This is a genomic window from Pseudomonas sp. GB2N2, from assembly GCF_054897705.1.
This window is the reverse complement of the sequence record NZ_CM142701.1, coordinates 1837570-1894078: the sequence shown is the minus strand read 5'-3', so window position 1 is coordinate 1894078 and position 56509 is coordinate 1837570. Positions and strand designations below refer to the sequence as shown.

The 56509-nt window shown below is 59.4% G+C and carries 50 protein-coding genes and 2 pseudogenes (1 of these 52 cut by a window edge); 18 read left to right on the top strand and 34 right to left on the bottom strand.

Features of this window, described 5'->3' with window-relative positions; genetic code table 11:
• Positions 1–46 precede the first annotated feature (46 nt).
• Positions 47–139, bottom strand: a pseudogene (locus ACYZT4_RS08530) (sulfite exporter TauE/SafE family protein); the annotation flags it as partial.
• Positions 140–207: 68 nt separating this feature from the next.
• Positions 208–984: an alpha/beta fold hydrolase gene (locus ACYZT4_RS08525; RefSeq protein WP_461986911.1), complete on the bottom strand. Its 777-nt coding sequence runs from the start codon at positions 982–984 to the stop codon at positions 208–210.
• Positions 985–1295: 311 nt separating this feature from the next.
• Here ACYZT4_RS08525 and ACYZT4_RS08520 point away from each other — a divergent pair, with 311 nt between their 5' ends.
• Both ACYZT4_RS08520 and gorA read left to right on the top strand, forming a co-directional pair.
• The gene (locus tag ACYZT4_RS08520) at positions 1296–1532 is read left to right on the top strand and encodes a hypothetical protein (RefSeq protein ID WP_461986909.1); all 237 of its coding nucleotides are present in this window, start codon (positions 1296–1298) and stop codon (positions 1530–1532) included.
• 43 nt (positions 1533–1575) lie between these two features.
• Entirely contained in the window at positions 1576–2934 is a 1359-nt protein-coding gene (gene gorA / locus ACYZT4_RS08515) for a glutathione-disulfide reductase (protein ID WP_461986907.1), read from the top strand.
• Positions 2935–2941: 7 nt separating this feature from the next.
• Here the strand turns inward: gorA and ACYZT4_RS08510 are convergent, their stop codons facing one another.
• A complete protein-coding gene (locus tag ACYZT4_RS08510; RefSeq protein WP_461986905.1) occupies positions 2942–3244 on the bottom strand; it encodes a hypothetical protein in 303 nt (100 codons plus the stop codon).
• Positions 3245–3443: 199 nt separating this feature from the next.
• On the opposite strand from ACYZT4_RS08510, the pseudogene ACYZT4_RS08505 reads away from it, so the two are divergent.
• Positions 3444–3560 (top strand): annotated as a pseudogene (locus ACYZT4_RS08505) (integrase core domain-containing protein); the annotation flags it as partial.
• 40 nt (positions 3561–3600) lie between these two features.
• Here the strand turns inward: ACYZT4_RS08505 and ACYZT4_RS08500 are convergent.
• The 5 genes from ACYZT4_RS08500 to ACYZT4_RS08480 all read right to left on the bottom strand — a co-directional run bounded on the left by ACYZT4_RS08500 (position 3601) and on the right by ACYZT4_RS08480 (position 10004).
• Positions 3601–3930 (bottom strand): hypothetical protein, encoded by a 330-nt coding sequence (locus ACYZT4_RS08500; protein WP_461986903.1) that lies wholly within the window; start codon positions 3928–3930, stop codon positions 3601–3603.
• Positions 3931–4448: 518 nt separating this feature from the next.
• On the bottom strand, positions 4449–4952 hold the full coding sequence (locus tag ACYZT4_RS08495) for a GNAT family N-acetyltransferase (RefSeq protein ID WP_461986901.1): 504 nt from the start codon (positions 4950–4952) through the stop codon (positions 4449–4451).
• Between the two features lie 31 nt (positions 4953–4983).
• Positions 4984–5613 (bottom strand): glutathione S-transferase family protein, encoded by a 630-nt coding sequence (locus ACYZT4_RS08490; RefSeq protein WP_461986899.1) that lies wholly within the window; start codon positions 5611–5613, stop codon positions 4984–4986.
• 78 nt (positions 5614–5691) lie between these two features.
• Positions 5692–7641: a DNA topoisomerase III gene (locus ACYZT4_RS08485; RefSeq protein ID WP_461986897.1), complete on the bottom strand. Its 1950-nt coding sequence runs from the start codon at positions 7639–7641 to the stop codon at positions 5692–5694.
• Between the two features lie 131 nt (positions 7642–7772).
• Positions 7773–10004, bottom strand: coding sequence for a C1 family peptidase (locus ACYZT4_RS08480; protein ID WP_461986895.1), 2232 nt, complete (start codon positions 10002–10004; stop codon positions 7773–7775).
• A gap of 306 nt (positions 10005–10310) precedes the next feature.
• On the opposite strand from ACYZT4_RS08480, the gene ACYZT4_RS08475 reads away from it, so the two are divergent.
• On the top strand, positions 10311–10679 hold the full coding sequence (locus ACYZT4_RS08475; RefSeq protein ID WP_461986893.1) for a DUF427 domain-containing protein: 369 nt from the start codon (positions 10311–10313) through the stop codon (positions 10677–10679).
• 36 nt (positions 10680–10715) lie between these two features.
• Here the strand turns inward: ACYZT4_RS08475 and lldD are convergent, their stop codons facing one another.
• The 3 genes from lldD to ACYZT4_RS08460 all read right to left on the bottom strand — a co-directional run bounded on the left by lldD (position 10716) and on the right by ACYZT4_RS08460 (position 15529).
• Positions 10716–11870, bottom strand: coding sequence for an FMN-dependent L-lactate dehydrogenase LldD (gene lldD, locus ACYZT4_RS08470; protein ID WP_461986891.1), 1155 nt, complete (start codon positions 11868–11870; stop codon positions 10716–10718).
• A gap of 271 nt (positions 11871–12141) precedes the next feature.
• Complete coding sequence (locus ACYZT4_RS08465) at positions 12142–13764, bottom strand: MFS transporter (RefSeq protein ID WP_461986889.1); 1623 nt, start codon at positions 13762–13764, stop codon at positions 12142–12144.
• A 118-nt stretch (positions 13765–13882) separates the two neighbouring features.
• Positions 13883–15529 (bottom strand): GMC family oxidoreductase, encoded by a 1647-nt coding sequence (locus ACYZT4_RS08460; protein ID WP_461986887.1) that lies wholly within the window; start codon positions 15527–15529, stop codon positions 13883–13885.
• 139 nt (positions 15530–15668) lie between these two features.
• On the opposite strand from ACYZT4_RS08460, the gene ACYZT4_RS08455 reads away from it, so the two are divergent.
• Positions 15669–16565 carry a LysR family transcriptional regulator gene (locus tag ACYZT4_RS08455; protein ID WP_461986885.1) on the top strand — a complete coding sequence of 299 codons (897 nt, stop codon included), beginning with the start codon at positions 15669–15671 and terminating at the stop codon, positions 16563–16565.
• Positions 16566–16657: 92 nt separating this feature from the next.
• On the opposite strand, the gene ACYZT4_RS08450 is transcribed toward ACYZT4_RS08455, so the two are convergent.
• On the bottom strand, positions 16658–17758 hold the full coding sequence (locus ACYZT4_RS08450) for a DNA alkylation repair protein (RefSeq protein WP_461986884.1): 1101 nt from the start codon (positions 17756–17758) through the stop codon (positions 16658–16660).
• Positions 17759–17818: 60 nt separating this feature from the next.
• Complete coding sequence (locus ACYZT4_RS08445) at positions 17819–19627, bottom strand: monovalent cation:proton antiporter-2 (CPA2) family protein (protein WP_461986882.1); 1809 nt, start codon at positions 19625–19627, stop codon at positions 17819–17821.
• A gap of 288 nt (positions 19628–19915) precedes the next feature.
• On the opposite strand from ACYZT4_RS08445, the gene ACYZT4_RS08440 reads away from it, so the two are divergent.
• Complete coding sequence (locus tag ACYZT4_RS08440; RefSeq protein WP_461986881.1) at positions 19916–20221, top strand: RcnB family protein; 306 nt, start codon at positions 19916–19918, stop codon at positions 20219–20221.
• Between the two features lie 116 nt (positions 20222–20337).
• On the opposite strand, the gene ACYZT4_RS08435 is transcribed toward ACYZT4_RS08440, so the two are convergent.
• Positions 20338–21417 (bottom strand): diguanylate cyclase domain-containing protein, encoded by a 1080-nt coding sequence (locus ACYZT4_RS08435; RefSeq protein WP_461986879.1) that lies wholly within the window; start codon positions 21415–21417, stop codon positions 20338–20340.
• Between the two features lie 164 nt (positions 21418–21581).
• On the opposite strand from ACYZT4_RS08435, the gene ACYZT4_RS08430 reads away from it, so the two are divergent.
• The gene (locus ACYZT4_RS08430) at positions 21582–21920 is read left to right on the top strand and encodes an FKBP-type peptidyl-prolyl cis-trans isomerase (protein WP_461986877.1); all 339 of its coding nucleotides are present in this window, start codon (positions 21582–21584) and stop codon (positions 21918–21920) included.
• Between the two features lie 95 nt (positions 21921–22015).
• Here ACYZT4_RS08430 and ACYZT4_RS08425 read toward each other — a convergent pair whose 3' ends face one another.
• Positions 22016–22246, bottom strand: coding sequence for a hypothetical protein (locus tag ACYZT4_RS08425; protein ID WP_461986876.1), 231 nt, complete (start codon positions 22244–22246; stop codon positions 22016–22018).
• Positions 22247–22639: 393 nt separating this feature from the next.
• On the opposite strand from ACYZT4_RS08425, the gene ACYZT4_RS08420 reads away from it, so the two are divergent.
• Positions 22640–23860 carry a putative DNA modification/repair radical SAM protein gene (locus ACYZT4_RS08420; protein ID WP_461986874.1) on the top strand — a complete coding sequence of 407 codons (1221 nt, stop codon included), beginning with the start codon at positions 22640–22642 and terminating at the stop codon, positions 23858–23860.
• Positions 23857–24699 carry a TIGR03915 family putative DNA repair protein gene (locus ACYZT4_RS08415; protein WP_461986872.1) on the top strand — a complete coding sequence of 281 codons (843 nt, stop codon included), beginning with the start codon at positions 23857–23859 and terminating at the stop codon, positions 24697–24699. Before ACYZT4_RS08420 ends, ACYZT4_RS08415 begins: the two co-directional genes overlap by 4 nt.
• A gap of 54 nt (positions 24700–24753) precedes the next feature.
• On the opposite strand, the gene ACYZT4_RS08410 is transcribed toward ACYZT4_RS08415, so the two are convergent.
• The 5 genes from ACYZT4_RS08410 to ACYZT4_RS08390 form a co-directional block, all read right to left on the bottom strand.
• Positions 24754–25773 (bottom strand): branched-chain amino acid aminotransferase, encoded by a 1020-nt coding sequence (locus ACYZT4_RS08410; RefSeq protein WP_461986870.1) that lies wholly within the window; start codon positions 25771–25773, stop codon positions 24754–24756.
• 211 nt (positions 25774–25984) lie between these two features.
• Complete coding sequence (gene lpdA, locus ACYZT4_RS08405; RefSeq protein WP_461986869.1) at positions 25985–27367, bottom strand: dihydrolipoyl dehydrogenase; 1383 nt, start codon at positions 27365–27367, stop codon at positions 25985–25987.
• 11 nt (positions 27368–27378) lie between these two features.
• Positions 27379–28650: a dihydrolipoamide acetyltransferase family protein gene (locus tag ACYZT4_RS08400; protein WP_461986867.1), complete on the bottom strand. Its 1272-nt coding sequence runs from the start codon at positions 28648–28650 to the stop codon at positions 27379–27381.
• Positions 28651–29709 (bottom strand): alpha-ketoacid dehydrogenase subunit beta, encoded by a 1059-nt coding sequence (locus tag ACYZT4_RS08395; RefSeq protein ID WP_461986865.1) that lies wholly within the window; start codon positions 29707–29709, stop codon positions 28651–28653.
• A gap of 1 nt (position 29710) precedes the next feature.
• Positions 29711–30946, bottom strand: coding sequence for a thiamine pyrophosphate-dependent enzyme (locus ACYZT4_RS08390; RefSeq protein WP_461986863.1), 1236 nt, complete (start codon positions 30944–30946; stop codon positions 29711–29713).
• Between the two features lie 186 nt (positions 30947–31132).
• On the opposite strand from ACYZT4_RS08390, the gene bkdR reads away from it, so the two are divergent.
• Positions 31133–31621: a Bkd operon transcriptional regulator BkdR gene (gene bkdR / locus ACYZT4_RS08385; RefSeq protein ID WP_461986861.1), complete on the top strand. Its 489-nt coding sequence runs from the start codon at positions 31133–31135 to the stop codon at positions 31619–31621.
• A 66-nt stretch (positions 31622–31687) separates the two neighbouring features.
• Here bkdR and ACYZT4_RS08380 read toward each other — a convergent pair whose 3' ends face one another.
• Positions 31688–32551 (bottom strand): MBL fold metallo-hydrolase, encoded by an 864-nt coding sequence (locus ACYZT4_RS08380; protein ID WP_461986859.1) that lies wholly within the window; start codon positions 32549–32551, stop codon positions 31688–31690.
• Positions 32552–32712: 161 nt separating this feature from the next.
• Between ACYZT4_RS08380 and ACYZT4_RS08375 the strand changes: the two genes are divergently transcribed.
• Positions 32713–33513 carry a sulfite exporter TauE/SafE family protein gene (locus ACYZT4_RS08375; protein ID WP_461986857.1) on the top strand — a complete coding sequence of 267 codons (801 nt, stop codon included), beginning with the start codon at positions 32713–32715 and terminating at the stop codon, positions 33511–33513.
• 3 nt (positions 33514–33516) lie between these two features.
• On the opposite strand, the gene ACYZT4_RS08370 is transcribed toward ACYZT4_RS08375, so the two are convergent.
• From ACYZT4_RS08370 to copC, 6 genes are all read right to left on the bottom strand, one after another.
• On the bottom strand, positions 33517–34386 hold the full coding sequence (locus tag ACYZT4_RS08370; RefSeq protein ID WP_461986855.1) for an aldose 1-epimerase: 870 nt from the start codon (positions 34384–34386) through the stop codon (positions 33517–33519).
• Positions 34387–34491: 105 nt separating this feature from the next.
• A complete protein-coding gene (locus ACYZT4_RS08365; protein ID WP_461986854.1) occupies positions 34492–35385 on the bottom strand; it encodes an SMP-30/gluconolactonase/LRE family protein in 894 nt (297 codons plus the stop codon).
• Positions 35386–35428: 43 nt separating this feature from the next.
• On the bottom strand, positions 35429–36247 hold the full coding sequence (locus ACYZT4_RS08360) for an NAD-dependent epimerase/dehydratase family protein (protein WP_461986852.1): 819 nt from the start codon (positions 36245–36247) through the stop codon (positions 35429–35431).
• A 271-nt stretch (positions 36248–36518) separates the two neighbouring features.
• Positions 36519–37820: an OprD family porin gene (locus ACYZT4_RS08355; RefSeq protein ID WP_461986850.1), complete on the bottom strand. Its 1302-nt coding sequence runs from the start codon at positions 37818–37820 to the stop codon at positions 36519–36521.
• 234 nt (positions 37821–38054) lie between these two features.
• Positions 38055–38912 carry a copper homeostasis membrane protein CopD gene (gene copD / locus ACYZT4_RS08350; protein WP_461986848.1) on the bottom strand — a complete coding sequence of 286 codons (858 nt, stop codon included), beginning with the start codon at positions 38910–38912 and terminating at the stop codon, positions 38055–38057.
• A 3-nt stretch (positions 38913–38915) separates the two neighbouring features.
• Positions 38916–39281: a copper homeostasis periplasmic binding protein CopC gene (gene copC, locus ACYZT4_RS08345; RefSeq protein WP_461986847.1), complete on the bottom strand. Its 366-nt coding sequence runs from the start codon at positions 39279–39281 to the stop codon at positions 38916–38918.
• Positions 39282–39424: 143 nt separating this feature from the next.
• On the opposite strand from copC, the gene ACYZT4_RS08340 reads away from it, so the two are divergent.
• Positions 39425–40045, top strand: coding sequence for a TetR/AcrR family transcriptional regulator (locus tag ACYZT4_RS08340; RefSeq protein ID WP_461986845.1), 621 nt, complete (start codon positions 39425–39427; stop codon positions 40043–40045).
• Positions 40046–40161: 116 nt separating this feature from the next.
• Here ACYZT4_RS08340 and preA read toward each other — a convergent pair whose 3' ends face one another.
• The 3 genes from preA to hydA form a co-directional block, all read right to left on the bottom strand.
• A complete protein-coding gene (gene preA / locus ACYZT4_RS08335) occupies positions 40162–41436 on the bottom strand; it encodes an NAD-dependent dihydropyrimidine dehydrogenase subunit PreA (RefSeq protein WP_461986844.1) in 1275 nt (424 codons plus the stop codon).
• The gene (locus ACYZT4_RS08330; RefSeq protein ID WP_461986842.1) at positions 41437–42804 is read right to left on the bottom strand and encodes an NAD(P)-dependent oxidoreductase; all 1368 of its coding nucleotides are present in this window, start codon (positions 42802–42804) and stop codon (positions 41437–41439) included.
• 160 nt (positions 42805–42964) lie between these two features.
• Complete coding sequence (gene hydA / locus ACYZT4_RS08325; RefSeq protein WP_461986840.1) at positions 42965–44404, bottom strand: dihydropyrimidinase; 1440 nt, start codon at positions 44402–44404, stop codon at positions 42965–42967.
• Positions 44405–44954: 550 nt separating this feature from the next.
• Here hydA and ACYZT4_RS08320 point away from each other — a divergent pair.
• From ACYZT4_RS08320 to ACYZT4_RS08305, 4 genes are all read left to right on the top strand, one after another.
• On the top strand, positions 44955–46439 hold the full coding sequence (locus ACYZT4_RS08320) for an NCS1 family nucleobase:cation symporter-1 (protein WP_461986838.1): 1485 nt from the start codon (positions 44955–44957) through the stop codon (positions 46437–46439).
• 142 nt (positions 46440–46581) lie between these two features.
• Positions 46582–47865 (top strand): Zn-dependent hydrolase, encoded by a 1284-nt coding sequence (locus ACYZT4_RS08315; protein ID WP_461986836.1) that lies wholly within the window; start codon positions 46582–46584, stop codon positions 47863–47865.
• Between the two features lie 122 nt (positions 47866–47987).
• Positions 47988–49484 carry a helix-turn-helix transcriptional regulator gene (locus ACYZT4_RS08310; RefSeq protein ID WP_461986834.1) on the top strand — a complete coding sequence of 499 codons (1497 nt, stop codon included), beginning with the start codon at positions 47988–47990 and terminating at the stop codon, positions 49482–49484.
• 172 nt (positions 49485–49656) lie between these two features.
• The gene (locus tag ACYZT4_RS08305; protein ID WP_461986833.1) at positions 49657–49908 is read left to right on the top strand and encodes a DUF1652 domain-containing protein; all 252 of its coding nucleotides are present in this window, start codon (positions 49657–49659) and stop codon (positions 49906–49908) included.
• A 419-nt stretch (positions 49909–50327) separates the two neighbouring features.
• Here ACYZT4_RS08305 and ACYZT4_RS08300 read toward each other — a convergent pair whose 3' ends face one another.
• From ACYZT4_RS08300 to ACYZT4_RS08285, 4 genes are all read right to left on the bottom strand, one after another.
• Positions 50328–51095 carry an SDR family oxidoreductase gene (locus ACYZT4_RS08300; protein ID WP_461986831.1) on the bottom strand — a complete coding sequence of 256 codons (768 nt, stop codon included), beginning with the start codon at positions 51093–51095 and terminating at the stop codon, positions 50328–50330.
• 38 nt (positions 51096–51133) lie between these two features.
• A complete protein-coding gene (locus ACYZT4_RS08295; RefSeq protein ID WP_461986829.1) occupies positions 51134–52201 on the bottom strand; it encodes a phosphotransferase family protein in 1068 nt (355 codons plus the stop codon).
• A 143-nt stretch (positions 52202–52344) separates the two neighbouring features.
• Entirely contained in the window at positions 52345–53310 is a 966-nt protein-coding gene (locus ACYZT4_RS08290; RefSeq protein ID WP_461986827.1) for a 2-hydroxyacid dehydrogenase, read from the bottom strand.
• A gap of 112 nt (positions 53311–53422) precedes the next feature.
• Positions 53423–54007, bottom strand: coding sequence for a TetR/AcrR family transcriptional regulator (locus tag ACYZT4_RS08285; RefSeq protein WP_461986825.1), 585 nt, complete (start codon positions 54005–54007; stop codon positions 53423–53425).
• Between the two features lie 420 nt (positions 54008–54427).
• On the opposite strand from ACYZT4_RS08285, the gene ACYZT4_RS08280 reads away from it, so the two are divergent.
• Both ACYZT4_RS08280 and ACYZT4_RS08275 read left to right on the top strand, forming a co-directional pair.
• A complete protein-coding gene (locus ACYZT4_RS08280) occupies positions 54428–55708 on the top strand; it encodes a serine/threonine transporter (RefSeq protein ID WP_461986823.1) in 1281 nt (426 codons plus the stop codon).
• Positions 55709–55804: 96 nt separating this feature from the next.
• Positions 55805–56509, top strand: the beginning of a protein-coding gene (locus ACYZT4_RS08275) for a SulP family inorganic anion transporter (protein ID WP_461986821.1). It continues 957 nt past the right edge of the window; 705 of the gene's 1662 nt are visible here — the first part of the coding sequence; the start codon lies at positions 55805–55807; the stop codon falls past the right edge of the window.

Sequence of the window (56509 nt, the reverse complement as noted above, 5' to 3'; positions counted from 1 at the left end):
GCACACGCCCGGATCACGCATCATACTGGCGGGTGACGAGGCCCCTTTATGTCAGAAAATCGACCCCCACTGCCACCAGCATCAAGGCGAACAGCAATTTCAGGATACTGGGTGACAGTCTATGGGCCAGCTTTGCGCCAACGGCCGGCCGTCAGGCCGGATGCTGTTGCAACGAATGCCGCGACCATAGAAGGTCGCAGCCAGTCGTCATCTGGCAGTGGCGGCCTGTTCAATCAGGCTGGCAACGACCTTCGGATTGGACACCATCACGACATGGGAAGCGCCTTTGACCGCTACGGTCTTCTTGGCATGCGCCCGTTCAGCCATGAACACCTGGGCTTGTGCCGGGATATTTTTGTCCTTGTCGCCGTAAACGAACCACGAAGGAATGGTTTTCCACGCCGGTTCGCTAGAGGCTTCATTGAGCGCCGCTACGGTGACGGGACGTTGGGTCGCAGCCATCAACTTGGCGTCGGCGTTCGACACATCGGCGGCGAACTGGGCGTGAAACTTGTCCTGCTGGATGTAGAGATCCTTGCCGCCATCGGCCAGTTCCACGGGTGGAGCGAGGGTTGGACCCAGCGTCCCGCCCGGGAAACGACCCGATAACTCTGCAGTGGATTCACCTGCCTCGGGTGCGATCGCTGCGACGTAAACCAGCGCTTTGACATTGGCATTTCCGAAGGCAGCTTCGCTGATGACCGGCCCACCATAAGAGTGTCCGACCAGGACGACAGGGGTCTTGATACTGGCCAACACATCAGCCACAGACTGTGCGTCGCCTTTCAGGGACCGCAGCGGATTGGAGGCCGCAATGACGGGGTAACCATCCTTTTCCAGAATCTTGACCACTCCGTTCCAGCTGCTGGAGTCGGCGAAGGCGCCATGCACCAACACCACGGTCGGTTTGACCGGAGCAGACATTGCTGCGGAGGCACTGACCATTGCTGCCGCGATGACCAGACCGGCGAATAACTTGTTCATTGAATGTTCCTGTGTGTAGAGAGGATTGAATTGATCAACTGCGGGGTCATGGTCTGCGTTTACTCAAACCGTGAGAACGACCAAAAAAAACAATCGACTGTTTCACTTCATGAAATGGCTGCCGTGTTCAGTTTGAAGCGAGGCCGGTTTGTCGTTTGCTCAATGTCTGTTTTCCGGATTGTTTCACGCAGCACAATTAAGCCATGACATCTCTGCCCGTTCTCTAGAACCCGTTTGATGGCGAGACTGATCCCAGAAGCGATTGACCAGTTCGGTCATCGCAGCTTTCTCCATGACCGGGAGATTCTCCAATGTCCGACATCACTCACTCCTGCGCTGATAGCTCTTGGCCGGACAGTTCTTTCGTACCTCATAGCGAGTACGAAAGTGGATTTCTGCTGCCCCAATTAATGGGTGCTTTGGCAACCGAGTCCGGCGGTTTGGAGATGAGGGGCGCGTGCCCGCTGCGATCAAACAAGGCTTTGTTCTTGAAACTTTGGGCCTCGCTGATGCAGGCATTGAATCTCAGGTATGTCTCCCTTAAATGATGTTGGGCAGCCAAGTGCTGTGCAATCCTTACAGAGAATTGAAATGAACTACGACTTCGATCTATTTGTTATCGGTGCAGGTTCCGGTGGTGTCCGTGCAGCACGATTCGCTGCGGGATTTGGAGCGAAAGTGGCGGTTGCGGAAAGCCGTTACCTCGGTGGAACGTGCGTCAACGTCGGTTGCGTGCCGAAGAAACTACTGGTCTACGGCGCCCATTTCGCCGACGACTTCGAACAGGCCGAGGGCTTTGGCTGGACCGCCGGCAAAGCACAGTTCGACTGGACTAAATTGATTGCCAACAAAAATCGCGAGATCGAACGGCTCAACGGCATCTATCGCAAACTGCTGATCAACAGTGGCGTCACCTTGCTCGAGGGGCACGCACGGCTGACTGATGCTCATCACGTAGAAATCAACGGCCAGAGTTTCAGCGCTGAGCGCATTTTGATTGCGACGGGCGGATGGCCGCAGATTCCGGACTTTCCGGGGAGCGAGCATGCGATCACCTCGAATGAGGCATTTTTTCTGGAGCAACTTCCCAAGCGTGTTCTGGTGGTGGGCGGTGGTTACATCGCCGTCGAATTCGCCGGGATCTTCAATGGGCTGGGTGCAGACACGCGCCTGCTGTATCGCGGCGACCTGTTCTTGCGCGGTTTTGATCAATCGGTGCGCACTCATCTGGCGCAAGAGTTGACCAAGCGCGGCCTGCAATTGGACTTCAATTCTGACATTGTGCAAATCGACAAGCAGTTAGATGGAAGCCTCCTGGCGACCCTGAAGGATGGTCGTCAACTGGCAACCGACAGCATCTTTTACGCCACAGGGCGCCGGCCAATGCTCGATAACCTGGGTCTTGAAAACACTCGAGTTGAACTCAACGAGGCCGGCTTTATCGCCGTCAATGAGCATTTCGAAACCAGTGAGCCTTCGATTCTGGCCTTGGGTGATGTGATCGGTGGGGTCCAGCTGACGCCGGTTGCAACCGCAGAGGGTATGGCTGTTGCCCGTCGCCTGTTCAACCCCGAACAGTATCGACCTGTAGACTATCGCCACATTCCCACCGCCGTGTTCAGCCAGCCGAACATTGGAACGGTGGGATTGACCGAGGAGCAGGCAGTGGAGCATGGCCACAAAGTGGTGGTGTTCGAAAGCAGGTTCCGTCCCATGAAGTTGACCCTCACCGAATCTTCGGAACAGACGCTGATGAAGCTTGTGGTCGACGCCGAATCTGACCGGGTACTGGGTGCGCATATGGTCGGGCCCGATGCGGGAGACATCATCCAAGGTTTGGCTATTGCCCTTAAGTCTGGGGCTACAAAGCGCCTGTTCGATGACACCATCGGAGTGCATCCGACGTCGGCGGAAGAGTTCGTGACGTTACGCACACCAGTGAGTGGCTGAAGGAAACTCAGTCGTCCACTGACTGGCACATGCCATTGGAACCCTTGCCGCTGGCGGTCACGGCCACGGTGTCATCCTCGGCGAGGACAATCGACAGGGTGATGCCGGAGCCTTTGGCTTCGAAGCGGCGTTCGCTGATAATTTTGGTCTCGGCTTCCTTGCTATTGATCAGCACCGGCCCGTCCTGATCGGCCTGGACCTGGACTTTGCCGGGGCACTCCACCGCGAATGACGGAAGGCCGTCGACGCTGTTCGCCTGAGCAGCGTTGGTCATGACCAGCAACAGCAGGAATGTCAGGTTGGTTTTCATCGCAAATCTCCATAGGCCAGCAGCGCGTACGCTAACAATAGCTTTGTTTGGCAAATTGGAGATAACTACTGCAGGAGCGAGCTTGCTCGCGAAAAATTCGAGGTCGCATCGGGGCATCAGGTTTCACGCCTTATCGTTCACGACCATCGCGAGCGGGCTCGCTTGTATATTTGGTCATGAAGGCATACGTGGGCTGGCCGACTTGGCGCAAGCGGAGCAACTGGTGCGGGAGGCGATCTTGATCTACAACCAGGAACGGCCGCACCTGGCTTTGAAATACAAAACGCCCGATGCGGTGCATCGGGCGCTGGGGTGAAGCAGGTGTAAACCTATTTCGGACTAGACAGGATAAATAATTAGTAGAACCGGTCAATCACCCGAACTTCATTCTGGTTCTGCATCGAGGCCCAAGCCTGTTTCAGTGTTTGCAGAACATTCCCGATGAAGTCCTTGTCGGCCGCGGCTTTCTTGCCGACATAACCCTGGCCGCGACGGTACATCTTCAGGCGGGCCAGCAAGTTATGGTGGTTCTGGTCGAACTCGGCTTCATGGGCGTGCGGTGCCAGGCAATCCATATGAACCTGGCCCGATTTGCTGATCCACAGGATGTGGCTGTCGTGGCTGTCTTTTTGCGCAGCGAACATACGAGCCAGTTCATCGATGGTTGGTTGATTGTTCAGATTCATAATATGCCCCTTGACCATTTGGTGATCTTTCAAAGTTGGTTCGCTAATACAGGTAGCCCATCGGTTAGTTGATCCCTGGCACCGAAACCAGGACGTCAGCGGTCGGCCGCCGGAAGTGGCGGGGTCCTGCGTCTGTTGCATGTAGTCGTGTTGAATAACTGCTACGCAATAGCGTCACAACGAAGAGAAGCAGCGATAACCTTCAGGCCACTACCGACTTTTCAAGGTCGGCCACAAGCTTCATGAGGATTGATCGCCAGCGTTTCTCGTCCTTGTACTGGACGTTTGGGCCAGGTCAGCTTCTTCAATCTGCCTTGTGGGCAGCGTGTATCCGGGAAAACAGCTCGGCGGTCAGACGAGCTTGCTCAAACATGTTGCCGTACTCCCGATCGGGGAGGTGTCTGCATCATGCAAGGGCAAATCGGAGGCGTCAACGGTTTTGTAGTGAATATTTTTAGGCACTACATATTGTCGGACAAAGCTGATTGGAATTAGCCAGCGGCAGAGAAGCGAGCCATTCAGGACGATGGCTGCACGCTTTGGAAGCGGTAAAAAGTACTTGGATAACCGCCCACCGACTGCTGATGCTGGTAGAACGCGCCATCGGTGAGATCAGCGATTACACGGGCCCAGAACCGCTGCGCAGGCCGGTTGGCGTCGATATGGAAAATCTGCCATTGACCGAGCAGCTGGTTCAATAGGGTGGAAACGACAAAGCGCGCGACACCTTGGCCCCGAAAGCGTCGACTGACAAACAGGTAGCCGAGGTTGTACTCGGCGCCCGGCAGATGGGTGTTGCCATCCACGGTTGCGAAGCCGGCCAGCTCCCCGTCAACAGTGATCAGGTACGGGCGGGTCGCGGGGTTGCGCCAATAGCCCTGTTGCGGCTGGACATCGAAGAAGCCATGCCCGCCGAGTTTCAGCGGCAACCATTCGCTGAAGTCGTACATATAGAACTGCATCAGGTTTTCCAGCGTTTCCAGTTCGTCGCGCTGAGCGGCGTGCAGTGCTATCGCAGGCATGCGGGGTGGCTCCTGTTCAAAGCGGGATCGATCAGTGAGGCGCGAAGTCGTATTTGCCGCCTTTCCTGAGCGCGGCTTGATAGGCCGGGCGCGCCTGGAAGCGCTGAATCCAGGCCGCTACATGAGGGTAGTCGCCGAGTTTGCCCTGTGCGCGGGCGATTTCGCCGATGAAACTCATCTGGATGTCGGCCGCAGTGAATTCGCTGCCCAACAGATAATCGGACTGGCTCAGCGCCGAGTCCAGGTAGCCGAGGTAATTGGCTACTTCCGAGTTGATCCGCGGATGCAACGGCGCGCCGGCCTCGCCAAGACGCCCGACGTACAGGTTCAACATCAGCGGCAGCATGGCCGAGCCTTCGGCGAAATGCAGCCACTGCACGTAGTCATCGTAGGCGCCGGTGGACGGATCGGGTTGCAAGCGACCCTCGCCGTGGCGGCGAATCAGGTAGTCGATGATCGCGCCTGACTCGATCAACTTCTGCGCGCCGTCCTCAATGATTGGCGATTTACCCAGGGCATTGACCGCTTTCAGTTCCGGTGGCGCCAGGTTGGTTTTCGGGTCGCGCTGGTACAACTTCAGCTCGTAGGGGATAGCCAGTTCTTCCAGCAGCCAGAGAATACGCTGGGAGCGGGAGTTGTTCAGGTGGTGGACGATGATCATGGTCGATGCCTGTTCAGAATAAAGAGCCGTTGCCGGGCTTGAAGAACACTAGACCATCGCTGTCCTTTCGAAGTGCCGTCAAGCTGATCTCGTCGGTTTCGCAACACGTTTGGCGCCGGTAGCGGGCTTGCGTTTAGCGGGTTTGCGTTTGTTTTTCCACGGTGTGGCACCGCGTCCGGCAGGGCTGGCCGGGCCGCTAATGGTCAGGCTGAGGCCGGCGCAGCGAGCCACCTGCTTGCTCATCCACGCGGCTTGCTTGGTGACGAATTCTTCCAGGCTCATTTCACCGCTTTGCACCATGTCCAGCGCCTGCTCCCAAATCGCCGTGGTCCCCGGATCGGCGATCGCCCGCGGCACCGCGTCGATCAGGCTGAAAGCCGCCGGCGTCGCGGCCAGGGCCTTGCCGTTCTTGATCAGGTAACCGCGGTCGAGCAGACCCTGGATGATCGAGGCGCGAGTGGCTTCGGTGCCGATCCCGGTGGTGTCCTTCAACTTCTGTTTGAGCAGCGGATCTTCCACCAATTTGGCGACGTTCTTCATCGCCTTGATCAGGTCGCCTTCGGTGAACGGTTTCGGCGGTTGGGTCCAGAGGTCCTTGAGCTTCACGTCGGCCACCGCGCATTCAAGGCCCTCAGCCAGTGTCGGCAGTGTTTGCGGCGCCGGGGCTTCACGACCCTTGGCCGGTGCGAGCGCCTCAGGCAGGGCGCGTTTCCAGCCCGGCTCGACGATCTGCTTGCCGACGGCGCGCAAGGCTTCGCCGCCGCAGTCAAAGTCGGCCTGGGTCCGGTCGTATTCATGATTGGGCAGAAACTGCGCCAGGTAGCGCGCACGAATCAGGGTGTAGACCGCCCGCTGCTTGCCCGCCAGACGATCGAGGTTCTTTGCCGCAGCCGTCGGGATGATGCCGTGGTGAGCGCTGACTTTCCCATCGTTCCACGCCCGTGAACGTCGTTGCGGTTCCAGATAATCCTGCAAGACGTTGAGCGCAGGATCGGCCTGTCTCAACGCCGCGAGAATATCCGGCGCTTCACTGTGCTGGCTGACGGGCAGATAGCCGCAATCGCTGCGCGGATAGGTAATGAGCTTGTGGGTTTCGTACAGCGCCTGGGCGATGTCGAGGGTTTCCTGGGCTCCGAGGCCGAGTTTCTTCGAGCAGACTTCCTGCAAGGTGCCGAGATCGAACGGCAGTGGCGCCACTTCACGCATACGTTCGGTGCGTAGCTTGATCACCTTCGCAGTGGCCGCATTGCCGATCGCCGCAGCCGCATGTTGTGCCAGTGCCTGATTGAGGCAGCGGTCCTGATCGTCACAGACGTCGGAGGCCGCACGCCACTGTGCGGTGAACGCGGTGCCGTCGTGCAGCAGTTGCACGTCGATGGCCCAGTAGGCCACCGGGACAAAGTCGGCGATGCTGCGGTCGCGGTCCACCACCAGCCGCAGGGTCGGCGTTTGCACACGGCCGACCGGCAATACGCCCTGATAACCGGACTGGCGGCCCAGCAACGTGAACAAGCGGCTCATGTTCATCCCGATCAGCCAGTCGGCACGTGAACGGCCCAGTGCCGAGTGATAGAGGCTGAACGTCTCCGCCCCGGGCTTCAGCGCGGCCAGGGCCTTGCGGATCGATGCATCGTCCAGCGCCGACAGCCACAACCGCTGGATCGGTCCGCGATAACGGCAATGTTCCACCAGTTCCCGGGCGATCATTTCGCCTTCCCGGTCGGCGTCGGTGGCGATGATCAGTTCACTGGCCTCGCCAAGCAGTCGCTTGACCGCCTTGTATTGACTGGCTGTGCGCGGCTTGACGGTCATTTTCCATTTGTCCGGAATGATCGGCAGATCGGTCAACACCCAGCGTTTGTAGCGTACGTCATAGGCATCCGGTGGCGCGGTTTCCAGCAGATGGCCGATGCACCAGGTGACCGTGACGTCCGTTCCCAGCCAGCAGCCGTCACCGCGACGCCGGGCGCCGAGCACGGCCGCAATGTCTTTGGCCTGGGAAGGTTTTTCGCAGAGGTACAGCCGCATGTCCACCATCGTCCATCAACTGCCGGGAGGTGCACAGAATGGCTGGTGAAGAGCGACGGGGCAATCTTTATCTGTATGGATGTACAGTTAGAGGGTTTCGATTGATTGCAAAATTCCCTGCAGGAGCGGTGTTAATAGCTTAGGTTCACCACAGGCTGCGCGAGCTTCGCGTCGGGCGCCAGGCGCAGAATCGTCAGCAGCACAGCGGTAATGACATTGACATCATTATCAAACCCGCCATGGGAAGTGTCGGCTTTTACGCCCGCGCCGTAGTTCATCTTCGGATCGTTGAAGATGTGCAATGTCGCAGCGAACGCATCAGGCAGCCCACGCCCCGTCGCGGCAAAACCGGCTGGAATGCTGGTGCCCCAGTAAAATTGGTTCCATTGTTCAGTCATGTTTTTCGCGGCGATGTTCCATTCCGCGAGGTCGGGGTCGCTGAAGTCCTGAAAGTCTTTATCCAAGGCCTTGGCCATGCCGAGCAGCGGCATGCGTTGCAGCTCTTCATACGCGCGGGACACCAGGTACAGCAGCGACTTGTGGTACACGCCGATGACGTTGTCATCCTGCTCGCGACTGTCGGACATCATGTGGATATGAAAATCCCTGCGCTTGAGCCCGCCACCCTCGATGACCTTGCGATACGTCTGGTTGGCAAAGTCGAGCGTGCAGGCCGGCGCCATCAGCGTCGAGGTCTCGATGGACAAACTCCGCGCCCACAGCAATTGAATCAAGTGGCCATTGATCAAGGAGCCCGCGGAGTGACCGATCAAGTGAAGTTCGACATTTTTCTGGCCGAGATCGGTGACCAGTTTCTTCAAGTTATCCGCCATTTCTACCAGTCCGTGCGGCGTGAAGCCCGCCACGGAAGCCGCTTCCGCGTTCTGCTTCATTTGGCTCCACTGATCGCCTCCGAGTTTCTTGGTCGCCAGCTCCACCGTGCGATCCAGGCCTTCCAGCGCTTTGGCCTTGGCGGCCTTCAATACATCGCTGAGGCCACGGGCCTCCGGGAACAGTCCGGGCAGGGCGTCCTCGATAATGTCCGCGAAGGTTTCCAGTGCACCGGTGCGCCAGGTGACAAACAGCGGATAGATGCCGTTGTCGAGAAAGTAGGGCGCCATGGCGCAGATTCGGTTGATGGAGTCCTGTTCGGAATTGAGCCCGCCATGGGCGACGATGGCGATGCGCAGCACGGCGGGTTTGTTGGCCGCAGGCAGCTTGGCGTACCACGCGGCAGGTGCTTCGCAGACGATCCGTTTGACCCCCGCCCGGACGTTCTCCACGTCGGTCAGCCGGGGGCCGATGCTGCCGTTGTTTTCCATGACGATGGTCAAGCCATAGGCCTGATCGCTGGTCAGCAGCGCGGGCCCCTTGCGTTCTGAATGGCCGGTGCCGGGGCTGAAGAGCGAGAAGCCTTCACGCTTGGCGTTGGCGCTCGACAGGGCATTGCGAAACGGTGATTGAACATCGGCCCGGGAGCGCGACGGGCGCGTATTGGGTGAGAGTCCGCCGTGCTCGATCGATACGCCAAGCGCCACGGTCCAGGCGTCGGTGCCATTGGCCAGCCAGTCCTCGAACGTCAGGATCGCGAAGCCGGAAAATCCCCAATCGGTCGACCATGAGTTCTGCACGATGAAGCCTTGATGGGTGTAGCCGATCAAGGCAAACGCGTGACCGCCCTGAGCGCTGGCCGACCATTTGATCACGGGCAATTGCGTCATGCTCTCGAACGCCGCAACCGGCCTTTTTTGCCCTTTGGGCCGCATCAGCGCCCAACCCTTATGCACATTGGCCGACACATACAGCGCGCCGGCTTCATACAGCGCCGCCATCATCGCGGTGACATCGTCCTTTTCGACGCGGTAGTAAATCCCCAGTGGCCGGGTCACGGCATCCGCCGCCCAGTTTTCGGCAGGCGCCTCGAACGCTGGAACCGAACCATCGGGCTTGACCGTGTAAGGCCACAATTCCTGAGCGCAGACGCCATGTTTGTGCCAACCCTTCAACGCGCCGCGACAGCTCGAACCGGAGTAATCCTCGCCCGGCCATTCGTCATATAGCTTGGCCAGATGATAGAGCTGGCGCGGGCTGGTTTTGGTCGACGAATTGTCCCTTCGCCACAATAGAAAGTTGACCACCGCCGCCAGGCCGAACCCGGTGCATGCCCCTTCGTTGCCCTGAAACAGCACCATGTCTCTGGCCAGATACCCCGAGAGTTCGGCGGCGATGTCCTTGTCGGCGGGCCAGGATGGCGGCAACGACTTTATGCTTGGCGTGAACAGGCGGTCCCGCAAATCGAGGCGATCGGGTCGTGCGTCGAGGGTGATGATGGTTTTATCGAGGGTAAATCGGCTGGCCGGCATGTTGGCGATCCCCATGCTGCTGAGACTCGAACCCCCACGCCACGACGACCTGATTGCGAAGCAGGGGTGTCAACGGTGCTATTGATCGTAGACGATGTTTTGAGCCGTTGGTCCGGTCGTGGCGTCCGAGTGTTCAGGCGGGAGCTCTGCTGCTTCGGCGCGAGCGTCCCGTTCGGCTGTGAACCCGTCGCGATGACAGAATCTGGGTTATACCTGTCAGCTGTGTTCTCAAGTTTTGGGGCCGCTGCGCGACCTGTCGCGGGCAGGCGCTCCCACAGGTTCATCATCGTCCCGAGGAACGCATCCATGAAAAGCTCCGGTCCCAGTCCTGTCATCACCATTGCCGAGCAGCCCGGCTGCCTGTTGGTAAAATTCCACGGTATTCAGGTGGCCGCGTCCACGCGTGCGCTGGTGTTGCTGGAAGCCAATTATCCTCCGGTGTATTACGTCCCTCGGGAGGACATCGCCGAGGCGTATTTCGCCCGCACCGACCACACCAGTTATTGCCCTTATAAGGGCGACGCGAGTTATTTCAGCCTACAAATACCAGGGCATGAGGGCGCCAATGCGGTGTGGAGCTATGAGGACCCGAAAGTGTCAGTCGATCAGATTCGGGGTTACGTGGCGTTCTATCCCGATCAGGTGACGTTCGAAGTTCTGAAGGACGTTGAGTAATAAGAAACGACCTGCATTGACAGGGCGTTTATTCGATCAAGCGTTCAGTTCATGGACTGCCCGCACCAACGTCGATTCATCGATCTGGTCAATTGAGGTCACCCCGGTCAACGTCATCGCCACGCGCATTTCCTTGGCGAAAATGTCCAGCATGTTCTCCACCCCGCGTTGGCCATCGGCGGCCAGCGCATACGCCATGGACCGCCCGAGCAATACTCCCTTGGCGCCCAGTGCGAGCATGCGCACGACATCCAGTCCGGAGCGAATGCCGGAATCGACCAGCACTGTCAGGTCATTGCCCACTGCCTGCATGATCGGCGGCAAGGCCTTGGTGGTGGACAGCACGCCGTCGAGCTGCCGTCCGCCGTGGTTCGACACCACAATGCCGTCCGCGCCGAAGCTCACTGCGTCCCGCGCATCCTGAGGATCGAGGATGCCCTTGATGATCATCGGGCCTTGCCAGAATTCACGGATCCACTCCAGGTCGCTCCAACTGATCGAAGGGTCGAAGTTGTTGGCCAGCCAGCCCATGTAGTCTTCGAGGGTGACGGCTTTGCCGAGGTATCTGGAGATGTTGCCGAGGTCGTGCGGGCGTCCCATGAGACCGACGTTGAAGGCCCAGTCAGGGCGGGTCATGGCTTGCAGCATTCGGCGCGAAGAGGCGAACGGGCCGGACATGCCCGAGTGCGCATCCCGGTAGCGCGCGCCGGGCGTGGGCATGTCGACGGTAAACACGAGGTTTTTCACCCCGGCGGCCTTGGCCCGCTCCAGGGCGTTTTTCATGAAGCCGCGGTCTTTCAACACATAGAGCTGAAACCAGATCGATTGTTGGGTCTGGCTCGCGACTTCTTCGATCGAGCACACCGAGACCGTCGACAGGCACAGCGGAATGCCTTTTTTCTGCGCGGCTTTGACCGCCTGCACTTCACCACGGCGGGCGAACATGCCTGTCAGACCGACTGGCGCGAGGATGATCGGCATCGACAGGGGCTGGTTGAAGAGGGTGGTTTCAAGGCTCAGGGTTTCGACGTTTTTCAGGATGCGCTGGCGCAGACTGATGCCGGTCAGGTCGGCGCTGTTGGCCCGCAGCGTGTGTTCGGCGTAGGCGCCCCCGTCGATGTAATCAAACAGGAAACGCGGAAGTTTGCGGCGTGCGGCCTCGCGGTAGTCGGATGCGGATGAAATGATCATGGTGCCTCGGTCGGGTGAGTGGCGGGGCGAGGGATGTGTGGCTTCAGAGTAACTCGTTTGCGGTCATTCAGTTCACGTCGGGAAATGGATGACGATCACGTTTTGTGACTGTCACCGCACCCTTGCAGGAGCGAGCCTGTTCTCGAAAAACGCCCAGGCAACGCGTTCATCCAGGCAGCACGCGTTATTGTTGACGTCTATCGCCGGCAAGCCAGCTCCCACAGGGGCCGCGTAGACCTGAAATCAGGTCGAATGCAAAAAAAACAGGACCTCAGTTGGTATCCAGATCCACATTCTTGGTTTCACGCAAACAGATCATCCCCACCACCAGGCTCACCGCCGTAATCACCACCGGGTACCAAAGCCCGTAGAAAATGTCCCCGGTGTACACCACCAATGCAAACGACACCGTCGGCAGGAACCCACCGAACCAGCCGTTGCCAATGTGGTAGGGCAAGGACATCGAGGTGTAGCGGATTCGCGTCGGGAACAGTTCCACCATCAACGCCGCCAGCGGGCCGTAGCACATGGCGGAGATGATGATCAGCGCCACGATCAGTGCGACGATCATCGTCTTGTTGATCTGCTGAGTGTCAGCCTGTGACGGATACCCGGCCAGGGTCACAGCGCCACGCAGCGCCGCGTCGTCAAAGTTATCAAGCTTCACGTCACCGACGCTGACCTGCACCTCGCTGCCGGCCGGGGCCGCTTCGCTGCGGTAGGGCAGTCCCTGTTTGACCAGAAAGGTTTTGACCTTGTCGCACGGGCTGTCAAATTTCGCCTTGCCTACCGGGTCGAACTGGAAGGTGCAGGTGGCCGGATCGGCCAATACAGTAATCGGCGCCTGACGGCTGGCCTGGTCGATGGCCGGATTGGCGTAGTGGGCCAGGGTCTTGAAGATCGGGAAGTACAGTGCGGTGGCCAGCAGCAGGCCAAGCATCAATATCGGTTTGCGCCCGACCTTGTCCGACAGCCAGCCAAAGAAAATGAAGAACGGCGCGCCGATGATGACGCTGACGATCAGCAAACTGTTGGCCAGTGCCGGGTCCATTCTCAGGAACTGGGTGAGGAAGAACAGCACGTAAAACTGCGCGGCATAAAACGTCACCGCTTGCCCGGCGTTGATGCTGAACAACGCTATCAGCACCACTTTCAGGTTTTCCCATTTGCCGAAGGAATCACGCAGTGGCGACTTGCAGAGTTTGCCTTCTTCTTTCATTTTCACGAAGGCGGGCGATTCGTGCAGGCTCAGGCGAATCCAGGTGGAAATACCCAGCAGCACGATCGAAAACAGAAACGGAATCCGCCAGCCCCAGACTTCGAACTGGTCGCCGGTGAAGTAGCGGCAACCGAGCACCACGAGCAACGACAGCAACAGGCCGAGGGTGGCGGTGGACTGAATCCAGCTGGTGTGGAAACCGCGTTTGCCCATGGGCGCGTGTTCCGCGACGTAGGTCGCGGCGCCGCCATATTCGCCGCCCAGTGCTAAGCCCTGGAGCATGCGCAATACCACCAGAATGATCGGTGCAGCGATGCCGATGCTCGCGTAAGTCGGCAGCAAACCGACGCAGAACGTCGCGAGGCCCATGAGGATGATGGTCGCGAGAAAGGTGTATTTGCGCCCGATCATGTCCCCCAACCGGCCAAACACCAGCGCGCCGAAAGGCCGCACGATGAAGCCGGCAGCAAACGCCATCAACGCAAAAATGAACGCGGTGGTGTCGTTGACCCCGGCGAAAAACTGTTTGCTGATGACGGCCGCGAGGGCGCCGTAAAGGAAAAAGTCGTACCACTCGAACACCGTCCCGAGTGACGACGCGAAAATGACTTTGCGGGTGTCACGGCCAGCGTCGGCGCTGCGCGTGATGTCCAGTGGCTGAACATGTTCTGACATATCGGTATCCCTCACAGTGATTGTTTTTGTTGTTCCACTGTCGGCGCCGTCCTTGTGAGTGGCGCCGCTGTTGCCATGCATCGGTTGCAATCTTTGTGTTGCCGGCGATGGCGGTGTTTCAGGCATGCGTTTCCAGTTCCATTGGCGGGGTGATACTCCTTGTGGCTGGATCGAGAATGAGTTGCGCAGCCTTCTCGGCAATCATCAGCGTAGGCGAACAGGTGTTGCCCGAGGTGATGCGCGGCATGATTGACGCATCGGCGATGCGCAGGCCCGGAATGCCGTGGACCTTGAGTTGTGCATCGACCACCGCATCTACGTCGTGGCCCATGCGACAGGTTCCGACCGGATGGAAAATCGTCGTGCCAATACGCGCGGCGGCTTCGTGCAATTGCTCCTCGCTCTGCAAGCTGTCGCCCGGCAGGTACTCCACCGGTTTGAACGCTTGCAGCGCGGACGCGGACACGATGCGCCGGGTCAGGCGAATTGCGTCGGCCGCAATACGCAGGTCTTGTGGATGGCTCAAGTAATTCGGTTGAATCAGCGGTGCTTCCTGCGGATCGGCCGAACGTATTTCGATGCGTCCACGGCTCTGCGGACGCAGATCGCAGACCGACGCGGTAAACGCCGGAAAGGCGTGCAGCGGCTCGCCGAAACGCTCCAGCGACAGTGGTTGCACGTGGTATTCAAGATTCGCCGAGGTCTGCTCCGGCCCCGAGCGGGCAAACGCGCCGAGCTGACTCGGCGCCATCGACAGCGGGCCGCTGCGGTCATACAGATAACGCAAGCCCATACCCATCTTGCCCCACACACTGCCGGCGATCTGGTTCAGGGTGCGCGCGTTTTCCAATTTGTAGATCAGCCGCAGCTGCAGGTGATCCTGCAGGTTGCCGCCCACGCCGGGCAACGCGTGAACCACACCGATCCCCAGTTTCTGCAGCAGCGGGCGAGGGCCGATGCCGGAGCGCTGGAGGATGGTCGGTGAGCCGACGGCGCCGGCGCAGAGCACGATTTCCATGCGCGCCTTGAAGGTTGTTGCCTGGCCTTGCCAGCGTGCGCTGACCGCTGAGGCGCGGCCGTTTTCCAGGTGCACGCGGTCGACTTCAACGTTCGTCAGCACCGTGAGATTAGACCGGTTGCGAATCGGTTTGAGAAACGCCTTGGCCGCATTCCAGCGAATCCCGGCCTTCTGATTGACCTGAAAGTAGCCGCAGCCTTCGTTATTGCCCTGGTTGAAGTCGTCGATGCTGGCGATGCCGCTCTGTTCGGCCGCGCTGCGGAACGCATCAAGAATTGGCCACGACAGCCGTTGACGCTCGATCCGCCATTCCCCGGCGGCACCGTGAAACGCCGAGTCGCCGGCGAAGTGGTTTTCGCTTTTCTTGAACAGCGGCAGGACGTCGTTCCAGCTCCAGCCGGGATTGCCGTCCGCCGCCCAGCCGTCATAGTCGCCGGCCTGGCCGCGCATGTAGATCATGCCGTTGATCGAGGAACAGCCGCCGAGCACCTTGCCCCGCGGGTAACTCAGGGCACGACCCTGAAGGCCGGCTTGCGCTTCGGTCTTGAAGCACCAGTCGGTGCGCGGGTTGCCGATGCAGAACAGGTAACCGACGGGGATATGAATCCACGGATAGTTATCGCGGCCGCCGGCTTCGAGCAGCAGCACCCGGTGTTGCGGATCGGCCGACAGCCGATTGGCGAGCAAACAGCCAGCCGGCCCGGCCCCGACCACGATGTAATCGAATTCATCAAGGGAAGTCTGCATCCCTAACCTCTTCTTGTCGTTCTTGTCGTTCTTGTCGTTCTTGTCGTCGGTCATCCTAGTTGTTAGCTTTCGTCAAAAGAATGTTAGTTTTTGCGCAGCCGCTGTGCGTTTTTAAACAGCGTAGCCCTAAGGACGGTTCATGTTCGACTGGAATGACCTGCGGTTTTTTCTCGAGTTGCAGCGCAGCGGGCGTTTGCTCACCGCTGCGCGCCGCCTGAACACCACCCACGCCACCGTGGCGCGGCACATCGAGGCTATCGAAAAGAGTCTCGGCACGGCGCTGTTCGTCCAGCACGCCCAAGGTTACGAGCTGACGCCAGCCGGCGATGCGCTGCTTAAACACGCCGAAGCGATGGAAAACGTGGCGTTACTGGCGCAGGAGGAGATCACCCAATCGACCGCGCCACTGGGCAAGATTCGCGTCGGGGTGACGGAAGGGCTGGGCATCATGTTCCTTGCCAGCCGCATGAAAGGACTGTTCGACCGTTATCCGGGGCTCGAAGTGGAACTGGTCGCGGTGCCGCGCTTCGTCAGTATTCTCAATCGCGAAGCCGAGATCAGCATCCACCTCGAACGCCCGGCCGCCGACATGCTGGTCACGCGCAAACTCACCGACTACCGGCTGGCGCTCTATGCCAGCCAAGCCTATCTCGACCGTTCGCCACCGCTGCGCAGCCGCGAGGACTTGGGGCGTCATGCCTGGATCGGCTACGTCGACGATTTGCTGTTCAGCCAGGAACTGATGTTCCTCAATGGCTTCTGCCGCAACCCGCAGGTGGTCTTCCACACCACCAGCGTCATCGCCCAGCAACAGGCGGCGCGCTCTGGGTTGGGGATCGCGGTGCTGCCGTGCTACATGGCCAGCGCCGATCCGGAACTGGTGCCGCTATTACCAGATGAAAGCATCCAGCGCAGCTACTGGATCAGCACCCGCCGCGAACTGCACAAGGCAGTGCGGCTGCGGGTGCTGTGGGATTACGTGGTGGAGTTGTGTGAGCGCGAGCAAAATTTACTGCTCGGCCCCAACACTTTGTAGGCGCCGGCTTGCCGACGATGGCGGCCTTGAAATTGGTGCAAGACTCAAGGGACCCATCGCCGGCACGCCGAGCTTCTACAGGGGGGGGTGTTTCAAGGGAGGATTTCGAAGGCTGTACTCGCGAGGCGTTCGCCGTTCACCAGAATGTGTACGGCGTGCCGGCCAGCGTAGTGCCTGCGGGTAGTCAGTTCCTTGATGTGCTGGCCACGGGCAACAGACTCGGTCGCTTTGCCCGGCAACGTCAGCGCCTTGAGCTTGAACACCTTCGCCGAGGTGCGGCCGTTGGCCTTGACGTAATCGATGGCGTAATCGATCACCAGCCGCTGACTGTCCTCGACCGTGGATTTCACCTTGAAGGACAAGGTGATTTTCTCCCCCAGACCAATTACCGCCGGTTCAACCTTCACGTTCGTGATTTCGACTTCGGGTTTGCCACCCGCACCGATAATCGCTAACGCGCGCTGATTGCCCTGTTTGATCAAGCTGCGCAGGGCATGCCTGGCGATCCATGCGGTGTGTATGTTTTCCAGCGACCAGCCCTCGATCAGCTCCAGCACCCAGTCGGGATGGTCCTTGGTGATGTCATTGAGGTGGTTGGCCACCGACTTGCGTACATACAGGCTGTTGTCCGCCTTGAGGTTGTCGAGGATCGCGGCGGCGAGGGTCGGATCGGCCTGGATCTGTTCCAGTCGGAATGACCACGGCAGGCGCGGGCGGCAGCCTTCGCTGGCGAGGCGCCGGACATGTTCGTTGTCATCCTGCGACCAGGCGCGCATCACCGCCAATGTGCGCTCAAGATCACTGCGCAGGAAATAGCGGATCGCGAATTCAGCGGAGCCAAAGGTGGTGAAGTATTTGAGCGCGTCCATGGACGGTTCGAACGCATGGCCGCCGTAGGTGGCGACGTGATGCGGCAGGGAAATGCAGACGAAACCGCTGTTCAGGCGCGGGGCGAGGGCGCGCAGCACCTTGAGCGACGCTTCATAGTCCAGCGGCAGCACCGCGTGCAGGCACTCGCTGACCCGGGCCATGCGCTGCATGATCGACAGCTCGGCCAGCCCTTCGTTGGCCATTTTCAGGAAGGCTTTGGCGTTGAAGTCCGGATAGACCGCGGTCATCTCGGTAGCGATATGCTTGAGGCGCTCGGGGTTGAATATTTCCTTGAGGGCGGGGGCGGGTGGATCGGCAGCCATTGTGGATTCCTTTAACATTAATATTGATCCGACTTGCCCGAAGGGGCCCTCACATTCACCTCAATTCTTGCGGGATTCTTCTTCCAGCTGATCAGACTCAAACAGTTTCGCCAATTCCGCCCGGGCTTCCTGCGCGGTTTGCAGCACTTTCGCCGCATCGTCATACACCGCGTGCTGCGCCTCCAGCACCTGCTCATCATGGTGTTTGAAGCGCTTGATCCGCGCATCCGCCTGGGCCTGGGTCAGACCCAATCCCACCAGGGTCCGCCGGCTCATTTCCAGGCTCGAATAGTAGGTTTCGCGAATCGCCTCAGCGCCCAGGTCCACCAAGCGGTGCACATGCTGGCGGTTGCGGGCGCGGGCGATGATCTTGATGTGCGGGTACAGCCGGTGCACCACCTCGGCGGTCTTGATGTTGGTGTCCGGGTCATCGGTGGCGATGATGAAATATTCAGCCTGCTCGACCTTGGCCGCGCTGAGGATTTCCGGGCGCATCGGGTCGCCGTAGAACACCGGCACGCCGCCAAAACTGCGTGACAGCTCGATGGTTTCCACCGAGGTGTCAAGGGCAACGAACTTGATGTTCTGCGCCCGCAGGATCCGCGCGACGATCTGACCCATCCGGCCCATACCGGCGATCACCACGCGCGGCTCGTCGGTGTCGATCTCGCGGAATTTCTCCGGCACCACCACCGGTTGCACCTTCGGGGTGACCAGGCGGGCGCAGATCAGCAGCAACAGCGGCGTCACGGCCATCGACAGGGTAATTGTCAGCACCAGCAGATCGTACAGGCGCGGCTCAAACAGGCCTTGATCACGGCCGATCTTGAACACCACAAACGCGAACTCACCCCCCGCCGCCAGGACGATCCCGAGTCGAATCGCACTGACCTTGCCCAATCCCCCGGCCAGTCGACCGACGACAAACAGCAGCGGCAGCTTGATGCCGATCAGCAGCAGGGTCAGCCCCAGCACCGTGATCGGCGCGCTGACCAGCAAACTCAGGTTCGCGCCCATGCCGACGCTGATGAAAAACAACCCCAGCAGCAAACCCTTGAACGGTTCGATCTGCGCTTCCAGTTCGTGGCGGTACTCCGAGTCGGCCAGCAGCAACCCGGCGAGGAACGCGCCGAGCGCCATGGACACGCCGACCAGGTCCATCAGCCACGCGGTGCCGATCACCACCAGCAACGCCGTCGCCGTGGAGACTTCCGGCAGCCCGGACTTTGCCACCACGCGGAACACCGGTCGCAACAGGTAGCGTCCGCCAATCACCACCACGGCGATGCTGCCCAGAACCCGCAAACCGTGGTTCAAATCATCGGCGGCAGTGCTGGTGTGATCGCCGCCCGCCAGCAACGGCACCATGGCGATCAGCGGGATCGCGGCGATGTCCTGGAACAACAGAATCGCAAACGCCAGCCGCCCGTGCGGGCTGGTCAGTTCCTTGCGCTCGGCCAGGCTTTGCAGGCCAAACGCGGTGGAGGACAAGGCCAGGCCGAGGCCGAGCACGATCGCACTGTTCAATGGTTGGCCAAACACGAACAACGCCAGCACGCCAATCACCGTGCCGGTCAGCAATACCTGCGCCAGGCCGACGCCAAACACCGATTTGCGCATCACCCACAAGCGCCGGGGTGACAGCTCCAGGCCGATGATGAACAGCAGCAACACCACGCCAAGCTCGGAGAAATGGCTGACGCTTTGCGGGTTGCCGATCAGGCCGAGCACCGAAGGGCCGATGATCACGCCGGCAAACAGATAGCCCAGCACCGCCCCCAATTGCAGGCGCTTGGCCAAAGGAACGGTGAGCACCGCCGCGAACAGAAACACGACAGCGGCTTGCAACAGGTTGCCTTCATGGGGCATGGCGAAACTCCAGAACTCGGTACGGCGGGGGGCACAAGGATAAAGGGTGAGGCTTGATGCGTCAGCCTGAACATGAGGCGTTGACTGATCTATTGCCATTGAAATGTTAATTGCATAATTGGCATGCATTGATGTGTGAAGCGGATCGATGCATTTACTGCCTTTGCTGCTCCAGGCATCTCCGACACTCCCGTACAGTCCTGCGCAGAATGATCGCAACAGTAAGGAATGATTTATCGCGGCCGCAGTCGGAGATGAGGTATCACGTCATTACTGGAGAATCACCCGATGAACAGCAAGACCTTTATCGCCAGCCTCGCCCTCGTGGCAGGCATCGCCGCTATCAGCCCGATCGTTCAAGCCGCAGAGCCGCAGAAAACTGTCCAGCCCGGCGTCAATAATTCCCGCCAACTGGTGGTCGGCGACCGCGCGCCGGATGTTTATCAACGCAGTGAGAAGGCTATCGGCAACTGGAAAGCGAAGGGCCTGAAGGCGCCGAAAGATAATGCTCAGTGGGTGCAGATCAACGGCAAGTACATGATGGTGATGATTACTAACGGAACGATTCTGGACGTCACGCCGGTGGAGCGGTAGGCCGTCAGTAACAATTGGCCATGGAAGGCCGGTTGGAATCGTACGGTGTTCCGGCAAAGCTCGCGGCGATTTTGTTGACTGGATGTCAGGAGCATTTCGGCAGACGCAACGTCTGATCAGGGTTGCTCGACCCTACTATGACTCAACGTCTGCTCGCCCAATCGATACTGATTATTCCCACTGCGCTTGGCCTCGTACATCGCCAGATCCGCGATATGAATCAACCGGTCCATGCTCGGCGCATGGTCCGGGAACACCGCGACGCCGAGGCTGGTGCCGATGTGGCGCTGGTCGTTGCCGATGGTCACGGGCGGTGAGAGTTCGACGAAGATCTTCTGGCAGATGCGCCGGGCTTCGTCTTGCAGGCTGGTGCCTTGCGCCAGGCCCTGGAGGATGACCACGAATTCGTCGCCACCGATGCGGGCGACGGTGTCGGTGGCGCGCAGGATGCGTTTCAGTCGGGTGGCGGTGGTGACGAGGACTCGGTCGCCGGCCGCATGGCCATAAAGGTCGTTGATCGCCTTGAAACCATTAAGGTCGACAAACACCAGCGCCACTCGCGTACCACTCACACGCGCCTGTTCCAGCGCTTCGGACAGGCGTTCTTCAAGCACCAGGCGGTTGGGCAGGCCGGTCAGCGGGTCGAAATGCGCCAAGTGCTGCAAGTAGCTGGCGGAGGCTTTTTCCTCGGTGATGTCGCGCACCACACCCATCATCTTGGTGGTTTCATCGTGGTCGTTCTTCACCACATTGCCGGTCTCGCGCAGCCAGCGAATGGTGCCGTCGGGCCAGATCACCCGGTATTCCTCGTCATGATTGTCGCCGGTTTCCAGGCACCGCAGCTCGCCAGCCCGCACCTTGACCCGGTCATCCGGGTGAACACAGGCGCAAAACAAGGCGTAAGAGGGCGTCACTTCGCCGATCTTGAAGCCGAACATGCCGTAGATCGCGTCTGACCAATAGAGGCGATCGGTGTCGACATCCCAGTCCCACGTGCCGATGCGCGCGAAGTATTGGCTGCGTTTGAAGCGTTCGGCGTCGCCGTCCTGGTGGACGTTCTGCCCTTCAGACAGCTGGGTAATCAGCGCGCGACAGTCGCCTATCTGCTCGCGCAACGAGCGCTCGCGAACGATCAGCGCGATGATCAAGGCAAGCAGCAACGAGCCAATGGCTGCGCCGGTCCAGACGTCAATCATTCAAAGGTTGCCATCGTGGCGTTTTGATCCCGGGTGAAGGTGGTGCTTATCTTAGTTCACGGCTGATCCCGGAAACAGGTCATACGGGTTGCCAATCGCCCGTGTTTCTGGGAAAACGACGCCCATGACGCGCGGTTGGGCGAGTGAACAATAGAGTGAACGTTATGAATGATGAACTGCAGGTAATCGATCTTGAAGCGGGCGACGGCAAAGCAGCGGTCAAAGGAGCGCTGATCACTACCCAGTATCGCGGCTGGCTGGAGGACGGCAGCGAATTCGATTCTTCCTACAGCCGCGGCAAACCTTTTCAGTGCGTGATCGGCACCGGGCGTGTGATCAAAGGCTGGGATCAGGGAATCATCGGGATGCAGGTGGGCGGCAAGCGCAAGTTGCTGGTGCCGGCGCATCTGGGGTATGGCGAGCGCACGATGAGTTCGATTCCGCCGAATTCGAATCTGGTGTTCGAGATTGAATTGCTGGAAGTGCTGACTCGGGATGATTGAATGGCTGGGTGTGATCTGAAATGACGCAACCGCCAAATTCTAAAAAATGGCGGTCATGTCTTGGCGTAAGGGTTTTCAAATTCCGGTTCAGCGGGTCAGATGAACATTTCAACATCATCAAGTGTGTCAGCAACGAGCGCTTCAAGTGCCGGGTATTTTGCCTTTACGGTATTGAGGGCGGGAATCACGGAGTTCATATCGAGCTCACCCTGTTTTCTGGCTATATGACTGAGAGCGGTGACAGTCGATGCCACGATGCGCTCATTGTCGGGGTCGAGATGTTTCAAGCAAATGGTCTGAGCCCAGGTTCTGTCTTGCTCATTCAAGCCAATAGAAACCAGCGCAGTGACTATTAGTCGACCTTTTTCGCCTTGAACAATGTGTTTTTCATATCTTGAGGGCGTTTATCCCAAGGTCTGACAGGGCCGTGGTAAACATCACCTCCCGTACGATCAAAGACGAAAACGCTTTGTTATTTTCCCAGGCGCCATCGCCGGCAATCCGAACTCCTACGGTTTATGCGTCAACCCACAATCCGGGTTTTGTAATTAAGAAGGTGAAAAGATCGCCGCCTTCGGCAGCACCTACGGAATGGGTGCAGGTGCTGGCGAAGCTTGCGATCTTTTGATTCTGGCTTATCGACCAAGGGTCGTTTGATGGCTTGTACGTGTATGGCGGAATCTATACTGTATATCTACCCAGTATAAGGCGTGCCCCCCATGGAACTCATCGACAAGCTCAGCATTCTCGCCGACGCCGCCAAGTACGACGCGTCCTGCGCCAGCAGCGGTGCGCCGAAGCGCAGCTCCGAGGGCAAGAGCGGGCTGGGCGCCACCAATGGCATGGGCATTTGCCACAGCTATACGCCAGACGGGCGATGCGTGTCGTTGCTGAAAGTCCTGCTGACCAACTTCTGTCTTTACGACTGCCAATACTGCGTTAATCGCCGCTCCAGCGACGTGCCCCGGGCGCGATTCACGCCGGAAGAAGTGGTGACGCTGACCCTGGATTTCTACCGGCGCAACTGCGTCAGCGGGCTGTTTCTCAGTTCCGGGATCATTCGCTCGGCGGACTACACCATGGAGCAGTTGATCCGCGTTGCGAAACTGCTGCGCGAAGACCATGAGTTTCGCGGCTACATCCACCTCAAGACCATTCCCGAGGCCGACCCGGCGCTGATTGAGGAAGCAGGGCGCTACGCCGACCGCTTGAGCGTCAACATCGAATTGCCCACCGACGCCAGCCTGCAAACCCTGGCCCCTGAAAAACAGCTCGGCTCAATCAAGCAAGCAATGCAGACGATTTACACCGGCGAACAAACCGTCCTCAACGAGCCGCGTGCACCGAAATTCGCTCCGGCCGGGCAGAGCACGCAGATGATTGTCGGCGCGGATGACACCGACGACAGCACCATTCTCCACAGTGCCCAGGCCCTGTATGGCAACTACAAATTGCGTCGGGTCTATTACTCGGCGTTCAGTCCGATCCCCAACAGCCCGAAGAGCGTGCCCCTGGCCGCTCCGCCGCTGATGCGCGAGCACCGCTTGTATCAGGCCGATTTCCTGTTGCGCAGTTACGGCTTCACCGCTGGCGAACTGTTCAAGGGCCCGGGGCATCTGGCGCTGGACATCGATCCCAAGCTGGCTTGGGCACTGGAAAATCGGGAGATATTTCCGCTGGATCTCAATCGCGCCGAAGCGTCGTTGATCTCTCGAATCCCTGGTATCGGCCTGCGCACCACCGAGAGGTTGGTGGAACTGCGTCAACAACGGCGTATTCGCTACGAAGACCTGGCTCGGATGCGTTGTGTGCTGGCTAAAGCCAAACCGTTTTTCATCACCAGTGACTACCACCCGCAGCAGGCCGAGGTGACCAGTCATATGCTGTATCAACAGTTGCGCGACCGGCCGCAACCTCTGCAAATGGGGCTGTGGGGATGATCACTCTGGATTGCGACGACCTGTTCGACACTTGGCGACACCAGGCCCGCTGGCTGCTGAGTCATGAAATCGATCCAAGCCGGGTGAGTTGGGCCAGCGAAGGTGTGGCGGACCTTTTCGCCAGCGATGAATCTTTGCCTGAAACCCAGGGGCCGTTTTTGGCGCGAATCCCGCGAGTGTTGCTCGATACCCTTGAACGTGCGGGCCGCTACCGTGGCGATCAACGTTGGAGTTTGCTGTATGAAGTGTTATGGCGTGTCAGCCATGGCGACCGTACAGCGATGATGGCGGGGGACAAGTTAGGTAGTGAATTACAGAGAAGAATCAAACAGATACAGCGTGAAGCTCATCACTTACATGCGTTCGTTCGATTTGTCGAATTGCCAGATAATAGGGGCCCGCACTACGTTGCCTGGCATGAACCGGCCCATGACATCCTGCAAAGTGCCAGCGAACACTTTATCGGTCGGATGGGAAAACATCGCTGGTTGATCGCTACGCCTCGGGATGGGGTTTATTACGACGGCGAACACTTGATCCACCAGCGCCAGTGCCCGGTTGGATGGCAGCAGATGGCGCAAAGCGTCGATGACCCACACGGCGACATGTGGCTGACATATTACAGCCACATCTTCAATCCGGCGCGGCTGAACCCGAAAGTCATGCAGGGGCATCTTCCTGCGCGATTCTGGAAAAACCTGCCGGAAGGCGCGCTGATTCCGGGATTGATTACCCAGGCTCGAACCGGCAAACAACAGGATGGGCAGGCAATCGGTATCAAGGGCAGGGGTGGCAAACGTATTAAACAGGGCGATGCGGAACGTGGCCATGGCGCGTAAAAAAAGCCCCCCAACGCCAATGCGATGGAGGGCTCCTGTGTCGCGGATGTCAGGTCAAACCTTGACGATCCAGCCCGCTGGCGCTTCGATGTCGCCAGTCTGTACGCCAGTCAGCTCTTTGTAGAGCTTCTGGGTGACCGGGCCGACTTCGGTTTCGCTGTGGAACACATGCAGGTGATCGTTGTAGCTGATGCCACCGATCGGGGTAATCACGGCGGCCGTACCGCAGGCGCCGGCTTCCTTGAAGTCGGACAGCTTGTCGATCAGCACGTCACCTTCGATCACTTCCAGACCCAGACGCGATTTGGCCAATTCGATCAGCGACAGACGGGTGATGCCTGGCAGTACCGACGGCGAGTTCGGGGTCACGAACTTGTTGTCGTGAGTGATCCCGAAGAAGTTGGCCGAACCGACTTCCTCGATTTTCGTGTGGGTCATTGGGTCCAGGTAGATGCAGTCAGCGAAGTGCGCCTTCTTGGCCTGGGAGCCAGGCATCAAACTGGCGGCGTAGTTACCACCGACCTTGGCTGCGCCGGTGCCCTGTGGGGCGGCACGGTCGAAACTGGATATCAGGAAGTTGTGCGGGGTCAGGCCGCCCTTGAAGTAGGCGCCGACCGGGATGCAGAAGATCGAGAAGATGAACTCGGGTGCAGTGCGCACGCCGATGTTGTCACCGACGCCGATCACGAACGGGCGCAGATACAGCGCGCCGCCGGTGCCGTAAGGCGGGATGAAACGTTCGTTGGCGCGGACGACGTCCTTGCAGGCTTCGATGAACTGCTCGGTTTCGACGAACGGCATCAGCAGGCGTGCGCAGCTGCGCTGCATGCGCAGGGCATTCTGGTCCGGGCGGAACAGGTTGATCGAGCCGTCCTTGCAACGATAGGCCTTCATGCCTTCGAAGCATTGCTGGCCATAGTGAAGGGCAGTCGAGCCCTCGCTGATGTGCAGCACATTGTCTTCGGTCAGGGTGCCTGCGTCCCACTCACCATTGCGATAGTGCGAGAGATAGCGCTTGTCTGTCTTGATGTAATCAAAACCCAGCTTGTCCCAATTGATGCTTTCGTTACCCATGACACCCTCTATCACTGAACAACCGCCGAAACGGTTCAAGGCTTCTGACGTTTTTTGGATGGGGACAACAATACTTCATTCCGGGCCTGTTTCGCAGCCTGGAATGCAATCCTTGTGGGAGCCGGCTTGCCGGCGATTGAGACGATGCGATGTGCCAGACATACCGCCATCGCCGGCAAACCGACTCCCACAGTTCGGCATAGCTTTGGTTCTAAAGGTGCAACGCGTGGCCAAGAGCCCGCAACGCCGCTTCCTGCACCGCTTCACCCAACGTTGGATGCGCATGAATGGTGCCGGCGATGTCTTCCAGGCGAGCGCCCATTTCCAGGCTCTGGCCAAACGCCGTCGACAACTCCGAAACACCCACACCAACGGCCTGCCAGCCAACAATCACGTGATTGTCCCGACGAGCGACGAGCCGCACGAAGCCGCTTTTCGACTCCAGCGTCATTGCCCGACCGTTAGCCGCGAACGGGAAGCTCGAAACGATGCAATCCAAACCCGCCGCCCTGGCGTCATCCGGAGTCTTGCCGACGACCACCAGTTCCGGGTCGGTAAAGCACACGGCGGCAATCGCGGTAGGGTTGAATTCGCGGGATTTACCGCTGATCAGCTCGGCCACCATCTCGCCTTGGGCCATGGCCCGGTGCGCGAGCATCGGTTCGCCACTCAGGTCGCCGATGGCGTAGACGTTGCGCATGCTGGTCTGGCAGCGATTATCGATCTTGATTGCCGAACCGTTCATGTCCAGATTCAGCGCTTCGAGGTTCCAGCCTTGGGTGTTGGGTTTGCGGCCAACGGCGACCAGCACCTGATCGGTTTCCAAGGTCAGGGTGTCGCCGTTTGGTTGCAGAACCTGCAAGGTATTTTCACTAGAATCAAAGCCTTGAACGCTATGCTTCAAGTAAAGTTTCACCCCGAGTTTTTTCAATTCATCGTGAACAGGCTGGGTCAGTTCAGCATCATAGGCCGGCAGGACGCGATCCTGAGTCTCGACCACGCTGACCTCGGCACCGAGCTTGCGATAGGCGATGCCCAGCTCCAGACCGATATATCCGCCACCGACCACCACCAGCCGTTTAGGTACAGCAGCAGGCGCCAGGGCTTCGGTGGAGGAGATGATTGGCCCGCCAATCGGCAGCATGGGCAAGTTCACACTTTTCGAGCCGGTGGCCAGCACCAGATGTTCGCACTGGATTCGCGTGTCGCCGACGTCAACGGTCTTTCCGTCGATCACCTTGGCCCAGCCTTGAATGACCTGAACCTTGTTTTTCTTCAGCAGCGTCGCGACACCGGTGGTCAGGCGATCGACGATGCCATCCTTCCATTCGACGCTTTTGCTGATGTCGAGGCTCGGCGCCGAGACGCTGATGCCCAATGCCGAGTGTTGGCTGTGGTGCTGCGTCTGGTGAAACTGCTCGGCAACGTGAATCAAGGCTTTCGAAGGAATGCAGCCGATGTTCAGGCACGTACCGCCCAGCGATTCGCCTTCGACCAGAATGGTCGAGATGCCCAACTGACCGGCACGAATTGCCGTGACATAACCGCCAGGGCCGCCGCCGATGATAAGTAGCGTTGTGTTCAAGGTTTGCATGCCTGCTCCAGTTAAAAAGAGTCCACAAACAGGGTGGCGGGTTGTTCGATCAGACCACGAATAGCCTGGATGAATTGCGCCGCGTCCATGCCATCGACCACGCGGTGATCGAAGGAACTGGAGAGGTTCATCATCTTGCGTATCACGATCTGGCCTTTGACCACCATCGGGCGTTCGACGATTTTGTTGACGCCGACGATCGCCACTTCCGGCAGGTTCAACACCGGGGTGCTGACGATGCCGCCTAACGCGCCGAGGCTGGTCAGGGTGATGCTGGAGCCTGACAACTCATCGCGGCTGGCCTTGCCAGCGCGGGCGGCAGTGGCCAGACGGGAAATTTCGCCAGCGTTGTCCCACAGGCTGCGGGCTTCGGCGTGACGCACCACCGGCACCATCAAACCGATGTCGGCCTGAGTGGCGATGCCGACATGCACCGCGCCAAGGCGGGTGATGACCTGGGCTTCGTCATCGTAACGGGCGTTGATCTGCGGGAAATCGCGCAACGCGACGACCAGCGCACGCACCAGGAAAGGCAGCAACGTCAACTTGCCGCGCGTGGCACCGTGTTTTTCGTTGAGGTGCGCGCGCAGTTCTTCCACGGCGGTGACGTCGATTTCTTCGACATAACTGAAGTGAGCGGCGCGCTGCGTGGCGTCCTGCATGCGTTGGGCGATCTTGCGGCGCATGCCGATCACCGGGATTTGCTCTTCGTCGTGGCGCTGGGTGTAAGCGCTGGCGACGGTCGAAGCGTTCGACTGACCTTGCGCGAGATAGGCGTCGAGGTCGTCGTGCAGGACGCGACCGGCCGGGCCGGTGCCGCGCACCAGACGCAACTGGATACCCAGATCAAGCGCATGCTTGCGCACGGCCGGGGAAGCCAGCGGGCGTTCATCAGCTTCGCGAGCGACCATTGGGCCTTGGCAAACGGCCGCACGCGGCGCCGCGACTGGTTTGCTGGCAACCACGGCTTCGGCTTTCGGCGCCGGCGCTGCTTGCGCAGCGGCAACCACAGGCTGAGCCGACGCTTTAACGTTACCCGCGCCTTCAACTTCAATGCTGATGAGGATGCTGCCAACGGCCATGACTTCGCCCGGTACACCGCCCAGCGCGATCACCTTGCCATGTACCGGCGAAGGGATGTCGACCATGGCCTTGTCGGTCATCACATCGGCCAGTACCTGATCCTCGACGACCATGTCGCCGACCTTGACGTGCCACACCGACAATTCAACTTCTGCAATGCCTTCACCAATGTCCGGCATTTTAATAACGTGCGTGCCCATTCAGACCTCCATAACCCGATGCAAAGCCGCGCCCACTCGGGTCGGGCCAGGGAAATACGCCCACTCTTGCGCGTGCGGGTAGGGAGTGTCCCAACCGGTGACGCGTTCGATTGGCGCTTCCAGGTAGTGGAAGCAGTGCTCTTGCACCAAGGCAGCCAGTTCGGCGCCGAAACCGCAGGTCCGGGTCGCTTCGTGAACGATCACGCAGCGGCCGGTTTTCTTCACTGACTTGACGATGGTTTCCAGGTCCAGCGGCCAAAGGCTCCGCAGGTCGATGACTTCAGCGTCGATCCCGGTTTCTTCCGCAGCGACTTGCGACACATAAACGGTGGTGCCGTAGGTGAGGATGGTCACGTCCTTGCCCGGGCGCGCAATGGCGGCAACGTCCAGCGGTACGGTGTAATAACCGTCCGGCACTTGTGCGGCGGGGTGTTTCGACCACGGGGTGACCGGGCGATCGTGATGGCCATCGAACGGGCCGTTGTACAGGCGTTTGGGCTCGAGGAAGATCACCGGGTCATCGTTTTCGATGGATGCGATCAGCAAACCCTTGGCGTCGTATGGGTTGGACGGCATCACCGTGCGCAAACCGCAGACCTGGGTGAACATCGCCTCGATGCTCTGGCTGTGAGTCTGGCCGCCATAGATGCCTCCGCCGCAAGGCATACGCAGGGTCATCGGGGCGGTGAACTCGCCGGCCGAGCGATAGCGCAGACGGGCGGCTTCGGAAATGATCTGGTCCGACGCCGGGTAAACATAATCGGCGAACTGAATCTCGGCGACCGGACGCAAACCGTAGGCGCCCATGCCCACCGCCACACCGACGATCCCGCTTTCGGAGATTGGCGCGTCAAACACGCGGGAAGTGCCGTATTTGCTCTGCAGGCCTTCGGTGCAGCGGAACACGCCGCCGAAATAGCCGACGTCCTGACCAAACACCACCACGTTGTCATCACGTTCAAGCATCACATCCATGGCCGAGCGCAGGGCCTGGATCATGGTCATGGTGGTCGTGGTCATGGCGGTTTCCGGCTGAATATTGTTGTTGTGATCGTTCATGTCAGATCCCCAACTCTTGACGCTGGCGCTTCAAGTGCTCCGGCATCTCTTTATAAACGTCTTCGAACATGGTCGCGGCGCTTGGAATCTGGCCGCCGGCGAGGGTGCCGTATTGCTCGGCTTCCTTCTGCGCGGCGATCACTTCGGCTTCCAGTTCGGCGCTGACGGCGACGTGTTCCTCTTCGGACCATTGACCGATTTTCACCAGGTGCTGCTTCAGGCGGGCAATCGGATCGCCCAGCGGGAAGTAGCTCCAATCGTCGGCAGGGCGGTATTTCGAAGGATCATCGGAGGTCGAGTGCGGGCCAGCACGGTAGGTGACCCATTCGAGCATGGTCGGGCCGAGGTTGCGGCGGGCACGTTCGGCGGCCCAGGCAGAGGCGGCGTAGACCGCGACGAAATCGTTGCCATCGACCCGCAGGGAGGCAATGCCGCAACCGACGCCGCGTCCGGCGAATGTAGTGGCTTCACCCCCGGCAATCGCCTGGAACGTGGAGATCGCCCACTGGTTGTTGACCACGTTGAGGATCACGGGTGCGCGATAAACGTGGGCGAAGGTCAGGGCGGTGTGGAAGTCGGATTCAGCGGTGGCGCCGTCACCGATCCAGGCCGAGGCGATTTTGGTGTCGCCCTTGATCGCCGAAGCCATGCCCCAGCCCACACCTTGTACGAATTGGGTCGCGAGGTTGCCGGAAATGGTGAAGAAGCCGGAATCCTTGACGGAATACATGATCGGCAGCTGACGGCCCTTGAGCGGATCGCGCTCGTTGGACAGCAACTGGCAGATCAGGCCCACCAGCGGCACTTCACGCGCCATCAGGATGCTTTGCTGGCGATAGGTCGGAAAACACATATCGTCCATGTTCAGGGCCAGGGCCTGCGCGCTGCCGATGGCTTCTTCGCCAAGGCTTTGCATGTAGAACGACATTTTTTTCTGACGCTGGGCGACCACCATGCGGTTGTCGAAGATGCGCGTTTTGAGCATGGCGCGCATGCCTTTACGCAGGATCTCGACCGGTACGCCTTCGGCCCAGGGACCAAGAGCATTGCCCTCATCGTCGAGCACGCGAATCAGGCCCTTGGCCAGGTCGGCGGTGTCGGCGGGCTCTACGTCAATCGCGGGTTTGCGCACCGTGCCGGCGTCGGTCAGACGCAGGTAGGAGAAGTCGGTTTTGCAGCCTGGTCGACCCGAAGGTTCGGGAACGTGCAGGCGCAGCGGTTCGTACGCTTGATTCATGGCTTCTACGCTCGATCTTGTGAATTTCTTGTAGTGAGCTGACCGTCATCCCACGTGTAATGGAAATCTTGTCCTACAAACATCATAGGCCGGGCGCAGGAGAATATTTCTCTCTGTTTCGTTGCGCTGGCGATCATTTGAGGATAAATAATCTTCATAAACATAAAAAACAGGTGGTTTTGTCTCATGCGCAAACTGGACCGTACTGATATTGGCATTCTCAACAGCCTTCAGGAGAACGCGCGCATCACCAACGCCGACCTCGCGCGCTCGGTAAACCTGTCGCCGACGCCGTGTTTCAACCGGGTCAAGGCGATGGAGGAATTGGGGTTGATTCGCGAGCAAGTGACGTTGCTGGACGCGGATTTGCTGGGGCTGCACGTGAACGTGTTCATTCACGTCAGCCTGGAGAAACAGGTCGAAGAAGCATTGGCGCATTTCGAGGAAGCGATCGCGGATCGCCCGGAAGTGATGGAATGTTATTTGATGGCGGGTGATCCGGATTATCTGATCCGGGTGCTGGTGCCGACCATACAGTCGCTGGAACGCTTTATGATGGACTTCCTCACCAAAGTGCCTGGCGTGGCCAATATCCGCTCAAGTTTTGCGCTCAAGCAAGTGCGGTACAAAACCGCGCTGCCCTTGCCGGCGAATGGGATGACGCTAGCGGTTTAGCCAATGATCGTTCCCACGCTCCGCGTGGGAACGCCGCCGGGGACGCTCCGCTTCCCGCTCTAGCGGTCAGAGTTTGTTCAGGGGAATTTTCAGGTAAACGATCCCGTTATCTTCTGCCGGCGGCAAATTCCCCGCCCGCACGTTCACTTGAATCGCCGGCAACAACAGCGTGGGCATCCCCAGTCCGGCATCGCGCTCGGTGCGCATGGCGACGAACGCGATTTCATCGATGCCGTCACGAACATGAATGTTGTTTTTGCGTTGCTCGCCCACCGTAGTCTGGCAGTGTGACTCACGGCCCTCCGGCGGATAGTCGTGGCACACGTAAAGCTGAACGCTTGCCGGAAACGCCAATATTTTCTGGATCGAGGCAAACAACTGGTTGGCATCGCCGCCGGGAAAGTCGCAGCGCGCCGTCCCCACATCCGGCATGAACAGCGTGTCGCCCACCAGCATCACATCACTGTCGATCAGGTAAGCCATGTCCGCTGGCGTATGGCCGGGCACGTGCAGCGCCGTGGCCTTAAGGTTGCCGATCAGGAATGATTCGTCCGGGGCGAACAGATGATCGAACTGCGAACCGTCCACGGCAAATTCCGGCTCAAGGTTGAACAAGCCCTTGAACACGCCCTGCACCTTGCTGATCGATTGCCCAATCGCAATTCGCCCGCCCAATTCACGTCGCAGATAGGGCGCGGCGGAGAGGTGATCGGCATGGGCGTGGGTTTCCAGCAGCCATTGCACCTTCAAGCGGTGCTCGCGGACGAAGGCAACGATCTTGCCGGCCTGGAGCGTAGCGGTGTGCCCGGCGGCCGGGTCGTAATCCAGCACCGGGTCGACGATCGCACACTGGCCGCCGTCGGCTTCGTAGATCACGTAACTGTAGGTCGACGAGGCGGGGTCGAGGAAGGCTTCAATCAAGGCAGGCATGGTGGCCGTTTCTTTTGGGACAAGCGTTGAGGTTGGGTCATTTTCACTGCGCTGACCAGCCCCAGACTCATTCAGTTAATGAAAAAATCTGCACGGGATCTATCCTGTCAGTCATCGATACCGGGCGTTCCCGGCTTGTTCTCACGGATCTTGAGCGTTCTATGTTACTGGCAAGTTTTTTGGGTGTGGTGATGGGCCTGGTCCTTGGATTGACCGGCGCGGGCGGCGGCATTCTTGCGGTTCCGGCCCTGGTGCTGGGACTGGGCTTGTCCATGACTCAGGCGGCTCCCGTCGCCTTGTTTGCCGTGGGCAGTGCGGCGGCGATCGGCGCCATCGACGGTTTGCGCCACGGTCTGGTGCGTTATCGCGCGGCATTGTTGATTGCGCTGCTGGGGGCGATTTTTTCCCCGGTCGGTATCTTCCTTGCCCATCAGTTGCCGGAAAAAATCCTGATGATTCTGTTCAGCCTGCTGATGGTCATGGTGGCTTGGCGGATGCTGCGCCGCGAACGTGAGGGAGAGGGCCCGAGCGACCACGGTCACGCCAACTGGGGCCAGAAAAACTGCATGCTCGATCAACAGACCGGGCGCTTTTCCTGGACCGCCAAATGCACCGCGACCCTGGCGGCGCTGGGTGCGGTAACTGGCGTTGTCTCCGGATTGCTCGGCGTCGGGGGCGGATTTCTGATCGTTCCGGCGTTCAAGCAACTGACCGACGTGCAAATGCGTGGCATTGTTGCGACGTCCCTCATGGTGATCAGCCTGATTTCCGCCATCGGCGTGATCGGCGCTTTTCAGGTCGGGGTGAGCATCGATAGTGTCGGCATGGCGTTCATCGTCGCCAGCGTCGTCGGGATGATCATTGGCCGACAGCTCTGCACGAGAATCCCGGCGCGCGCCCTGCAAATAGGCTTCGCCAGCGTCTGCGTCATCGTCGCGCTGTACATGCTGGTTCGGGCTTGAGGTCTACAACGAACGGTACTTCAAACTGAAACTCAGTTCCGTGGACTGCCCTTGTCCGAGCAACACCAGCCCCGGGCGGCCGGGCAGGTGGTGGGCGTTGACCGGGTGGCTGACCGGCTCGATGCAAAAGAACGGCAGGCCCACCGGGCAATAGAGCAGGTAGTAATCGCTGCCGCTGGTTTGGCATTCCAGCTCATAACCGAGGTCGGGTTGCTGGATCAGGCAATGACCATCCCATTGGCAAAAGCCGTTGTCGACCAAGGTGTCGGGCAGTGCCCTGAGTTGCCGGAAATCCCATTCGGCGGGCAACGATTCGACGCGTATCGGCAGTTTCGATGCATCGCACAACCAGACCTGCTCAGCCTTTGCCTGTAACCGGGTGAAAGCGGTGCGCGGCAAATACGGATGCAGCCCCAGACCATGCCACGCCGCGCATTCGGACAGGTGCGTGACCTGCAACTCGATGCTCAGTTTGCCCGCGCTCAGGTGAAAGCGCTGGCGGGCGCGATACGCAAACGGCGTGGTGCTGTCGAGTTGCAGGATGATCTCACCACGCGCCTGCGAAACCACCTGCCACGGCTGCTGCCAGGCGCTGCCGTGAATCGGCAACGGATCGGTGAGGCTGTTGGGCTCAAGCGCGAGCCAGCCGTCCGGCCGATCGAAACCGCCGTCGGAAATACGGTTGGACCAAGGCACCAGGGGAAAACATCCGAGCTTGCCGGGCAGGCTGGTGTCCAGTGCATGAGCGTCACTTTGGCGCAATAGCGGTTGACCCGAATTGAGCACCGTCCAGTTGACAATGCTGCCACCGATTTCGGGGGCGAGGGTGAGTCGGGTGAATTCGTCTTCGAGTTCGATCAGGGTTGGCGTCATGTTGACCCGCGAAATCATTGAATGACTGGAATGCCGGGAATGCCTGTAAGGGCCTGGCTTGTCGGCGATGGCGTTCTTGAAATCGCCATCGCCGGCAAGCCGGCTCTACAGGTTGTCGTTGAAGCGGGGTTCCGGCAGACCTTTGACACCGGGATCGAGGGCGAACACACCGCCCGCCAGCGACTGTGGGTCCTGATCATCACCAGGGCGAATCGAGGTTACGAACAGCGTGTCCATTCCACTGCCACCGAAGGCGCACATGGTCGGCTTTTTCACCGGCACGTCGAGGGACCGATCGAGACGGCCATCCGGGGTGAAACGGTGAATCAATCCGGCGTCGTTGGCGCAGATCCAGTAGCAGCCGTCGGCATCGATGGCGGCGCCATCGGGGCGCCCGGGAAACTGCTGCATGTCGACAAACACTCGCTGGTTGGACGGCGTGCCGCTGTCGGTGTCGTAATCGAAGGCCCAGATTTGCTGGATCGCTGGATGCGAATCCGACAGGTACATCGTCCGCCCGTCCGGGCTGAAGCACAGGCCGTTGGGCACGATAAATCCACCCAATTGCGCAGCGAGCGGCCCGCGTTGCCCGGCGCTGTAGCGATATAAACCGCCGTCAGCCGCGTTGGCGGCCATGTTCAAAACCATGCTGCTGGCCCAGAAACGCCCCTGACGATCGCAGCGACCATCGTTGAGGCGCATGTCGGCGCGGGAGTGTTCTGCATGGGCCAGCAATTGACTGTCGAGGCTGCCGTCGTTGTGTGGCTGAAGGTGGAAGAATCCACTTTCCATTCCGGCGACCCAGCTGCCATCCCGCTGACGCACGATGCAGGCAAGCATTTCGGGCGTGGTCCAGGCCTCGACCTGGCCGGTGTCGGCGCTCCAGCGTTGCAGGCGTCCGGCAGGAATATCGACCCAGTAGAGGGCGTTTTCCTCGGCGACCCAGACCGGGCTTTCACCGACTGTGTTACGCGCATCGACAATCAATTGGGCTGGCATGACGACTCATTCCCTTGGGTTTTTGTGGTGGGGGCGGGATGGTTCAGTCGCCAAAAGGGCCGGACGCGACAAAGGCGCCGCCCTGGTAAACCATGGCCGGGTCATCCGCTGCCGGCATCGGTTGGGCTTCGATTTTTGCGCGGAACAATTCGGAAGAGTCCTGTGGCACATAACCCAGCGCGGTGGCGTAGCGGTTGTCCCACCAGACGTTCTTGTTGTCGGAGACACCATAGACCACGGTGTAGCCGACGTTCGGCGCATACAACGAACGTTCGATCAGTTGGGTCAGGTCGCCGAAGCTCAGCCAGGTGCTCATCATTCGGCGGTTTTGCGGTTCAGGGAACGAGGAGCCGATGCGGATGCTGACGGTCTCGATGCCGTAGCGATCAAAGTAGAAACTGGCTACGTCTTCGCCGTAGGACTTGGACAAACCGTAGTAGCTGTCCGGGCGGCGAGGGGAGCGGCCGTCGATCACTTCATCCTGTTTGTAGAAACCGATGACGTGGTTGGAGCTGGCGAAAATGACCCGCTTCACGCCATGGCGGCGCGCGGCTTCGTAGATGTGGAACACGCCGCAGATGTTGGCGCCAAGGATGTCTTCGAACGAATGCTCGGTCGAGACGCCGCCAAAATGCAAAATCGCGTCCACGCCTTCAACCAATTGATGCACGGCGTGTTTGTCCGCGAGGTCACAGGTCACGACTTCTTCGCGATCATCAATGGCCGGGGCGATGTCGGCGATGTCCGACAGGCGAATCACGTTGGCATAAGGCCGCAGGCTTTCGCGCAGGACTTTACCGAGGCCACCGGCGGCACCGGTCAGCAGCAGGCGATTGAAAGGGGCTTGGGAAGTGGTAGTCATGGAAATTCCTGGACGCGAAATTGTTAAATTATTGTTGTTTGAATCGTTGTAGGTTGTCGTATGACTGGGCTGAAGTATCGTTAGGGTGTCCGGGTGTTGTCAACGCGACATTGGCTGAAAATGACGGAGGGTTACCTGCCATAACGAAAACCTCATTTCGGAGCGAGCTTGCTCGCGATGAACTCAAGAGCGACACGTTCATCCAGACAATGCGCGCAGTGGTTAACGTCCATCGCGAGCAGGCTCACTCCTACAAAGTCAGGGGCGGGTTTTACAGCAACGAAATCGGATAGCTGACGAAAATGCGGTTTTCGTCGAATTCGTTGGTGCTGAAGTTCTTGCGAATGCTCGCATTACGCCATTTCACGTTGAGGTTCTTCAGCGGCCCGCTCTGTACGGTGTAGGCCAGTTCCGATTCGCGGCCCCATTCCTTGCCGTCGGTGATGGCGCCGGTGTGCACGTTATCACCGCTGATGTAGCGGTTCATCAGGGTCAGGCCAGGAATACCGAGCGCGACAAAGTTGTAGTCATGGCGCAGTTGCCAGGATTTCTCTCGTGCGTTGTCGTAGCTGGAGTTGTAGCTGTCGTTGGCCAGGGTCCCGCCGCTGGTGCCGTTCACGCGCATCCAGACATCATCGCCGGTGAGTTTTTGCAGACCGACATAGAAAGTGTTGCCGCCGTATTTGGCGGAGAGCAAGGCGTATCCGGTCTTGTTGTCGAGGTCGCCGGCCAGGGCGCTGCCGTCTTCCTTGCCGGTGAAGTAGCCGAGGTTGGCGCCAAGGGTCCAGTCGCCGATTGGCTGGCTGTGGGTCAGGTTGAAAAACTGTTGCTGATAGATGTCGCTGAGCTCTGCATACCAGACGCCAATCTGGGTGTGCTTGTCGTTGAACGCATATTCACCGCCGCCGAAGTTGAAACGGTCGGAGGTAAATTTCGCCGATTTGCCGTTCATGAACATGTCTTCCATGCTCGCATCGTTACGCGGGCTGTTCTGGCGGAACTGGCCGCCATACAGGGTCAGGCCGCTGATCTCGGTGGACGTGACCTGGCCGCCGCGAAAGGTCTGCGGCAGCGAACGGCCGTCGTCGGAGCGCAGGATCGGCAGCACCGGCATCCATTCTCCGACCTTCAATTCGGTCTTCGAGACCTTGCCTTTGAGCGCTACGCCCAAGCGGCCGAAATTGTCCGCCGGGCGGCCGTCGCCGTGGATCGGCAGCAATTGTGTACCGCCGGTGCCTTTGCCGCCATCGAGTTTCTGCGAGAACAGGCCCAGCACATCCACGCCGAAACCGACTGGCCCCGGGGTGAAACCGGATTTGGCATCGAGGATGAAGTTCTGCGTCCACTCTTCAGCCTTGCCCTGAGGGTAGGCCGGGTTGGTGTAGTTGCGATTGAAGTAGGCGTTGCGCAGGTTCAGCGTGGCCTTGGCGTCATCGACGAAACCTTCGGCGTGACTGGTCATGGGCATGGCGAGGACGGCCAGGCTGCTGCAACCGATCAGGCTCAGGGTTTGACGGCGGGCGAAGGTTGGGCGAAGGGTACAGACGGAGAAATTGCGGACGAGTTTGCTCACTGTGACGCTCCCTTGTTTCTTGTTGTTTTTATTTTTGTCATACGTCGTCGTACAACATGGGGAGATTATTTGCGAGTGTTTCAAGGTATGTCAATCAGAAGTTATACGATGACTGGATTGAATTAACGCAAACCTTGTAGGAGCCCGGCTTGCCGAATCGTCGGACCGCGGCGATGGCGTAATTGACATCGCCATCGCCATCGCCGGCAAGCCGGGCTCCTACAAGATGGGTTTTCAGCTCGAAATCATCGGGGGCATGGTGCCCAGGAGGGAAACCGCGGCTACCGCGCCAATGCCCAGCAGCCATTCCACAATCACGCTGGTTTTCAGCGCCACCCTGCGCTCCTGGCAATCGTTGATCCGCAACCGGTTGAACAGCGCCAACCCGAGCATCGTACTCACCAGCAATACCTTGATTAGCAGAATCAACGCGAATCCAGACAACATCGGCGTCGGCCAGAACTGTCCGGTCAGCACCCGGACATTGATCAGCCCGGTGATCAGCAGTCCCGCCACCAACGCGTAACCGACGCTGCTGAACCGTTGCAGTACGCTGCGCGCATTATGCTCGGCGGGGCGGTGCAGGATCATCACCAACAGCAGCAATCCGCCAAGCCACGCGCCAACGCAGATCAGGTGAATGATTTGATTGAGGATCAGCAACTGGCCGCTGAGACCATCGAGCATAGCGCCGTGACCAACCGGCGCCAGCGTCGCCAGCAGCAGGCCGCCGAGAGTCAGGCGCAAGGGCGGGTCATTACGAAGCCGCGTCAACAGCACAATCAGCAGCACGCCATTGATCAGCAAATGCCAGGTCCAGACCTGACCAAAAAATGTATTGCCCAGCACCAGACGCAGCGTCGACGGATCGAATGCCGCCGCCGGATTCCCGGCCATGCTGGCAGTGATCAGCAGCAACCAGCTGACGCCGCTGAACAGTGCCACCGCCGCGAGCCAGCGGCTGACTCGCGCGAGGAGGGGGTCGAGCAGCATCTCGCGGCCCAACAGCAGAGGCTTGAACACCCAGACCCCGAACAGCATCAGCACCACGGTGAAATGCAGGAAACGGCACAACACCATCGCACTCGTCATGAATTACTGGCCGACCTTGAAGCTGTAGGCGCCTTCGCTTTTGTGGGTGTCGACCGACACCGCGTGCCATTCGACTTTGTAGGCACCCGCCGCCAACGGCACTGCCGGCGTCACCACCAGGGTCTTTTTATCGCTGCCTTCGGTGGCCTGGCTTTTGACCGGCACAGCGTTGCCGTCCTTGCTGAGGGTGACGTTGGTGAACGTCGCTTCGACGCCTTCGGAAAACACCAGGCGCAATTCCGACGGCGCACTCACGGTGCTGTCGGCAGCCGGCGTTTCGCTTTTCAAATGGGCGTGGGCCAACACCGAAGTGGCGGCGAGCAGTGAGCCAAGCAGGGCCGCAGCGGTCATGGTTTTCTTGAACAGCATCGTGGTTACCTCAGCACAGGTTCGAAGTAGCCACAGTTTAACTGCGAGTGCGGGCGGGCGGGTGCACGAAGTTTGGTTTTCCCCTGTCGCCGCAAGGTAGAGCGGATGCTAGTCTTGGCCAACGCTGTTGTCAGGGAGCCCTCATGGGCAATCACAAGATCGGGATTCGCCGCAGTAACGTTGAAAAAATTCTGCTCGGGGCCGAAAAGGTCTTCGCCGAAAAAGGTTTCGGCGGCACCGCCATGGCCGACATCGCCTCCGAAGTGCAACTGCCGCGCTCCAACCTGCATTACTACTTCAGCACCAAGACCGAGTTGTACAGCGCCGTGCTGTTCGATCTGCTGGAGGTGTGGAAGCAGGACGCGCTGTGCTTCGAGATGTTCGACGACCCACGCGTGGTCCTCAGCAGCTACATCCGCGCCAAGATGAACCACTCCCGCAGCCGGCCTTACGGTTCCAAAGTCTGGGCCAACGAAATCATCCACGGCGCCCCGACGCTGGGTGTGGCACTGGACGCGAGCCTGTACGACTGGGCCAAGATGAAAGAAGCGAAAATCCGCCAGTGGGTGGACGACAAACGCATTTTGCCGGTGGAGCCTTCGAGCCTGCTCTACATGATCTGGGCGTCGACGCAACATTACGCTGACTTTGATCACCAGGTGAATATCCTGAACGATCATCAACCGCTGTCGGACATGCAGTTCGAGCGGGCGGTGCAGACGGTGACGAGTGTGATTTTGCGCGGGATCGGATTAGAACCCTGAGATGTTTGGTATGGCCGCTGACCCCATCGCGAGCAGGCTCACTCCTACATTTGAAGGGCATTCCAAATGTAGGAGTGAGCCTGCTCGCGATGGGGTCAGACCGGACAAAGCATCACTCAAAGGGCTACATGATAGGGATTCCTCGGATCATGATTCCAGTCCAGAAACGGCTTGCCGTTCTCGAACGGGACCATCTCGATGCAATCCTGCACCGGACAGGTGATCTGGCACAAATTGCACCCCACGCACTCTTCATCGATCACTTCATACTTGCGCGTGCCGTCAGCCTGTTTGACGCTGGCCACCGCCTGGTGCGAAGTGTCTTCACAAGCGATATGGCAACGTCCACAGCCAATGCACGCGTCCTGGTCGATCTTCGCAATCACCTGATAGTTGATGTCCAGGTACTTCCAGTCCGTGGTATTGCCCACGGCGCGTCCCGAAAACTGCGAAATGCTGGCGTAACCCTGACTGTCCATCCAGCGTGACAAGCCGTCCTTCATCTCCTCGACAATCCGAAAACCGTGCAGCATAGCCGCCGTGCACACCTGTACCGAGCCGCAGCCCAGCGCGATGAATTCCGCCGCGTCGCGCCAGTTGCCGATCCCACCGATACCGGAGATCGGCAGGCCGTGGGTCTGCGGATCGCGGGCGATTTCAGCGACCATGTTCAACGCAATCGGCTTCACCGCCGAACCGCAATAACCGCCGTGGGTGCTTTGGCTGCCGACCGTAGGGTTGGCGACCATGCGCTCCAGGTTGACGCTGGTGATTGAGTTGATGGTGTTGATCAGCGACACCGCATCGGCGCCGCCGCGATGGGCCGCGCGGGCAGCGACGCGGATGTCGGTGATGTTCGGCGTGAGCTTGACGATAACGGGCAACGAGCAGTAAGTCTTGCACCAGCGCGTGACCTGCTCGACGTATTCCGGCACTTGCCCGACCGCCGCGCCCATGCCCCGTTCCGGCATGCCGTGGGGGCAGCCGAAATTCAGTTCGATGCCATCGGCGCCGGTGGCTTCTACCAGCGGCAGTATGTGTTTCCAGGATTCCTCGACGCAGGGCACCATCAGCGACACGATGATCGCGCGGTCCGGCCAGTCCTTTTTGACCTGAGTGATTTCCCGCAGGTTGATCTCCAGCGAACGGTCGGTAATCAGCTCAATGTTGTTGAATCCCAGCACCTCGCGGTTGACGCCAAAGTGCGCGGAGTAACGCGACGACACGTTGACCGCCGCCGGGTCTTCACCCAGAGTTTTCCAGACTACGCCGCCCCAGCCGGCCTCGAACGCGCGGACCACGTTATAAGCCTTGTCGGTCGGCGGCGCGGAGGCAAGCCAGAACGGGTTCGGCGATTTGATGCCAGCGAAGACCATCGAAAGATCGGCCATTTACGCAGCCTCCACATTGAGCATCAGGTGAGCGTTGATCGCCTCGGCGGCCAGTTTGCCGTGCTGCACGGCCTGCACGGTGAGGTCCTGATCGAGGCTGGTGCAGTCACCGCCCGCATACACGCCGGGAATACTGGTGCGCAGTTGTTCATCGACTTCAATACGCTCGCCTTGGCGCTTGAGTTCACGGGCCAGCGGGTCGCTGAGGGCGCTTGAGTCGAATGCTTGGCCGATGGCTTTGAAAACCGCATCAGCCACCAACTCGAAGGTTTCGCCGGTGGTTTGAAGCCGGCCGTCTACCCGGTGCGTGCGCGCGAAACGCATGCCGCGCACGTTGCCGTGATCATCGAGCAATACTTCCTCGGGTTGCGCCCACGTCAGCAAACGCACTTGGTTGGCCTTGGCAATTTCCTGTTCGTGGTGGGTGGCGCCCATGTCCTCGACACCGCGGCGGTACACCAGATTCACGTCCCGAGCGCCGAGACGCGCCATCTGCACGGCCATGTCGATGGCGGTGTTGCCGGCGCCGAGGACGATGCAGTGGTCGGCGAGCGGCAGTTGGGTCAGGTCATCGGATTGGCGCAGTTCACGGATGTAGTCGGTGGCGGCAATTAAGCCGGGCGCCTCTTCATGGGGCAACCCGAGCTGTTTGCTGGCATTGAGACCGAGCCCTAGAAAAACGGCGTCGAATTGCTGATGCAGTTCGCTCAGGGTCAGGTTGTCGCCGAGTTTATGGCCGTGGCGAATTTCGATGCCGCCGATTTGCAGGAGGAAATCCAGTTCTCTCTGCGCGTAATCGTCCACCAGTTTGTACTTGGCGATCCCGTATTCGTTCAGGCCGCCAGCCTTCTCCCGCGCTTCGAAAATCACCACGTCATGCCCGTGCATGGCACTGCGGTGCGCGCAGGACAAACCCGCCGGGCCGGCACCGACCACGGCGATGCGTTTGCCCGTGGCAGCGGCGCGCGAGAAGGGGTGTTCACTGAAGTTCGCGTTGTCCACGGCGTAACGCTGCAGCAGGCCGATCAGCACTGGCGCGCATTCATGAGCGTTGTTGCGCACGCAGGCTTGCTGACAGAGGATTTCCGTCGGGCAGACTCGGGCGCAACTGCCGCCGAGAATGTTCGCCGAGAGGATTTTCTGTGCCGCGCCTTGCACGTTGTCCTGCTGGATATTTCGGATGAACGAGGGGATGTCAATGTCGCTCGGACAGGCATTCACGCACGGCGCGTCGTAGCAATACAGGCAGCGCGAAGCTTCCAGATGCGCCTGGCGGTCGTTGAGCGGCGGCGCGAGGTCGGTGAACTGAGCGGCGAGGGTGGCCGCGTTTTTATAGGGGTGCGGGAGGTGGGTCAGGGTCTTGATCACGGTGTTGGCCTCACGATTATTTGAGGTGCTGCCTCTGGTGGGCAGTGGTTTTGTGCAGTCAGTACTGGCCCCATCGCTGGCAAGCCCGCTCTCACAGGGATCTCAGGTGTCTACAAAACCTGGGGGAGCTGGCTTGCCAGCGATAGGCCGAAGACCGTTTTCAGCGTTTCACGGCCACAGGCTGATTCAACTCCGCCCGCTTGCTCAGCAAATCAAACACCGCCGGATACGCCGGCCGTTCGACATACCGCCCGGCGCCACGCTCGGCGCGCAAATCGCCATCGGCCCAGACCACCCGGCCCTGGCTGATCGTATGGCTCGGCACACCGCGCACGGTCTTGCCTTCGAAGATGTTGAAGTCGACTTGCTGGTGATGGGTCTTCGCCGAAATCGTCCGCGATCCCTCAGGGTCCCACAGCACCAGATCGGCATCGGCGCCCACGCGAATCGCACCCTTGCGCGGGTAGAGGTTGAAGATTTTCGCGGTGTTAGTAGAGGTCAGCGCGACGAACTGCTGCATCGAGAAACGCCCGGTGTTGACCCCTTCATCCCACAACACCGCCATGCGGTCTTCGATGCCGGCAGTGCCGTTCGGGATCTTGCTGAAATCATCGCGCCCCGCAGCTTTTTGCTCGGCGCAGAAACAGCAGTGGTCGGTGGCGGTGGTGTGCAGGTTGCCGGATTGCAAACCGTGCCAAAGCGCTTCCTGATGCCCGCGAGGACGGAAGGGCGGACTCATCACGTAGCCGGCGGCGGTCTGCCAGTCCGGGTGGCGGTAGACGCTGTCATCCAACAGCAAATGCCCGGCCAGCACTTCACCGTAAACCTGTTGACCCTTGCTGCGGGCGTAGGTGATTTCGTCCAGCGCTTCCTTGGTCGAGACGTGCACCAGATACAGCGGCGTGCCCAGGGTTTCGGCGATTCGGATCGCCCGGCTCGCGGCTTCACCTTCCACTTGCGACGGTCGCGACAGGGGATGCGCTTCCGGCCCGGTGATCCCTTGAGCCATCAGCTTGCGTTGCAGGTGATAAACCAGTTCGCCGTTTTCCGCATGCACGGTCGGCACGGCACCCAGTTCCAGGCAGCGCTCGAAACTCGCCACCAGCGTGTCATCCGCCGCCATGATCGCGTTCTTGTAGGCCATGAAATGCTTGAAGCTGTTGACCCCGTGATGGCTGACCAGCTCGGCCATGTCCTCGCGCACCTGTTCGCTCCACCAGGTGATCGCGACATGAAAGCCGTAGTCCGACGCAGACTTCTCGGCCCAACCGCGCCACTGATGAAACGCTTCCATCAGCGACTGCTGCGGATTGGGAATCACGAAGTCGATGATCGAGGTCGTGCCGCCGGCCAGACCCGCTGCCGTGCCGCTGAAAAAATCTTCGCTGGCCACTGTGCCCATAAAGGGAAGTTGCATGTGCGTGTGCGGGTCGATGCCGCCCGGCATCAGGTATTGGCCACTGCCATCGAGCACTTCGGCGCCCGCCGGAACATCGAGGTTGTCGCCGATGGCTTTGATCACGCCGTCGGCGCAATAGACGTCGGCGCGATAACTTTCATCATGGGTAATAACGGTGGCGCCACGGATCAACAGAGACATTCCGAGTTCCTCGCAGGCAATGACCGACTGGTGCCGGTTCTAAATGTTTTATATGAAGCTGACGTAAACAGGAGTATTCCTGCCAACGTTGTCAGGAATTGAAGCTAGTCTGAGTTGATGGATTGAGCAAGAATATTTTTTATATGCAAATAGGTGTTTTAAGTTGTTGATTTAAAACGAAAAAAAAATTAATCACCAAAATAGGGAGGCCTCTCACCAATTTGACGCACTTGACAGGTAATAAAAATAGTCAAAATTTCCTATGTGAAATCAGACGCTTGAGGAGGGTCTATGGTTGATGCGCAACCTTGAAAAAAATGGTGATGCACCAGTTTGAGTCCTGACGGTTCGGACAACTTGCCTGGTCTTCAGACTGAATGAGTGGGCAACGCTCCGAGGATTCATCTCAAGTCGATATAAAACTGATAAACATCAGTTGGTTGCAAAGTTTTTATGGAACTGCCCGATGCGCAAACGGGGTGATCGGCACGTTTATTGAAGCCATAAGTCCCTGATGAGCAAAAATAATTCAAAGAACAGTGGAGCGGCCATGCAACAGATCAGATCGCAAGTGACCGAACGCGACGGCTTGTTCGAGCTAGAAGCCGGCAGCGACGTCCTCGACAGTCCCCGTTACAACCACGACATGGCACCGACCAAGGTGCGCGAGCGAACCTGGAACAAATGGCACATCACTGCGCTGTGGATCGGCATGTCGATCTGCGTGCCGACCTATACCCTCGGCGGGGTGCTCACCGCGTATTTTGGCCTGAGCGTCGGTGAAGCGCTGCTGGCAATTCTGTTCGCCAACATCATCGTACTAATCCCCCTGACACTGAACGCCTTCCCCGGCACCAAATACGGCATTCCATTTCCGGTCTTGCTGCGTTCATCGTTTGGCATACTCGGCTCGAACATTCCCTGCCTGATCCGCGCGCTGGTTGCCTGTGGCTGGTTCGGCATCCAGACGATGTTTGGCGGCCTGGCGATTCACCTGTTTCTCGGCTCGGTGTTCGAGGGCTGGAAATCCTTGGGCGGCGCCGGTGAAGTCATTGGTTTCATGATCTTCTGGGCACTGAATTTGTGGGTGGTGATACGCGGCGCCGAGTCGATCAAATGGCTTGAAACGCTGTCCGCGCCGCTGCTGGTTTTGGTGGGTGTGGGATTGTTGGTGTGGGCGATGCCGAACGTGTCGATGACCGAACTGCTGGCGATCCCGGCCAAGCGGCCCGAAGGCGCGAGTGTGGTCAGTTATTTCGCCGCCGGCTTGACCGCGATGGTCGGATTCTGGGCCACGTTGTCGCTGAACATCCCCGACTTCAGCCGTTATGCCAAAAGCCAGAAGGATCAGATTGTCGGGCAGATCATCGGCCTGCCGCTGACCATGTTCCTGTTCGCCTCGCTGGGCGTGGTCATGACCGCGGCGTCGGTCAAACTGGTGGGCGTCACGGTCTCCGATCCGGTGACGCTGATCGGGCATATCCAGAGCCCGGTCTGGGTCGCGCTGGCCATGGCGCTGATCATCATCGCCACGCTCTCCACCAACACTGCCGCTAACATCGTGTCCCCGACCAACGACTTTCAGAACATCGCGCCGAAGGTGATCAACCGCACCAAAGCCGTGTTGCTCACCGGTCTGGTGGGGTTATTACTGATGGGCCATGAACTGCTGAAAAAGCTCGGGCTTATTGTTTCGGATGTGAGCCTGGAAACGGTGTATTCGAACTGGTTGCTGGGCTATTCCAGCCTGCTCGGGCCGATAGCCGGGATCATGGTGGTGGACTATTTCCTGATCAAAAAACAGCAGCTGGATTTGGCCGGCCTGTACCGTGATGACGTGTACCCGGCGTGGAACTGGTTCGGGTTTATCGCGTTTGGCGTTCCGGTGGTGTTGACGCTGCTGTCGCTGGGCAGCGATGCGTTCAGCTGGTTCTACAGTTATGGATGGTTTACCGGGTCGGCGCTGGGCGGGCTGATTTATTACGGGTTGTGCTCGATGCGGCCCAGCCCGTCTGTAGCGAAGTCTCCGGTGTGACGGATGGCCCCATCGCGAGCAGGCTCGCTCCCACATTTTGAAATGCGTTCCCCTGTGGGAGCGAGCCTGCTCGCGATGGCGGCCATAAATGCACCAAGGAACTGCCTGAAGAAACCTATAACAATTGCCTGAGGAGATCACCATGAACGCGGCTACAGACGTTCTGCAATCCACCCATCAGCACATCAACCGCGACCGCCTCTGGCAGTCGCTCATGGAACTCGCCAGGCTCGGTGCCACGGTCAAGGGCGGCGTCTGTCGCCTGGCCCTGACTGACCTCGATCGTCAGGCCCGGGACCTCTTCGTCAAATGGTGCGAGGAGGCCGGTTGTACCGTCAGCATCGATGCTGTGGGCAACATCTTCGCCCGCCGTCCCGGGCGCAACCCGAGCCTGCCACCGGTCATGACGGGCAGTCACATCGACACCCAACCCACCGGAGGAAAATTCGACGGCTGCTTCGGCGTGCTCGCCGGCGTCGAAGTGCTGCGCACCCTCAACGACCTTGGCGTGGAAACCGAAGCGCCGCTGGAAGTGGTGGTCTGGACCAACGAAGAAGGCTCGCGTTTCCCGCCGTGCATGATGGGTTCCGGCGTGTTCGCGGAAAAATTCACCCTCGAAGACACCCTCGCCAAGGTCGACGCCGAAGGCATTAGCGTCGGTGAAGCGCTGAACGCCATCGGCTACGCCGGCCCGCGTAAAGTCAGCGGCCACGCCGTCGGCGCCTATTTCGAGGCGCACATCGAACAAGGCCCGATCCTCGAAGACGAACGCAAAACCATAGGCGTGGTCATGGGCGCCCTCGGCCAGAAATGGTTCGACCTGAAACTGCGCGGCGTCGAAGCTCACGCCGGCCCGACCCCGATGCACCTGCGCAAGGACGCGCTGGTCGGCGCTGCCGTGATCGTCGGCGCCGTCAACCGCGCCGCCCACGGCCATCAACCTCACGCCTGCGGCACCGTCGGTTGCCTGCAAGCCTATCCCGGCTCACGCAACGTCATCCCCGGCGAAGTGCGCATGACCCTCGACTTCCGTCACCTGGAACCCGCACGCCTGGATTCGATGATCGCCGAAGTCCGCGCCGTCATTGAATCCACCTGCGAAGAACACCGCCTGACCTTCGAACTGACACCCACCGCCGACTTCCCGCCGCTGTATTTTGAAAAGGGCTGCGTAGACGCCGTCCGCAGCGCAGCACAAGGCCTCGGTTTGTCACACATGGACATCGTCAGCGGGGCAGGGCACGACGCAATCTTCCTCGCCGAACTCGGCCCGGCCGGCATGATCTTTGTTCCGTGCGAAGGCGGCATCAGTCACAACGAAATCGAAAACGCCGCGCCGGATGATTTGGCGGCCGGGTGTGCGGTGTTGTTAAGGGCGATGCTGGCGGCGTCGGCGACGATTGCCAGCGGGCAATTGGCTGCCTGAAAATCTGGAGGAGCGAGCTTGCTCCTACCGTGAGTCTCTTTGTGCCGCACTATCCCGACGGCCCGCGGTCGTAATCTTCACAAAGCGCCACGCAAGGGCGCGACCGAAATCGTGGAGAGCCAATGAGCCAGGACGTCCTGACCACCGAGACCAACCGTCACCAGTTGCAGCAGATCATCGCGGGCCTCTCCGACGGGGTGATCCTGTTGGAACTCGATCAAACCATTCTCTGGGCCAACGAAGCCGCGCTGGCCATGCACGGTGTCAGCCAGCTCGGCGATCTGGGCGCCAATGCCAAGGAATATGCGCAGCGGTTTACGTTGCGCTATCGCAACAATCATCCGGTCCCGGTCGACAATTACCCGATCAATCGCGTGGCCCGCGGCGAGGCATTCAGCGATGTGTTGGTGGAAGTGACGCCTGCGGACGACGAAGAGCGTACCTGGGTCCACAACGTACGCAGCATGGTCCTGACTAATGGCGCCGGTGTAGCCGAGTCGCTGGTGGTGATCATGGACGATGTCACCGAGTGGGCCAGTGCCGAGCAGCGTTTCGAAAGGACCTTTAACGCCAACCCCGCGCCTGCGGTCATCTGCCGTCTCAGCGATTTGCGTTACATCAAGGTTAACGCCGGTTTTCTGGAAATGTCCGGCTATACCCGCGATCAGGTTATCGGCGTTTCCACCTATGAACTGGACATTCTCGAAGGCGCTGAAAAGAAAGACCTGGCGATTGAGCGTTTGCGCGAACACGCCACCATTCCGCAAATGCAGGCTGAGCTGAAATTGGCAGAAGGCGGCAGCAAGCAAGTGATCGTCGCCGGCCAACCCCTTGAACTCAACGATGAAGACTGCATGCTGTTTTCGTTCGTCGACATGGAACCACGGCACAAGGCTGAAGTGGCCCTGCGTCAAAGCGAAGAACGGTTCGCCAAGGCTTTTCGCCTGACCCCGGTGCCCACCCTGGTGTGTGGCGCGAGCGATCAGATCGTGATCGACGTCAACGAAGCCTTCCTCGATACCCTGGCGTACCCCAGCGAGGAAGTGCTGGGCAAGACCTTGGCCGAAATCGATTTCATCCAGGATAAAAACGCGCGCACCCGGCTGCTTGCCGCGTTGGAGAAGGCCGGCAGCCTGGATCGCATTGATGTGCGCCTGCGCAAAAAAGACAGCGAGTTGATCGACTGCGCGATTTCCGCCGACACCGTGAACATCCAGGAAAATCCCTGTTACCTGCTGGTGTTGATGGACATCACCGAGCGCAAACGGACCGAGCTGGAGTTGGTCTCGGCCATTGAAGAAGTGATGAAAGATGCTTCATGGTTCAGCCGCACGCTGATCGAAAAACTCGCTAATGTTAAAAGCGTCAATTCGCCGAAGTTGCCCAGTGTGTCGTTCACCGACCTCACTGCCCGGGAACGCGATGTGCTGGGTTTGATTTGCGAAGGCCTGGCCGACAAGGAAATCGCTGCACGCTTGAAGCTGGCGCCCAATACCGTGCGCAATCACGTTGCAACGGTGTACTCCAAACTCGATGTGCACAGCCGCAGCGAGGCAATCGTCTGGGCGCGCGAACGAGGATTGTTTTCCAGCGAACGCCGAACGACAACTCAGCGTTAAGGTGCAAATGCACTAGTTGAGGCGGTGCAAATTCATGTTTTGGTCGGGTGGTTTGGTTCTTAGGCTGTAAAGGTGCGACACGAGTCTTAGTGTCACCTCGAAACAACCAAAGGAACATGTCCATGATCACGTGCACACCGCACTGGTTCACGCAACACCCAGGTAAGTCGCAATGATTTCCTTGGCGCACTTGCGCCTGCAACTGGAGCGCAGTTTTCCACCGCTGGCGTGTGAATGCACGCTCTCGGGTGACCACTCGTTGACGGTCAAGCTCTACCACCCCGTGTCCGGTCAGGTGGACTTGGTGGTCAGCGGCCTGAGTGTCACAACACTTGGCAACCCGGAGGCCTTGCAAGCGCTGGTCGAAGAACTCCGCTACGAACTCGAGAGCAATACATTGAGCCGTCCTGGCGCGATCGTGTAGGCGCGGACGGCCGACTGAGCCGTAACAAATACGAAACTAATCTATCCGTGGCGGGTCGCTAATAAATGGCGGCAACGTTGTTGTCGCTGAAACCTGTCGATCACCTGCCACGGGTCAGCCTATGAACAGTCTTGGGAAACGCGTTTTATTGCCAGTGTCGTTCGCCTTATGCGCAGCCATTCTCGGCGGCTGCGCCAGTCCTCCACCGCCGCCACCCTTGGCTCCGCCGCCTATGCCCCAGCGCACCTGTGAAACGACCGAACAGACTGATGTCACCGGTGAAGCCAGGGCGGAAGGGCAGGTGACGAGAGAGGCGACGTTGACTCGGTGCATTACGCAATAATCTGCATTACATTGCGGACGTGCTTTTGTAGGAGCAATCTCGCTCCTACAGTGAGTCAGTGAACCGAAAGTGTCGGTCAGGACAGGAAGCCCCCATCCACATTCAACGACACGCCTGTCGTGTAGCTCGAAGCATCACTTGCCAGATACAACACCGCCCCCGCCATTTCACTTGGATCCGCCACGCGTTTGAGCGGAATCTGCGCCAGTGCCGTCTTCAAGATCGCTTCGTTCTTCACCAGCGCCGAAGCAAACTTGGTATCGGTCAACCCAGGCAACAGTGCATTGCAACGAATCCCGAACTGCGCGCATTCCTTGGCGAACACCTTGGTCATATTGATCACGGCGGCCTTGGTCACCGAGTAGATGCCCTGGAAGATCCCCGGCGAGATGCCGTTGATCGACGCCACGTTGATGATGCTGCCGCCACCGTTGTCGCGCATCAACTTACCCGCTTCGACCGACATGAAGAAGTAACCGCGGATGTTCACATCGACGGTTTTCTGGAAGGCGCTGAGGTCGGTGTCCAATACGTTGCAGAACTGCGGGTTGGTTGCCGCGTTGTTGACCAGGATGTCGAGGCGGCCGAACTGTTCGCGGATGCCGGCGAAGACTTGGCTGATCTGTTCCATCTCACCGATGTGACAAGCGACCGCGGTGGCTTTACCGCCGGCGGCGATGATGGCGTCGGCGACGTGTTGGCAGCCTTCGAGTTTGCGGCTCGAGACGATGACGTGGGCGCCTTGCTGGGCCAAGAGTTTGGCGATGGCTTCACCGATGCCACGGCTGGCGCCGGAGACGAAAGCGATCTTGCCGTCGAGGTCGAACAACTGGGTCTTGGACATGGGATTCCCTTATGAGAGGTCTTATTGGATGGCCTGGATCAGAGGCTGGATTTCTGGATGACCTGCAGGCTCATCTGCTCCAGCAATTTGTTCATGTGAATGAACTGTGCGAAGCGTTTGTCCTGGGTCTGGCCATGGAAGAAGCGGTAGTAGATCTGCTGCACAATGCCGGCGAGGCGGAACAGGCCGTAGGTGTAGTAGAAGTCGAAATTGTCGATCCGGATGCCCGAGCGCTCGGCGTAGTAGTCGACGAATTCACGACGCGTCAGCATGCCCGGCGCGTGGCTCGGCTGGCGGCGCATCAGTTGCACCGGCGCCGGGTCGTCGGCTTCGATCCAGTAGGCGAGGGTATTGCCCAGGTCCATCAGCGGGTCGCCGAGCGTGGTGAGTTCCCAGTCGAGCACACCGATGATCTGCATCGGGTTATTCGGGTCCAGGATCACGTTGTCGAAGCGATAGTCGTTGTGGACGATGCTTGAGGTCGGGTGATCCGTGGGCATCTTGTCGTTGAGCCAGGCTTTCACCACGTCCCACTGCGGGGCGTCCGGGGTCAGGGCTTTTTCGTAACGGTCGCTCCAGCCTTTGATCTGCCGCGCGACGTAACCTTCAGGCTTGCCGAGATCGCCAAGGCCATAGGCGTTGTAGTCGACCCGGTGTAGCTCAACGAATTTGTCGATGAAGCTTTTGCACAAGGCTTCGGTTTTTGCTGAATCCAGGCCCAATTCCGGCGGCAGTTCCGAGCGCAGGATGATCCCGTTGACCCGTTCCATCACATAGAATTCGGCGCCGATCACTGACTCGTCGGTGCAGTGCACGTAGGCCCTCGGGCAATACGGAAAACCGTCGCGCAGCTGATTGAGGATGCGAAATTCGCGACCCATGTCATGGGCGGACTTGGCCTTGTGGCCGAAGGGAGGTCGACGCAGGACGAATTCCTGTTCGGGGTATTCCAGCAAGTAAGTGAGGTTCGACGCACCACCGGGAAACTGGCTGATGTGCGGCGAGCCACTGATGCCCGGAATGTGCGCCTTGAGGTACGGATCGATCAGGCTGGCATCGAGTTCTTCGCCGGTGCGGATACGGGTGGACTGATCAGTAAGCGCCATGCTTATCCCTTCTGCTTATTCTGGAGACCTGAAACTATTGGCTAATCTAATGCGCGCACCGGGCACCGACAACCACGATAGGCCCTTATAGGTGAGCGTGTTGCCGGGCAATCATTGCATTTGATACAGCTGTTTGAATTGTCCTACAGCGCGGCTTTGTCCAGGGCTGTCGGCAGGGTGATAGGAGTCAGCACCGGTTCCCCGGAAAAGAACGCCATCAGGTTGCGCCCGACCAGCTCGACGGTGCCGCGAGTCGCCTCAGGGGACAGGCCCGCGACGTGCGGCGTGAGAATCACGTTGCCCAGGGATTTCAGTGCGTCTGGCACCTGAGGTTCATGATCGAAGACGTCCAGTCCCGCGCCGGCAATGCGTCGTTGCTCCAGGGCGGAGATCAAGTCGGCCGTCACCACCACGCTGGCGCGGGCGATGTTGATGAGAAAGCCGTGGGGGCCCAGCGCATCCAGCACTGATTTGTTGATCAGGCTGCGGGTGCCGAGTCCGCCGGGAGTGGCCACCACCAGGAAGTCCGATGCGCGGGCCAGTTCGGTGGGCGTCGAGCAGAAGGTGTACGGCACGTCGCTGCGATGCTGGCGGTTGTGGTAACTGACCGTCATGTCGAAACCGTTGGCCGCGCGTTTGGCGATGGCCATGCCAACGGCCCCGAGGCCGAGGATGCCCAGGCGTTTGCCGGCGAGGGAAGGGCGCATGATCTTCGGCCACTCGCCCCGGCGGACGGCGGCGTCGCAGCGCGAAATGTCCCGGACCAGTGAAAGCAGCATCGCCATCGCGTGGTCCGCCACAGAAGAAGCATTGACGCCCGCGCCGTTGGTGACGGTGATGCCGCGGTCGGCGGCGGCTTGCAGGTCGACGTGTTCGTAACCGGCGCCAATCACGCAAATAATCTTAAGCGAAGGCAACGCGGCTATTTCGTTTTCGTACAAACCCAGTGGCCCGCGCGTCAGGACCGCGTCAATCCGCGCGCCATGGTTGGCAATGGCCGCGGCGCGCTCGGCGGGGGTCGGCGCCAGGATCAGGTGAAAACCCTGATGTTCCAGAATCGGCAGGTAATCATTAATGGTTTCAACCAATACCAAAACGGTTGCGGGCATGCTGGGCTCCTGTGACTCGAATATCCCTAGAAATTGCTGACTTCGGCATGCATTGGCAACGACCAAAATTCGCAGCACCGCCAGATGATCATAGCGGAACAGGAGCGAGAGGTTATGACACTGTGAGAAAGGTGCGCGCGGCCTCCAGAATTTCATCGGACAGGGCGTCACCCCGGGTGGCGCGGGCCAACGTCAGCGCGCCGACCATCAGCGAATATTGCACCAACGCCTGCTGTCGATCGCGGGTTTCATCGCCGGTGTCCATCAACGTGCCGAGCGTGCCAAGCAAGGCGTCGAGACCATTCACGAAGGTCTGGCGGATGCCACTGTCGGCGGCTTCGTGGCACATGTCTCCGGCAAACGCCGCGACCGGGCAGCTGTCGCCCGGGTTGTCGCGGCTGGCAGCCGACAGATAAGGAGTGATCAAGGCCTGGCGCGCGGCGCGCTTGTCTTCGTTGGCGGCGATCCAGCCTTTCCAGCGCTCTGACGATTGCTGAAATGCTCGCGCACTGGCTTCTTGCGCCAAGGCTTCCTTGGACTCGAAATGGCCATAAAAACCGCCATGAGTCAGGCCTGCTGCCGCCATGACGTCGATGACGCTAATGCCGTGCAACCCCCGTTCACGAAACAGCCGCGTGGCGGCGTCGACGATGATTTCGCGGTTGAGGTCGGCTTGCTTGCGGGAAACACGGGGCATTTTGGCGGCTCACAAAAATGAACAGGTGGAGATCAGAGGGCGTACTAAGCGATACCGTTGCCGAACGACCAGTTCTCTTTTTTCACTTCGACCAGATTATAGATGTCGGTCATCCTAAAATACATGATGACAAACCTTTATCAAGTCAAATGTGTTTCTCTGTAGGGGCGAGCTTGCTTGCGATGGCGTGTCAGCTGACGCAGTTATGCCGGTTGGATCATCGCGAGCAGGCTCGCTCCTACAGGGGGTGGTGTTGTCCATTAATGACCGATCCGCACCACCATTCCTCAGCCAAGCCTTTGCTTCTGTTCATTAATCCCGGACAATCGCGCCCCTGTTTCGGGCAGGGCGCTGCCTGTCGGATATTTCCGACTCGCCCTGACCGGGTAGCAACTGACCGGAATGCGGAGATCCCACCGGATGAATGATCAGGCCAATAGCGTCAACGAACGCTACGTAGCGGCGAAACCTGTCAGCCTTGAAAGCTGGAATCGTCATGACACCACCTGGATGCTGGGACTGTTTGGCACGGCCATCGGCGCCGGCACCCTGTTTTTGCCGATCAACGCAGGCCTAGGCGGTTTCTGGCCGTTGCTCATTCTGGCGCTGCTGGCATTTCCCATGACGTTTTACGCGCACCGTGGCCTGACCCGCTTCGTGTTGTCCGGCCGTGAAGGCGCGGACATTACTGAAGTGGTGGAAGAACACTTCGGCATCAAGGCCGGCGCGCTGATCACCTTGCTGTACTTCTTCGCGATCTTCCCGATCCTGCTGATCTACAGCGTGGCCCTGACCAATACTGTGGGCAGTTTCCTCGAACATCAAATGCACATCATGCCGCCACCGCGCGCCGTGCTGTCGTTGGTGCTGATCCTCGGTCTGCTGGCCGTCGTACGTTGCGGCGAGCAGGCGATCATCAAGGCCATGAGCCTGATGGTTTATCCGTTTATCGTCGCGTTGCTGTTTCTCGCCGTGTTCCTCATTCCGCACTGGAACGGTGGCATCCTCAGCACCGCGTCAACGCTGCCGGAACCGTCGGCGCTGCTGCACACGTTGTGGCTGGCGATTCCGGTGATGGTGTTCTCGTTCAACCACTCGCCGATCATCTCGGCGTTCGCCGTGGACCAGAAGCGCCGCTACGGTGATCACGCCGAAGAGCGCAGCTCGCAGATCCTGTCCCGCGCTCACGTACTGATGGTGGTGATGGTGCTGTTCTTCGTGTTCAGCTGCGTGCTGACCCTTTCGCCAGCGCAACTGGCGGAAGCAAAGGCGCAGAACCTGTCGATCCTGTCGTACCTGGCCAACCACTTCAGTAATCCGACCATTGCGTTTGCGGCGCCATTGATTGCGTTCGTGGCCATTTCCAAGTCGTTTCTGGGTCACTACATTGGTGCCAGCGAAGGGTTGAAAGGCCTGGTGATGAAGAGCGGCAAGCGTCCTGCACCGAAGACGCTGGATCGTCTGACCGCAGCGTTCATGCTGGTGGTGTGCTGGATTGTGGCGACGCTGAACCCGAGCATCCTCGGCATGATCGAAACCCTCGGCGGCCCGATCATCGCGGCCATTCTGTTTTTGATGCCGATGTATGCGATTCGCAAAGTTCCGGCGATGGCGCGTTTCCGTGGCCAGGCGTCCAACGTCTTTGTGACGGCGGTGGGCCTGGTGGCGATCTCGGCGTTGATCTATTCGTTGAGTGCCTGATTCCTGCTGGTGATCGTTCCCACGCACTCCGCAGGATAAACGGCTATGCTGCCGCCGCATCGGCGCGACGCAGAGCGCTTTATCTGGAGAGGCTTTATGGCTCGTGCCCCTGGCGCATCGGCGCAAACCCGTGCCGATGTGCCAAACCGCTGGCTCGATGTGCTGGCGGGCCTTTCGATTGCAGGTTTGTTGCTGCCCGAGGCGGTCGCCTATTCCAGCATTGCCGCGTTGCCGCCACAGGCCGGGGTGATTGCGTTATTTGCCGGGCTGCTGTGCTACGGATTGTTCGGCACCAGCCGTTTCGCCATCGTTTCCGCGACCTCTTCGTCAGCCGCCGTGCTCGCCGCCGCCACCGCCACGCTGGCCAATGGCGATTCGGCCTTGCGCATGACCCTGGCGATCGGCCTGGTGCTGGTCACCGGTGGTTTCTTCCTGTTGGCGGGGTTGTTCAAACTTGGCAGCGTCACTTCATTTATCGCCAAACCGGTGCTGCGCGGCTTTGCGTTGGGGCTGGCCCTGACCATCATCCTCAAGCAAGTGGCGAGCATCGTCGACGTGCACCTTAGTACCGGCAACCTTATCCGTTTCCTCCCGCAACTGCTGGAGCAATGGCCGCAGTGGAATAAGGTCGGGGCATTGGTCGCGGCAGTGGCGCTGCTGGTGTTGTGGCTATGTTCGCGGGTCAGGCGTTTGCCCGGCGGTTTACTGGTCGTAGCGCTGGGCATCGCGGCGGGCCAATGGCTGCACCTGCCGGCCTACGGGGTCAAGCTGATCGGCGTTATCGACCTGAGCCTCGAAGTG

Bases quoted from the DNA above. Each gene is read 5' to 3' on its own strand.
- copD (WP_461986848.1), bottom strand. From the start codon at position 38,912: ATGACGAGTGCGATGGTGTTGTGCCGTTTCCTGCATTTCACCGTGGTG.
- ACYZT4_RS08280 (WP_461986823.1), top strand. From the start codon at position 54,428: ATGAATGATCAGGCCAATAGCGTCAACGAACGCTACGTAGCGGCGAAA.
- ACYZT4_RS08485 (WP_461986897.1), bottom strand. From the start codon at position 7,641: ATGCGGCTGTACCTCTGCGAAAAACCTTCCCAGGCCAAAGACATTGCG.
- ACYZT4_RS08430 (WP_461986877.1), top strand. From the start codon at position 21,582: ATGAATGATGAACTGCAGGTAATCGATCTTGAAGCGGGCGACGGCAAA.
- ACYZT4_RS08445 (WP_461986882.1), bottom strand. From the start codon at position 19,627: ATGCCCCATGAAGGCAACCTGTTGCAAGCCGCTGTCGTGTTTCTGTTC.
- ACYZT4_RS08340 (WP_461986845.1), top strand. From the start codon at position 39,425: ATGGGCAATCACAAGATCGGGATTCGCCGCAGTAACGTTGAAAAAATT.
- ACYZT4_RS08450 (WP_461986884.1), bottom strand. From the start codon at position 17,758: ATGGCTGCCGATCCACCCGCCCCCGCCCTCAAGGAAATATTCAACCCC.
- ACYZT4_RS08290 (WP_461986827.1), bottom strand. From the start codon at position 53,310: ATGCCCGCAACCGTTTTGGTATTGGTTGAAACCATTAATGATTACCTG.
- ACYZT4_RS08360 (WP_461986852.1), bottom strand. From the start codon at position 36,247: ATGACTACCACTTCCCAAGCCCCTTTCAATCGCCTGCTGCTGACCGGT.
- ACYZT4_RS08500 (WP_461986903.1), bottom strand. From the start codon at position 3,930: ATGAATCTGAACAATCAACCAACCATCGATGAACTGGCTCGTATGTTC.
- ACYZT4_RS08415 (WP_461986872.1), top strand. From the start codon at position 23,857: ATGATCACTCTGGATTGCGACGACCTGTTCGACACTTGGCGACACCAG.
- ACYZT4_RS08285 (WP_461986825.1), bottom strand. From the start codon at position 54,007: ATGCCCCGTGTTTCCCGCAAGCAAGCCGACCTCAACCGCGAAATCATC.
- copC (WP_461986847.1), bottom strand. From the start codon at position 39,281: ATGCTGTTCAAGAAAACCATGACCGCTGCGGCCCTGCTTGGCTCACTG.
- ACYZT4_RS08370 (WP_461986855.1), bottom strand. From the start codon at position 34,386: ATGACGCCAACCCTGATCGAACTCGAAGACGAATTCACCCGACTCACC.
- ACYZT4_RS08390 (WP_461986863.1), bottom strand. From the start codon at position 30,946: ATGAATCAAGCGTACGAACCGCTGCGCCTGCACGTTCCCGAACCTTCG.
- ACYZT4_RS08375 (WP_461986857.1), top strand. From the start codon at position 32,713: ATGTTACTGGCAAGTTTTTTGGGTGTGGTGATGGGCCTGGTCCTTGGA.
- ACYZT4_RS08480 (WP_461986895.1), bottom strand. From the start codon at position 10,004: ATGCCGGCCAGCCGATTTACCCTCGATAAAACCATCATCACCCTCGAC.
- preA (WP_461986844.1), bottom strand. From the start codon at position 41,436: ATGGCCGATCTTTCGATGGTCTTCGCTGGCATCAAATCGCCGAACCCG.
- ACYZT4_RS08365 (WP_461986854.1), bottom strand. From the start codon at position 35,385: ATGCCAGCCCAATTGATTGTCGATGCGCGTAACACAGTCGGTGAAAGC.
- ACYZT4_RS08455 (WP_461986885.1), top strand. From the start codon at position 15,669: ATGTTCGACTGGAATGACCTGCGGTTTTTTCTCGAGTTGCAGCGCAGC.
- ACYZT4_RS08420 (WP_461986874.1), top strand. From the start codon at position 22,640: ATGGAACTCATCGACAAGCTCAGCATTCTCGCCGACGCCGCCAAGTAC.
- lpdA (WP_461986869.1), bottom strand. From the start codon at position 27,367: ATGCAAACCTTGAACACAACGCTACTTATCATCGGCGGCGGCCCTGGC.
- ACYZT4_RS08310 (WP_461986834.1), top strand. From the start codon at position 47,988: ATGAGCCAGGACGTCCTGACCACCGAGACCAACCGTCACCAGTTGCAG.
- ACYZT4_RS08465 (WP_461986889.1), bottom strand. From the start codon at position 13,764: ATGTCAGAACATGTTCAGCCACTGGACATCACGCGCAGCGCCGACGCT.
- ACYZT4_RS08320 (WP_461986838.1), top strand. From the start codon at position 44,955: ATGCAACAGATCAGATCGCAAGTGACCGAACGCGACGGCTTGTTCGAG.
- ACYZT4_RS08490 (WP_461986899.1), bottom strand. From the start codon at position 5,613: ATGATCATCGTCCACCACCTGAACAACTCCCGCTCCCAGCGTATTCTC.
- ACYZT4_RS08495 (WP_461986901.1), bottom strand. From the start codon at position 4,952: ATGCCTGCGATAGCACTGCACGCCGCTCAGCGCGACGAACTGGAAACG.
- ACYZT4_RS08410 (WP_461986870.1), bottom strand. From the start codon at position 25,773: ATGGGTAACGAAAGCATCAATTGGGACAAGCTGGGTTTTGATTACATC.
- ACYZT4_RS08440 (WP_461986881.1), top strand. From the start codon at position 19,916: ATGAACAGCAAGACCTTTATCGCCAGCCTCGCCCTCGTGGCAGGCATC.
- bkdR (WP_461986861.1), top strand. From the start codon at position 31,133: ATGCGCAAACTGGACCGTACTGATATTGGCATTCTCAACAGCCTTCAG.
- gorA (WP_461986907.1), top strand. From the start codon at position 1,576: ATGAACTACGACTTCGATCTATTTGTTATCGGTGCAGGTTCCGGTGGT.
- ACYZT4_RS08435 (WP_461986879.1), bottom strand. From the start codon at position 21,417: ATGATTGACGTCTGGACCGGCGCAGCCATTGGCTCGTTGCTGCTTGCC.
- ACYZT4_RS08300 (WP_461986831.1), bottom strand. From the start codon at position 51,095: ATGTCCAAGACCCAGTTGTTCGACCTCGACGGCAAGATCGCTTTCGTC.
- ACYZT4_RS08380 (WP_461986859.1), bottom strand. From the start codon at position 32,551: ATGCCTGCCTTGATTGAAGCCTTCCTCGACCCCGCCTCGTCGACCTAC.
- hydA (WP_461986840.1), bottom strand. From the start codon at position 44,404: ATGTCTCTGTTGATCCGTGGCGCCACCGTTATTACCCATGATGAAAGT.
- ACYZT4_RS08520 (WP_461986909.1), top strand. From the start codon at position 1,296: ATGTCCGACATCACTCACTCCTGCGCTGATAGCTCTTGGCCGGACAGT.
- ACYZT4_RS08510 (WP_461986905.1), bottom strand. From the start codon at position 3,244: ATGAAAACCAACCTGACATTCCTGCTGTTGCTGGTCATGACCAACGCT.
- ACYZT4_RS08525 (WP_461986911.1), bottom strand. From the start codon at position 984: ATGAACAAGTTATTCGCCGGTCTGGTCATCGCGGCAGCAATGGTCAGT.
- ACYZT4_RS08475 (WP_461986893.1), top strand. From the start codon at position 10,311: ATGAAAAGCTCCGGTCCCAGTCCTGTCATCACCATTGCCGAGCAGCCC.
- lldD (WP_461986891.1), bottom strand. From the start codon at position 11,870: ATGATCATTTCATCCGCATCCGACTACCGCGAGGCCGCACGCCGCAAA.
- ACYZT4_RS08305 (WP_461986833.1), top strand. From the start codon at position 49,657: ATGATTTCCTTGGCGCACTTGCGCCTGCAACTGGAGCGCAGTTTTCCA.
- ACYZT4_RS08400 (WP_461986867.1), bottom strand. From the start codon at position 28,650: ATGGGCACGCACGTTATTAAAATGCCGGACATTGGTGAAGGCATTGCA.
- ACYZT4_RS08395 (WP_461986865.1), bottom strand. From the start codon at position 29,709: ATGAACGATCACAACAACAATATTCAGCCGGAAACCGCCATGACCACG.
- ACYZT4_RS08295 (WP_461986829.1), bottom strand. From the start codon at position 52,201: ATGGCGCTTACTGATCAGTCCACCCGTATCCGCACCGGCGAAGAACTC.
- ACYZT4_RS08460 (WP_461986887.1), bottom strand. From the start codon at position 15,529: ATGCAGACTTCCCTTGATGAATTCGATTACATCGTGGTCGGGGCCGGG.
- ACYZT4_RS08315 (WP_461986836.1), top strand. From the start codon at position 46,582: ATGAACGCGGCTACAGACGTTCTGCAATCCACCCATCAGCACATCAAC.